The sequence below is a fragment of the Sporomusa sp. KB1 genome (assembly GCF_007830295.1).
Lineage (GTDB): Bacteria > Bacillota > Negativicutes > Sporomusales > Sporomusaceae > Sporomusa.
The window spans coordinates 3,266,881-3,324,237 of record NZ_VLKC01000002.1; the positions used below are offsets into that span (position 1 = coordinate 3,266,881).

60 protein-coding genes, 8 tRNA genes, 3 riboswitches and 1 other annotated feature (2 of these 72 cut by a window edge) are annotated in these 57,357 nt (G+C 43.7%); of the genes, 62 read left to right on the forward strand and 6 right to left on the reverse strand.

What is annotated here, in order from left to right; translation table 11 throughout:
• Positions 1 to 165 (forward strand) — a sequence feature (23S ribosomal RNA rRNA prediction is too short); it begins 293 nt to the left of the window's first position.
• A 173-nt stretch (positions 166 to 338) separates the two neighbouring features.
• The 4 genes from SALPA_RS18780 to SALPA_RS18795 all read left to right on the forward strand — a co-directional run bounded on the left by SALPA_RS18780 (position 339) and on the right by SALPA_RS18795 (position 1,203).
• Positions 339 to 414 (forward strand) — tRNA-Phe (locus tag SALPA_RS18780).
• Positions 415 to 481: 67 nt separating this feature from the next.
• Positions 482 to 556, forward strand: a tRNA-Gly gene (locus SALPA_RS18785).
• A gap of 7 nt (positions 557 to 563) precedes the next feature.
• Positions 564 to 638 (forward strand) — tRNA-Cys (locus tag SALPA_RS18790).
• Between the two features lie 259 nt (positions 639 to 897).
• Positions 898 to 1,203 carry a hypothetical protein gene (locus tag SALPA_RS18795; RefSeq protein WP_145097440.1) on the forward strand — a complete coding sequence of 102 codons (306 nt, stop codon included), beginning with the start codon at positions 898 to 900 and terminating at the stop codon, positions 1,201 to 1,203.
• Positions 1,204 to 1,297: 94 nt separating this feature from the next.
• On the opposite strand, the gene SALPA_RS18800 is transcribed toward SALPA_RS18795, so the two are convergent.
• Positions 1,298 to 1,876, reverse strand: coding sequence for a carbonic anhydrase (locus tag SALPA_RS18800; protein WP_145097443.1), 579 nt, complete (start codon positions 1,874 to 1,876; stop codon positions 1,298 to 1,300).
• Positions 1,877 to 1,940: 64 nt separating this feature from the next.
• A complete protein-coding gene (gene thiC / locus SALPA_RS18805) occupies positions 1,941 to 3,242 on the reverse strand; it encodes a phosphomethylpyrimidine synthase ThiC (RefSeq protein WP_145102107.1) in 1,302 nt (433 codons plus the stop codon).
• A 66-nt stretch (positions 3,243 to 3,308) separates the two neighbouring features.
• A riboswitch (TPP riboswitch) is annotated at positions 3,309 to 3,405 on the reverse strand.
• A 207-nt stretch (positions 3,406 to 3,612) separates the two neighbouring features.
• Here thiC and SALPA_RS18810 point away from each other — a divergent pair.
• The 34 genes from SALPA_RS18810 to SALPA_RS18970 all read left to right on the forward strand — a co-directional run bounded on the left by SALPA_RS18810 (position 3,613) and on the right by SALPA_RS18970 (position 37,492).
• Complete coding sequence (locus tag SALPA_RS18810; RefSeq protein ID WP_145097446.1) at positions 3,613 to 5,499, forward strand: ATP-binding protein; 1,887 nt, start codon at positions 3,613 to 3,615, stop codon at positions 5,497 to 5,499.
• Positions 5,500 to 5,532: 33 nt separating this feature from the next.
• Entirely contained in the window at positions 5,533 to 6,243 is a 711-nt protein-coding gene (locus SALPA_RS18815; protein WP_145097449.1) for a response regulator, read from the forward strand.
• Between the two features lie 201 nt (positions 6,244 to 6,444).
• Positions 6,445 to 8,559 carry a CDC48 family AAA ATPase gene (locus SALPA_RS18820; protein ID WP_145097452.1) on the forward strand — a complete coding sequence of 705 codons (2,115 nt, stop codon included), beginning with the start codon at positions 6,445 to 6,447 and terminating at the stop codon, positions 8,557 to 8,559.
• 98 nt (positions 8,560 to 8,657) lie between these two features.
• Complete coding sequence (locus SALPA_RS18825; protein WP_145097454.1) at positions 8,658 to 9,293, forward strand: oxalate oxidoreductase subunit delta; 636 nt, start codon at positions 8,658 to 8,660, stop codon at positions 9,291 to 9,293.
• A 28-nt stretch (positions 9,294 to 9,321) separates the two neighbouring features.
• Positions 9,322 to 9,612 carry a 4Fe-4S binding protein gene (locus tag SALPA_RS18830; protein ID WP_094603185.1) on the forward strand — a complete coding sequence of 97 codons (291 nt, stop codon included), beginning with the start codon at positions 9,322 to 9,324 and terminating at the stop codon, positions 9,610 to 9,612.
• Between the two features lie 12 nt (positions 9,613 to 9,624).
• Entirely contained in the window at positions 9,625 to 10,869 is a 1,245-nt protein-coding gene (locus tag SALPA_RS18835) for an oxalate oxidoreductase subunit alpha (protein WP_145097456.1), read from the forward strand.
• Between the two features lie 16 nt (positions 10,870 to 10,885).
• Positions 10,886 to 11,848: an oxalate oxidoreductase subunit beta gene (locus SALPA_RS18840; RefSeq protein ID WP_145097459.1), complete on the forward strand. Its 963-nt coding sequence runs from the start codon at positions 10,886 to 10,888 to the stop codon at positions 11,846 to 11,848.
• A gap of 133 nt (positions 11,849 to 11,981) precedes the next feature.
• Entirely contained in the window at positions 11,982 to 13,562 is a 1,581-nt protein-coding gene (locus SALPA_RS18845; RefSeq protein WP_145097462.1) for an L-lactate permease, read from the forward strand.
• A 38-nt stretch (positions 13,563 to 13,600) separates the two neighbouring features.
• Positions 13,601 to 13,825 carry a hypothetical protein gene (locus SALPA_RS18850; RefSeq protein WP_145097465.1) on the forward strand — a complete coding sequence of 75 codons (225 nt, stop codon included), beginning with the start codon at positions 13,601 to 13,603 and terminating at the stop codon, positions 13,823 to 13,825.
• A 98-nt stretch (positions 13,826 to 13,923) separates the two neighbouring features.
• Entirely contained in the window at positions 13,924 to 14,502 is a 579-nt protein-coding gene (locus SALPA_RS18855; protein WP_145097468.1) for an HPP family protein, read from the forward strand.
• A gap of 4 nt (positions 14,503 to 14,506) precedes the next feature.
• A complete protein-coding gene (locus SALPA_RS18860) occupies positions 14,507 to 15,841 on the forward strand; it encodes a chloride channel protein (protein WP_145097471.1) in 1,335 nt (444 codons plus the stop codon).
• A 91-nt stretch (positions 15,842 to 15,932) separates the two neighbouring features.
• A riboswitch (SAM riboswitch) is annotated at positions 15,933 to 16,036 on the forward strand.
• Positions 16,037 to 16,132: 96 nt separating this feature from the next.
• Positions 16,133 to 16,294, forward strand: coding sequence for a hypothetical protein (locus SALPA_RS29140; RefSeq protein WP_186451137.1), 162 nt, complete (start codon positions 16,133 to 16,135; stop codon positions 16,292 to 16,294).
• 150 nt (positions 16,295 to 16,444) lie between these two features.
• The gene (locus tag SALPA_RS18865; RefSeq protein ID WP_145097474.1) at positions 16,445 to 17,356 is read left to right on the forward strand and encodes a cation diffusion facilitator family transporter; all 912 of its coding nucleotides are present in this window, start codon (positions 16,445 to 16,447) and stop codon (positions 17,354 to 17,356) included.
• Between the two features lie 335 nt (positions 17,357 to 17,691).
• On the forward strand, positions 17,692 to 17,895 hold the full coding sequence (locus SALPA_RS18870) for a ferredoxin family protein (protein WP_145097477.1): 204 nt from the start codon (positions 17,692 to 17,694) through the stop codon (positions 17,893 to 17,895).
• A gap of 95 nt (positions 17,896 to 17,990) precedes the next feature.
• Positions 17,991 to 19,058 (forward strand): 3-methyl-2-oxobutanoate dehydrogenase subunit VorB, encoded by a 1,068-nt coding sequence (locus SALPA_RS18875; RefSeq protein ID WP_145097480.1) that lies wholly within the window; start codon positions 17,991 to 17,993, stop codon positions 19,056 to 19,058.
• A gap of 1 nt (position 19,059) precedes the next feature.
• On the forward strand, positions 19,060 to 19,812 hold the full coding sequence (locus tag SALPA_RS18880; protein ID WP_145097483.1) for a thiamine pyrophosphate-dependent enzyme: 753 nt from the start codon (positions 19,060 to 19,062) through the stop codon (positions 19,810 to 19,812).
• Positions 19,809 to 20,354, forward strand: a complete 546-nt coding sequence (locus tag SALPA_RS18885; protein ID WP_145097486.1) for a 2-oxoacid:acceptor oxidoreductase family protein — start codon at positions 19,809 to 19,811, stop codon at positions 20,352 to 20,354. The genes SALPA_RS18880 and SALPA_RS18885 overlap by 4 nt, the downstream gene beginning before the upstream one ends.
• A gap of 88 nt (positions 20,355 to 20,442) precedes the next feature.
• Complete coding sequence (locus SALPA_RS18890; RefSeq protein ID WP_145097488.1) at positions 20,443 to 21,012, forward strand: DJ-1/PfpI family protein; 570 nt, start codon at positions 20,443 to 20,445, stop codon at positions 21,010 to 21,012.
• A 227-nt stretch (positions 21,013 to 21,239) separates the two neighbouring features.
• A complete protein-coding gene (locus SALPA_RS18895; RefSeq protein WP_145097491.1) occupies positions 21,240 to 22,715 on the forward strand; it encodes a class I adenylate-forming enzyme family protein in 1,476 nt (491 codons plus the stop codon).
• A gap of 139 nt (positions 22,716 to 22,854) precedes the next feature.
• Positions 22,855 to 23,682, forward strand: coding sequence for a GNAT family N-acetyltransferase (locus tag SALPA_RS18900; RefSeq protein ID WP_145097494.1), 828 nt, complete (start codon positions 22,855 to 22,857; stop codon positions 23,680 to 23,682).
• Positions 23,683 to 23,697: 15 nt separating this feature from the next.
• A complete protein-coding gene (locus SALPA_RS18905) occupies positions 23,698 to 24,249 on the forward strand; it encodes a UbiX family flavin prenyltransferase (RefSeq protein ID WP_145097497.1) in 552 nt (183 codons plus the stop codon).
• A gap of 16 nt (positions 24,250 to 24,265) precedes the next feature.
• A complete protein-coding gene (locus SALPA_RS18910) occupies positions 24,266 to 25,597 on the forward strand; it encodes a 5'-deoxyadenosine deaminase (protein WP_145097500.1) in 1,332 nt (443 codons plus the stop codon).
• A gap of 91 nt (positions 25,598 to 25,688) precedes the next feature.
• Positions 25,689 to 26,156 carry a C40 family peptidase gene (locus tag SALPA_RS18915; protein ID WP_145097503.1) on the forward strand — a complete coding sequence of 156 codons (468 nt, stop codon included), beginning with the start codon at positions 25,689 to 25,691 and terminating at the stop codon, positions 26,154 to 26,156.
• 17 nt (positions 26,157 to 26,173) lie between these two features.
• Positions 26,174 to 26,647 (forward strand): YhcH/YjgK/YiaL family protein, encoded by a 474-nt coding sequence (locus SALPA_RS18920; RefSeq protein ID WP_145097506.1) that lies wholly within the window; start codon positions 26,174 to 26,176, stop codon positions 26,645 to 26,647.
• Between the two features lie 84 nt (positions 26,648 to 26,731).
• A riboswitch (purine riboswitch) is annotated at positions 26,732 to 26,833 on the forward strand.
• Between the two features lie 304 nt (positions 26,834 to 27,137).
• Positions 27,138 to 28,508: an NCS2 family permease gene (locus SALPA_RS18925; protein ID WP_145097509.1), complete on the forward strand. Its 1,371-nt coding sequence runs from the start codon at positions 27,138 to 27,140 to the stop codon at positions 28,506 to 28,508.
• Positions 28,509 to 28,613: 105 nt separating this feature from the next.
• Entirely contained in the window at positions 28,614 to 29,111 is a 498-nt protein-coding gene (purE, locus tag SALPA_RS18930) for a 5-(carboxyamino)imidazole ribonucleotide mutase (protein ID WP_145097512.1), read from the forward strand.
• A 98-nt stretch (positions 29,112 to 29,209) separates the two neighbouring features.
• Complete coding sequence (gene purC, locus SALPA_RS18935; RefSeq protein WP_145097515.1) at positions 29,210 to 29,920, forward strand: phosphoribosylaminoimidazolesuccinocarboxamide synthase; 711 nt, start codon at positions 29,210 to 29,212, stop codon at positions 29,918 to 29,920.
• Positions 29,921 to 31,351, forward strand: a complete 1,431-nt coding sequence (gene purF / locus SALPA_RS18940; RefSeq protein WP_145097519.1) for an amidophosphoribosyltransferase — start codon at positions 29,921 to 29,923, stop codon at positions 31,349 to 31,351.
• Between the two features lie 20 nt (positions 31,352 to 31,371).
• Entirely contained in the window at positions 31,372 to 32,424 is a 1,053-nt protein-coding gene (gene purM, locus SALPA_RS18945) for a phosphoribosylformylglycinamidine cyclo-ligase (RefSeq protein ID WP_145097522.1), read from the forward strand.
• Positions 32,425 to 32,436: 12 nt separating this feature from the next.
• Positions 32,437 to 33,045, forward strand: coding sequence for a phosphoribosylglycinamide formyltransferase (gene purN, locus SALPA_RS18950; RefSeq protein ID WP_145097525.1), 609 nt, complete (start codon positions 32,437 to 32,439; stop codon positions 33,043 to 33,045).
• Positions 33,046 to 33,075: 30 nt separating this feature from the next.
• The gene (gene purH, locus SALPA_RS18955) at positions 33,076 to 34,617 is read left to right on the forward strand and encodes a bifunctional phosphoribosylaminoimidazolecarboxamide formyltransferase/IMP cyclohydrolase (protein ID WP_145097528.1); all 1,542 of its coding nucleotides are present in this window, start codon (positions 33,076 to 33,078) and stop codon (positions 34,615 to 34,617) included.
• Positions 34,618 to 34,833: 216 nt separating this feature from the next.
• Positions 34,834 to 35,886 (forward strand): ABC transporter substrate-binding protein, encoded by a 1,053-nt coding sequence (locus tag SALPA_RS18960; protein ID WP_145097531.1) that lies wholly within the window; start codon positions 34,834 to 34,836, stop codon positions 35,884 to 35,886.
• A 29-nt stretch (positions 35,887 to 35,915) separates the two neighbouring features.
• Entirely contained in the window at positions 35,916 to 36,701 is a 786-nt protein-coding gene (locus SALPA_RS18965) for an ABC transporter ATP-binding protein (RefSeq protein WP_145097534.1), read from the forward strand.
• Between the two features lie 5 nt (positions 36,702 to 36,706).
• Entirely contained in the window at positions 36,707 to 37,492 is a 786-nt protein-coding gene (locus tag SALPA_RS18970) for an ABC transporter permease (protein WP_145102109.1), read from the forward strand.
• Positions 37,493 to 37,550: 58 nt separating this feature from the next.
• Here the strand turns inward: SALPA_RS18970 and SALPA_RS18975 are convergent, their stop codons facing one another.
• On the reverse strand, positions 37,551 to 38,273 hold the full coding sequence (locus SALPA_RS18975; protein WP_186451138.1) for an SIMPL domain-containing protein: 723 nt from the start codon (positions 38,271 to 38,273) through the stop codon (positions 37,551 to 37,553).
• Between the two features lie 187 nt (positions 38,274 to 38,460).
• Here SALPA_RS18975 and SALPA_RS18980 point away from each other — a divergent pair, with 187 nt between their 5' ends.
• Positions 38,461 to 38,979, forward strand: a complete 519-nt coding sequence (locus SALPA_RS18980; RefSeq protein ID WP_145097540.1) for a YmaF family protein — start codon at positions 38,461 to 38,463, stop codon at positions 38,977 to 38,979.
• Between the two features lie 228 nt (positions 38,980 to 39,207).
• Complete coding sequence (gene speE / locus SALPA_RS18985; protein ID WP_145097543.1) at positions 39,208 to 40,044, forward strand: polyamine aminopropyltransferase; 837 nt, start codon at positions 39,208 to 39,210, stop codon at positions 40,042 to 40,044.
• 98 nt (positions 40,045 to 40,142) lie between these two features.
• Here the strand turns inward: speE and SALPA_RS18990 are convergent, their stop codons facing one another.
• The gene (locus SALPA_RS18990; protein WP_145097546.1) at positions 40,143 to 41,255 is read right to left on the reverse strand and encodes an aminopeptidase; all 1,113 of its coding nucleotides are present in this window, start codon (positions 41,253 to 41,255) and stop codon (positions 40,143 to 40,145) included.
• Between the two features lie 171 nt (positions 41,256 to 41,426).
• Here SALPA_RS18990 and SALPA_RS18995 point away from each other — a divergent pair.
• The 11 genes from SALPA_RS18995 (at position 41,427) to SALPA_RS19045 (ending at position 47,959) form a co-directional block, all read left to right on the forward strand.
• Positions 41,427 to 41,502 (forward strand) — tRNA-Asn (locus tag SALPA_RS18995).
• A 2-nt stretch (positions 41,503 to 41,504) separates the two neighbouring features.
• Positions 41,505 to 41,579: transfer RNA gene (locus tag SALPA_RS19000), tRNA-Glu, on the forward strand.
• An 85-nt stretch (positions 41,580 to 41,664) separates the two neighbouring features.
• Positions 41,665 to 41,740, forward strand: a tRNA-Val gene (locus SALPA_RS19005).
• Between the two features lie 169 nt (positions 41,741 to 41,909).
• A complete protein-coding gene (locus SALPA_RS19010; RefSeq protein ID WP_222428052.1) occupies positions 41,910 to 43,496 on the forward strand; it encodes a PAS domain-containing sensor histidine kinase in 1,587 nt (528 codons plus the stop codon).
• Positions 43,497 to 43,648: 152 nt separating this feature from the next.
• Positions 43,649 to 44,164: a transcription repressor NadR gene (locus SALPA_RS19015; RefSeq protein WP_145097552.1), complete on the forward strand. Its 516-nt coding sequence runs from the start codon at positions 43,649 to 43,651 to the stop codon at positions 44,162 to 44,164.
• Between the two features lie 272 nt (positions 44,165 to 44,436).
• Entirely contained in the window at positions 44,437 to 45,771 is a 1,335-nt protein-coding gene (locus SALPA_RS19020) for an MFS transporter (protein ID WP_145097555.1), read from the forward strand.
• A gap of 180 nt (positions 45,772 to 45,951) precedes the next feature.
• Complete coding sequence (locus SALPA_RS19025) at positions 45,952 to 46,341, forward strand: zinc ribbon domain-containing protein (protein WP_255451265.1); 390 nt, start codon at positions 45,952 to 45,954, stop codon at positions 46,339 to 46,341.
• Positions 46,342 to 46,448: 107 nt separating this feature from the next.
• Positions 46,449 to 46,523 (forward strand) — tRNA-Arg (locus SALPA_RS19030).
• Positions 46,524 to 46,956: 433 nt separating this feature from the next.
• Positions 46,957 to 47,172, forward strand: a complete 216-nt coding sequence (locus SALPA_RS19035) for a hypothetical protein (RefSeq protein ID WP_145097557.1) — start codon at positions 46,957 to 46,959, stop codon at positions 47,170 to 47,172.
• On the forward strand, positions 47,169 to 47,762 hold the full coding sequence (locus SALPA_RS19040) for a hypothetical protein (RefSeq protein WP_145097560.1): 594 nt from the start codon (positions 47,169 to 47,171) through the stop codon (positions 47,760 to 47,762). Before SALPA_RS19035 ends, SALPA_RS19040 begins: the two co-directional genes overlap by 4 nt.
• A gap of 122 nt (positions 47,763 to 47,884) precedes the next feature.
• A tRNA-Arg gene (locus SALPA_RS19045) sits at positions 47,885 to 47,959 on the forward strand.
• Positions 47,960 to 48,020: 61 nt separating this feature from the next.
• Here SALPA_RS19045 and SALPA_RS19050 read toward each other — a convergent pair.
• Positions 48,021 to 49,214 (reverse strand): IS256 family transposase, encoded by a 1,194-nt coding sequence (locus SALPA_RS19050; protein WP_145088854.1) that lies wholly within the window; start codon positions 49,212 to 49,214, stop codon positions 48,021 to 48,023.
• Between the two features lie 266 nt (positions 49,215 to 49,480).
• Between SALPA_RS19050 and SALPA_RS29145 the strand changes: the two genes are divergently transcribed.
• Complete coding sequence (locus tag SALPA_RS29145; RefSeq protein ID WP_186451139.1) at positions 49,481 to 49,627, forward strand: hypothetical protein; 147 nt, start codon at positions 49,481 to 49,483, stop codon at positions 49,625 to 49,627.
• 8 nt (positions 49,628 to 49,635) lie between these two features.
• Positions 49,636 to 49,836: a MarR family transcriptional regulator gene (locus SALPA_RS19055; protein ID WP_145097563.1), complete on the forward strand. Its 201-nt coding sequence runs from the start codon at positions 49,636 to 49,638 to the stop codon at positions 49,834 to 49,836.
• A 45-nt stretch (positions 49,837 to 49,881) separates the two neighbouring features.
• On the opposite strand, the gene SALPA_RS33295 is transcribed toward SALPA_RS19055, so the two are convergent.
• The gene (locus tag SALPA_RS33295) at positions 49,882 to 50,085 is read right to left on the reverse strand and encodes a 4Fe-4S binding protein (RefSeq protein ID WP_145097566.1); all 204 of its coding nucleotides are present in this window, start codon (positions 50,083 to 50,085) and stop codon (positions 49,882 to 49,884) included.
• A 248-nt stretch (positions 50,086 to 50,333) separates the two neighbouring features.
• Between SALPA_RS33295 and nadD the strand changes: the two genes are divergently transcribed.
• The 9 genes from nadD to SALPA_RS19105 form a co-directional block, all read left to right on the forward strand.
• The gene (nadD, locus tag SALPA_RS19065; protein WP_222428053.1) at positions 50,334 to 50,954 is read left to right on the forward strand and encodes a nicotinate (nicotinamide) nucleotide adenylyltransferase; all 621 of its coding nucleotides are present in this window, start codon (positions 50,334 to 50,336) and stop codon (positions 50,952 to 50,954) included.
• A gap of 28 nt (positions 50,955 to 50,982) precedes the next feature.
• Complete coding sequence (locus tag SALPA_RS19070) at positions 50,983 to 51,891, forward strand: NUDIX hydrolase (RefSeq protein WP_145097572.1); 909 nt, start codon at positions 50,983 to 50,985, stop codon at positions 51,889 to 51,891.
• 18 nt (positions 51,892 to 51,909) lie between these two features.
• On the forward strand, positions 51,910 to 52,818 hold the full coding sequence (locus SALPA_RS19075) for an NAD(+)/NADH kinase (RefSeq protein WP_222428054.1): 909 nt from the start codon (positions 51,910 to 51,912) through the stop codon (positions 52,816 to 52,818).
• Positions 52,819 to 52,854: 36 nt separating this feature from the next.
• Entirely contained in the window at positions 52,855 to 53,433 is a 579-nt protein-coding gene (locus SALPA_RS19080; protein WP_145097577.1) for a hypothetical protein, read from the forward strand.
• Between the two features lie 117 nt (positions 53,434 to 53,550).
• Positions 53,551 to 53,850, forward strand: coding sequence for a hypothetical protein (locus SALPA_RS19085; protein ID WP_145097580.1), 300 nt, complete (start codon positions 53,551 to 53,553; stop codon positions 53,848 to 53,850).
• 23 nt (positions 53,851 to 53,873) lie between these two features.
• A complete protein-coding gene (locus SALPA_RS19090) occupies positions 53,874 to 55,070 on the forward strand; it encodes an ABC transporter substrate-binding protein (RefSeq protein WP_145097583.1) in 1,197 nt (398 codons plus the stop codon).
• A gap of 334 nt (positions 55,071 to 55,404) precedes the next feature.
• Complete coding sequence (locus SALPA_RS19095) at positions 55,405 to 56,589, forward strand: acyl-CoA dehydrogenase family protein (RefSeq protein ID WP_145097586.1); 1,185 nt, start codon at positions 55,405 to 55,407, stop codon at positions 56,587 to 56,589.
• Positions 56,590 to 56,737: 148 nt separating this feature from the next.
• Positions 56,738 to 57,259 (forward strand): hypothetical protein, encoded by a 522-nt coding sequence (locus SALPA_RS19100; protein WP_222428055.1) that lies wholly within the window; start codon positions 56,738 to 56,740, stop codon positions 57,257 to 57,259.
• A gap of 91 nt (positions 57,260 to 57,350) precedes the next feature.
• On the forward strand, positions 57,351 to 57,357 hold the beginning of the coding sequence (locus SALPA_RS19105; RefSeq protein WP_186451141.1) for an MFS transporter. The gene runs 1,286 nt beyond the window's last position; 7 of the gene's 1,293 nt are visible here — the first part of the coding sequence; the start codon lies at positions 57,351 to 57,353; its stop codon lies beyond the right edge, outside the window.

Consider the following 57,357-nt stretch of genomic DNA (forward strand, 5'->3'; position numbering starts at 1 on the left):
AAAGGATAAACGCTGAAAGCATCTAAGCGTGAAACCAGCCTTAAGATGAGGTCTGTCATTCGAAAGAAGTAAGGCCCCTTGAAGATTACAAGGTAGATAGGCCAGATGTGGAAGTGGAGTAATCCATGCAGCTGACTGGTACTAATAGGCCGAGGACTTGACTTATATTCGAGGTTCGGTGATCGAAGTTCGAGTGTTCGAATGAGCAAGGAATGGAGATAACGAACTAATAGATTAATTCTAATGCGCAGTCTTTCTTCTGTGAAGTTTTGAAGGAGCATACCTTCAAAAAATGACATATCGAAAGTCGTAAATCGACTATCGAAAATTGAATACACGCCTCGGTAGCTCAGTCGGTAGAGCAGAGGACTGAAAATCCTCGTGTCGACAGTTCGATTCTGTCCTGAGGCACCAATCTCGATGTTTGACGTTAGACATTCGATTTTTAGATAGCGAGAATCGAGTGTCTAACGGCGAATATGCGGAAGTAGCTCAGCGGTAGAGCATCGCCTTGCCAAGGCGAGGGTCGCGAGTTCGAATCTCGTTTTCCGCTCCATAAATATGGCGACGTAGCCAAGTGGTAAGGCAAAGGTCCGCAAGACTTTTATCCCCTAGTTCGAATCTGGGTGTCGCCTCCAATTATTTTAGCTATTATTATTATATACAGCATATTTTTAGGGACTACCTGTCGGTAGTCCCTTTTTGCGCTAGAATAAACAAGGTGAAAGTGGATTTCCAGTGCAGGGATAAGTGCAACACAAATAATTGGGTGCATGTAGTCAGAAAGTTGAATTGTTAATTTAGTAAAATTTTAGTTTACTTTATTTACTAAAATAGCGCGATGCCTGATTGCTATTGTATAATAATGGTAATGAAGATAAAAGGGGGATACAGGCAATGACAAAGTTAGAAAAGGGAATGATAGTTGTAGAATCGGTTAAAGCTCCAACAGGTTCCTTGGCAAGTATAATTTATGAGGGTCAGGGCCAAGGAAGCGAATATGGGAGAACCCTATTTCATATAGTTATGGATGATATGTCATACGGAGTTTTTGCCGTACGTGGCAATATTACCACTCTTGAAGATGCCCAGGCTAAACTGAATGCTCCAAAGAGGGCCGCTGCGGAAGAATCCTTAGCAGAGTATGCTGTTTGTTACCATTGGATTCATATTGATGACAACGAGCATTTTGCCCTGGAGTAAAATGAGAAAGACTTCGCTATTTTGCGGAGTCTTTTCTCTGGGGTTTAGTATTCACTTTGTTCTATGGTTTCTGAAGTAAAAAATTTGTAAAGGTTTAGGTATAATCTAAGGTTACACTGCCGTCACATATATTATGAATAGCGCCGATAATTTGCAGGCCTTTGTGCATAATTGCTTTTTTTAGAATGGGGCTAGTTAATTGCAGCTTTTCAACTGTAAATTCAATATTAGCCTTAATTGCATTTTGGAGCAATTCGCCGGTACGGTTTTTGGCGGTTTCGACGGCAGGGGCGATAGATTGAAGGATAGACGCAATGTGCACAGGACCTTGCTTGTTCTCTAACGCTGCTTTGACGGCTCCACAGTCTTGATGACCCAATACTAAAATTAACCGTACATCGAGGTGTTCTACGGCGTATTCGATGCTGCCAAGCACAACAGCATCAACTACTTGGCCTGCTGTCCGCACGACGAATAACTGGCCTAGCCCTTGGTCAAACACAATTTCGGGGGGAATACGGGAATCAGAGCAACCAAGAATTATGGCAAAGGGTTGCTGCCCTTTGATGAGTTCAGCGCGTTTATTAAATCCGATGTCTGTTTTTGCGTATTTCTCAGTCACAAATCGTCTATTTCCTGCAATAAGCTTTTCCCGTGCTTGATAGGCATCCATAAATCATCGCCTCCTAATACAAAGGTATAGCAAGCTCAATAAAGAATAGGATACAAAAATGGTACTATATAATGCTCAGGTCTTCACCATTAAGAATCTTTTTCATGTTCTTCATCGGGCACATTTTGCCACACATCGTACAGGTATCTTCACATTCTGGTTTTGATTCTTCCCGATAGGCTCTTGCTTTTTCAGGATCGATAGCTAGTTCAATCATTCGTGGGAAATCCACATCAGCACGAGCGGCACTCATCTGATTATCCCATTCTCTTGCCCCCGGAATTCCTTTGGCAATATCGGCTGCATGGGCGGCAATTCGGGAAGCAATAATTCCCTCTTTCATATCGTCCAAATTGGGAAGACGAAGGTGTTCGGCCGGTGTTACATAACAGAGGAAATCAGCACCATTGGCTGCGGCAATAGCACCGCCAATTGCACTGGTAATATGATCATAACCAGGCGCGACATCGGTAACGAGTGGGCCAAGCACATAAAACGGTGCGCCATGGCACAGCCTTTTTTCTAACAACATGTTGGCAGCTATTTCATTAATAGCTACATGACCAGGACCTTCGATCATAACCTGCACATTTCTTGCCCAGGCGCGTTTAGTCAACTCGCCCATGGTAATGAGTTCTTCGATTTGTGCTGGGTCGGTAGCGTCATTAATGGAACCGGGGCGGCAGGCGTCTCCCAAGCTGATGGTCACATCATACTTTTCGCAAATATCGAGCAGCCGGTCATAGTATTCATAAAAAGGATTTTCTTGTTTATTCAATTCCATCCAGGCAAAGAGCAGTGAACCACCGCGGGAAACGATATTGGTGAGCCGCTTATTCTTTTTCACTCGTTCGGCTGTTTGCAGGTTCATGCCACAGTGAATGGTCATAAAATCCACACCATCTTCAGCATGTCTTTCTACGACTGAAAAAAACTCATCAACAGTGATATCTTTTAAATCCTTATCAAGCATGCCAACAGCGTCATACATTGGCACAGTGCCAATCATCACAGGAGACAGTTCAATCAACTTGCGCCGAAATTCCCGGGTCTTACCATAGCAACTTAAATCCATGATGGCATCTGCTTTTAGCTCAATCGCCTTTTGCGTTTTTTCTAATTCAAGCTCCATATCATAGCAATCCTTGGAAACACCCAAATTGACATTGATTTTGGTTCGAAGTTTTTCGCCAACGCCTTTAGGGCTAAGGTTGGTATGCTGTCGGTTAGCCGGGATAACAACCTTGCCGCCTGCCATTAGCTCGCGTAGCAGCCCGGGTTCCAGACTTTCCTCCCGCGCGACGATACGCATTTGTTCAGTGATGATGCCTTGTTTGGCAGCATCCATTTGTGTGGTATACATGATTAGTTTCCCCTTCCTCATAATTATATTTTAGCCATAGGCAGAGGTGAGGGCAGGCAAGCTTCAATGTAATTGGCATGAATGCTTTCCTACGGTGGTATTAACCACATCAGGTTCGAGGGTTGGAGTTCATCCTCTCAGCCGTTGGGCACCCCTAGCTATAACTAATAAGCGGTTGAACATGTTTTTCAATTCTGAATTTGGTATGAGTTAATGTGCTGCCGACATGGACATAAATAATTTTGACAAATCTGAAAATTGAATGGCAAATAATGTATTTCAGTTATATAATAAGTATTGAGATGCTGTTTAGTCAACCAAACGATAACATAAAAAAATAAAGTAATAAAAAAAAATGAAGCAAGGTGGTTAGATGAATTACCTGGCCTCAATAATTGAAGCTATCCAACAGGAAACAAATACAGGTACGATTTGTGAATTGGAGATCGAAGGGGCACCAGTTTGCTATATCGAAATGCCAAGAGGCGATCTGGCAAAAGAAATTATTCAACTTACTGAAGCCGTCATAGAGTCAGTAAAAGATGGAAACATTATGCCATTAAAAGTTTATATCAGCTGGGTATGCAAGCTTCGGCTCGAACAGGGTGTTAAGTTGGCAGACATCATGTTGCTTTTTGATCTATACGAAAAATCGCTCAAGGATGCTATGTCTCAATTTCTAAAAGATGATTTGGTCAGCCTCAACCGCTACCGGCGGGAGATTGATGCGCTATTAGATAGGGCAAGGGTATATGTATCAGAGTACTTTTTCACATTGTACGAAGAAACAGTCTACAAACAGTTCGAGCAGTTAAGAACCATTAACGAAATAGCTGTCTATCTTACTTCTTCTCTTGACCTATATGAAGTATTGAATTTTATAGTGATAAGCGCCTTGCGTTTATTTCATGCAGATTGTGGCAGTATTTTGCTGCTGGATGAGACTAGTAATTTGCGCGAGTCGATTACAACTGGCTGGCAGGATATTCACTCAGCTGCCGCTATTTCGGAGATGTTAGTTTGTACAACAAGCCTGATGGACATAGAATATAAAGACTTAATATCTGAGCAGATGAGGGCGGTTTTTAAAAAAGAAAGTTTATCTAAGGTAAAGCTTATAAAGCTTTATTTGCACGAACTTGATATTGGAGTATTGATTATAGGCTTTCGTTCTATGCAGCAGATGTCACCCATTGATCAAAAGCTGCTCGAGACTTTTGCTAACCATGCGGCCATCGCAGTTCACAACGCTCAATTATATGGTGATGCCGATTTAAAACTTAAACAGCGAATACATCAGGTAACTGTTGTTCTGGAGCAAAAACGTGCCATTATGCATTGTATGCGTGAAGGTGTAATTGCTATTAATACGGACGGCTATATTGATTTGGTGAATAGTGAAGGACAACGCCTCTTGGGCCGCCAGGATAATATTATTGGTAAACATATTTGGGAGGTTATACCCAACTCACGTTTACCCATTGTGTTAAAAACCACTCAGGCTGAATACGATCAGGAGCAGGAAGTGGGGGATAAATTTATTATTACCAATCGGGTACCCCTGATAGTCAATGGCGCTGTCATTGGGGCTATTGCTACCTTTCGGGATAAACAGGACGTTAAGATCCTGGCAGCAGAATTGGTGGGATTGAAAAGCCTCCTGGAATCCATGCGGGCGCAATCCCATGAATTTACCAATAAATTGCACGCTATATCCGGGTTGATTCAGATGAAACAGTATGATAAAGTCGTTGAACTGATAACATTGATGTATAAAACACAGCAGGATCTGGTTAGCTCTATTGTTAGGCGGGTTAAAGATCAGGCGACAGCAGGATTAATTATTGGAAAAATAAGTCAATCCAGTGAGCAGGGAATTTCTCTTCGGCTTCATCCCCGAAGTAAACTCCTTGCGCTTCCTGTCAGCTTTAGTAGTTTGTCTATGGTTACAGTGCTGGGCAATCTAATAACTAATGCCATGGATGCCGTTGCCAGCTTGCCTGCTGAACGGCGAATTATTACTGTATATATCTTTGAAGGCAGGAAATACCTGAATATCAAAGTCAGTGATTTAGGTAAAGGTATACCTGAACCCTACCGGAGGAAGATTTATCACCGCGGTTTTTCTACTAAACAAGGTAGCAGGGGAGTTGGACTAGCTTTAGTCATGCAAGAGGTAAAAATCTGCGGCGGCACAATTTCTGTTCACTCGTGTGAAAACGAGGGTAGTACCTTTTGTATAAAGATACCAATACGGTAAACCTGGATACTTAGAAAAGAGGAGGGAACCGGAATGGGAGTTGATATTGTTATTGTTGAGGACGATCCGATGGTCATGGAACTTCACCGGCAATATATCAGTCAAGTGAAGGGTTTCCACTTAGTAGGACAAGCGGCTAATGCGGCAGATGGGTATGATATGATAGTTAGTGTTAAACCACGGTTGGTCATTCTAGATATCTATATGCCGGGAAAAAGCGGGATTGATCTGTTACGGCGAGTAAGAGCAGAGGGAATTAACATTGATGTTATCTTAGTTACGGCAGCCCATTATTCAGAGACAATTCAACAGGGAATGCAGTGCGGAGTAGTGGATTATATTATAAAACCATTTACACTTCAACGTTTCAAAAAAGCACTAAAGAGTTATCAGCAGTATATTGATCGACTAAACAAAACACAGCAGCTATGTCAGAAAGATATTGACTGTTTAAAAGGAGCTACTCCGGGGGAAAGCATACCTAATAGCCTAAATGAATTAAAAGAAAATATCCCCAAGGGATTAGACAAAGCGACCCTGAAAGCTATTCTGATGATCATAAATAAACAGCCTGATTATTTTACTACAAGTGAAATAGCAAAATTGGTTGGAATATCAAGGGTTACTGTTAGGCGCTACTTAAACTATTTAACTGATAACGGCTGGCTGAAAGGCATCCTCTCGTACGGACCAGTGGGAAGGCCATTGCATAAATACACTAAGGATGATCTATTCTGTTTATAGTTTTTACCAAAGGATAGTAAGCAACTCAGTTGCGAGGAGTTTACTATCCTTTTTTTAATCCATTTTTAGGATAATTCCATGAATTATATTAACAAAATAATCCTTATTTACCATATAGTAGTCAAGCTGGGGCGTGTACCTTATAATTACAACTGTAAGAGGTTCCCAGGAAGACCACCTTCTAAAGGAGGATAATCTATCATGGAAAAAGCCATATCCTTTAGAGTTGCCGATGCTATGCCGGAAGATGTTGGTCAGGGATATATCCGGATTGATAACGCCGACATGGAAAAAATGGAAGTTATTATAGGTGATATTCTCGAGATTCAAGGGAGAAAAACGACAGTTGCCAAAGTAGTTCCCTGTTTTAGTCAATATAAAAATCAAAATATTGCCCAAATGGAATCTATAATTAGAGAAAATGCCGGAGTCGGAATAGACGAACGGGTAACGGTAAGAAAAATTGCGCGTCAACCAGCACAAACGTTAGTTTTGAGTCCATTGGATGTAACAATAGATTTTAGTGATGCCCAAGATAGTAAGCATTTAGAACGAGTCTTAAATGGACTGCCAATGATTACCGGTGATAGGCTTAAGGTTAATCTGGCCGGAGCGAGAAGTCAGTACTTTACTGTTATCGGTACAGCACCGCAGGGGGCTGTAATCGTTAACGCAGCTACTAAAATAAAAGTGACTAAAACGGATGCTTCGGAAGATCGCAGTTTTCGAGCTTCCTACGAAGATGTAGGTGGTCTTGACAAAGAGCTCCAACGTATTCGTGAAATGGTTGAATTGCCGCTTAAGTACCCTGAAATTTTTCGACAGCTAGGGGTTGAAGCACCTAAAGGAGTCCTGCTCTATGGCCCGCCGGGTACAGGTAAAACCCTGATGGCTAGAGCTGTATCCAGTGAAACCAATGCGGCATTTCTGCACGTGAATGGTCCCGAAATCATCAATAAGTTCTATGGAGAAAGTGAAGCCCGGATTAGAGAGATATTTGAGACAGCGCAAAGACGGGCACCGGCCATTATCTTTATTGATGAGATTGATGCCATCGCTCCTAAACGAACTGAAGTAATCGGAGATGTTGAAAAACGTGTTGTTGCCCAGCTATTAGCTTTGATGGATGGTCTGAAGAATCGAGGGCAAGTAGTTGTTATCGGTGCTACTAACGTACCCGATATGGTCGATCCGGCGCTTCGCCGGCCAGGAAGATTTGACCGGGAGCTTTCCATTAATCCGCCTGACAGATTCGGAAGATTAAAAATATTAAAAATACATACTCGTTTAATGACAATTGATTCTTCGGTAAACATAGAAAAACTTGCCCAAATGACGCATGGTTTTGTTGGCGCAGATATTGCCATTCTCTGTAAGGAAGCCGGGATGAACGCTGTGCGGCGGTTATTGCCACAGATTGATTTCGCGGAAGAAATCGGGGAAGAAGATCTGGCAAAGCTGACAATCAACATGAACGATTTTTATGCCGCATTCCGGGAAGTAGAGCCAACTGCGACCAGGGAGTTTTTCTCGGAGCGGCCCAATACCAAGTGGGAACAAGTCGGGGGAATGGCTGATATAAAGAGAAACTTGCAGGCTATGATTGAAATGCCGCTGCGGCACCTCGAATTGTTTAAAGAGATGCAGCACAATATGCCGAAAGGATTTTTGCTGACAGGACCACCAGGAACAGGTAAAACGCTAATGGTAAAAGCACTGGCTGGTTCGAGTGAAGCTCATTTCATATCGGTAGATGCCGCTGCGCTTAATTCCCGCTGGTTCGGCGAAGCCGAAAAGGGTCTGCGACGCATTTTTAAGCGAGCCAAGCAAATCGCTCCCTGCATTCTGTTCTTTGATGAAATTGATGCATTAGCGCCTGTACGGGCGGTAACAGACAGAAATGGAACAGATCGCTTAGTAAGTCAACTGCTTTTGGAACTAGATAGTTTAATGGATAGTGCCAATGTAATTGTTGTTGCTGCCACCAACCGGCCTGATATGGTAGATCCGGCACTTATGCGGCCAGGACGGTTTGATTATATTGTGGAACTACCATTACCTAATAAAGCAGAACGATTAGAAATATTTAAGATTCATACCGCAAAAATGCCTTTAGCAGACGGTATTGATCTGGATGAACTGATAATTTCTACAGAGGGCGCGGTGGGTTCTGATATTGAGGCCATCTGCAAGCACGCAGCTTTATCAGCGATGAAACGCTATGTTAGTGATTCGCAGAGTATAGCTACTCACATCTATAAGGTGTTAAATGAGGATTTTGGCTATGGTCTGCGTCAAATATCTCTAAAAAAGTAAAGGAAACTTTGCCAATGGGGGTGATGGCTAAAGAACGGGTAAGCGATTCTAATGGTCACCTGTTGATCAATCTTTAGTATTTAAAAGGGGGAGAGAAAATGACACTAGCAGTTGCTGTTGATGCTAAGATGAAGGAAGTAACTGTATGGACTAGGGGTGTAACCCTAGCCAAAGAAGCTCGCGACACTGCTACACTGCTCGCCAAGGCAGGTAGCCTCGAAGGAAAGTACAATCAATCCTTCGATAACTATGTTGATCTGCCTGACCGGATCAATGTTCCTGTTAAGAGCTATGCCCGGCTTAGTCCGGAACCTATCGAAACCTTTTATGAGTATGAGAATTACCGCCCTGATATTGTTGTGCTGGCCGAAGAAACACTGGTGAAGGGCAACGACATTCTTAAAGGCTGTAAAGATGGCTGCGTTGTTGTCATCAATACCAAACGTGACGTCAACAAGCTAATTAAGTACCTTTCGCCTAAAGAAAATGTGAGTAAAGTAAAAGCTGTTGCCGCTATTGATGCTGATGCCTTGGGTGCTGGCGTGTTCCATACCTTTGATGGAACCGAAGGTTGTATTGACGATACCAAGATTGGTGCCGGCGTTGGCGCAGCTATGGCTGCTGCTGTTGCCAAAGCAAGTGGAATCGTTAAATTAGAGTCCTTAATCAAACTTGCTGACAACAAAAAGGCTGTTCAGCAAGGTTGGGATGCAGTTCAAGTTGTTAATCTGTAGTAGTTGGTAATTTTAGGGAGGTGTAAATATGGCAAAAGTTTATAAGCAAGTGCCATTTGCTGCTATTGTTCCGTCCCCTCAGACCGAAAACGAGGGTATGATTACCGGGAACTGGCGGTTTCTCCGTCCGGTAGTTGATAAAGAACAATGCACCGAGTGCAAAACTTGTTATATTTATTGTCCAGATGCCTGTGTTAATTACTCCAAGGACGACGGAATCAGCTTCAATTTGAAGTATTGCAAAGGTTGTGGTATTTGCAGCAACGTTTGTCCGGTTGGGGCCGTAAGTCGCGTGCCTGAACTCGATTTTGATGAATAAGGAGTGAATGAGATGTCAATCAAGAAAAAAGGTACAGGGTTAACTGCGGTTGCAGATGCTTGGCAGCTTGCCGATATTGATGTTTCAGCATCATATCCTATTCGCCCGTATACAGCGGTTATGGCTGAATTAGCGAAGCGGATTGCTAATGGTGCTATGAATTGCGAAATGGTTCATGGTGAGGGCGAACATGCGCAGTTTAGTATTGCTCACGGCGCATCCATGGCTGGTGCCCGTGCCACTACCGGTTCTTCCGGTGTAGGCGTTACCTATGCTTTTGAAACCTATTCCCCAATTGCGGGCAGTCGTTGCCCAATCCAGGCCCTTGTTGGCGATCGTACGCTTGACCCTCCCGGTGACTTTGGTTCTGAGCACACGGATTGCTTAACTCTCCGTGATAATGGCTGGATTTATGGCTGGGCACAAGATGCCCAGGAATCGTTAGATAATAGCCTAATGTATTTTCGGATTGGTGAAGATCCTGAAATCATGTTGCCGCAAATCGTCGCTATGGACGGTTATTTTGTCACCCATATTGCGCAGGATTATATAATGCCTGATCAAGCACAAGTTGACAAATACCTGCCTAAATTCAACCCGAAGTTCCGTCTTGATGTGAATAACCCTGTTATCATGGGGCCACAGATCGAGCCGGAAATGGGACCACCTCTGGAGTGGGACCGTCATGTTGTTATGACAAAAGTTAAAGAAAAAATTGTTCAGGCAACAGAAGAATTTGCTCAAGTATTTGGCCGGACCTATGCTCCGTTCGTTGAAGGGTATATGACAGACGATGCTGACATGGTATTTGTGCTGCAAGGTGCGCATGCGGTTACTTGCCGTAGTGCCATCAAATATCTCCGTGAAGCGGGTTACAAGGTCGGTATGTGCAGAATACGCTGGTTCCGTCCATTCCCGGATGAGGACATTGCTCAAATCTTGACCAAGTTTAAAGTTGCTGGTGTTATTGATACTGGAACATCTTATGGTGCTCCGTGCGCTGGCGGCGTTCTCTCGAACGAAGTTAAAGCTGCGATGTCTGAAATTAAGAACAAGCCGATTATTCAAAGCTTTACTTCCGGTTTAGGCGGCGAGACTATTACCCATGACGAGTTCTTCGCTATGGCTGAAATGATGAAAGAAACATTAAATGCTGGCAAACTTATTCAAAGCGGTACTTGGGTTAACTTCAATGATTATCATGAAGGTGCTTCCCAAATTAATACTGCTAAAACCGAAGCTGCCCCCAGTAAATAATAAGGAGGAGTAAACGATGGCAGTTGCTGAATTAGTTAAGTCAATTGCACAGACTACAGATCTTGTGGACACGTATGTCCCAGGTCATCGTACCTGTGCAGGTTGCGGCCCGGCTCTTGCGTATCGCCTAGTAGCTAAAGCTGCTGGTAAAAATACAATCTTTGTTGGGCCAACTGGCTGTATGTATGTTGCTAACACTAGTTATGCCTGCGGTCCGTGGGCTGTACCCTGGACTCATGCACAAATTACCAACGCCGGTGCTGTAGCTTCCGGTATTGCTGAAGCTTTTCGTATGATGATTAAGAAGGGGAAAATCCAGGACGAATTCCCCAACATTATTGTTATGGCCGGTGACGGCGGCTGTTCCGACATTGGTCTGCAAGCAATGTCAGCTATGTTCTATCGCGGGCATAAAGTTCTCTGCGTAATGTATGACAATGAATCTTATGCCAACACTGGTATTCAGGTTTCCCCGTCCACTCCGTACGGTGCTACCACAATGTTTACCCCAGCTGGTCCGGAGATTCCTGAAGCTAAGAAACATCACTTGAAAGACCCGATGGCTATATTCTGTTCAGGCGGCCATCCGTATATCAAGTATGGTGCTACTGCTTCCATTGGTTATCCCATTGACCTTATGAACAAGGTTCGGAAAGGCCTTGCCCAAGATGGCCCGGCGTTCATTCATCTGCAATGTACGTGTCCGAAGGGCTGGTCATTCCCGTCTGACCGTACCATTGAGATCTCTAAACTAGCCGTAGAAACCGGTATGTGGAATCTATATGAGGTTGAAGATGGTGATTGGGCTAATAAGAAATTCACTAATGTGCCGAAGAATCGTAAGCCTGTTGACGAGTACCTCCAAACGCAGGGACGTTTCAGCCACCTGCAGTCTGAGCATGTAGTTAAAATTCAAAGCTTCGTTAACAAGCGTGCGAAAACACTTGGCATGGAGGTTCCGCTTCCACCTGCTAAGTAAAGTTGTCTAAAAACTAAATAGGCGTTATGCCGTAAGTCCCTGGTCCCTGTGTGAACAAAAGGAACCAGGGACTTACTAATGTAGCACTCTTTGTTCACCATGAACAAAGAGGCTTGGAAGGAGGCTTGGTTGTATGGATAAGGGTGTTGCCTTAACTCTTACAAACTGGATACTCGCTTTCCTACCTATCTTAGTCTTGCTATCCACTATTTTACTGTTTAAATGGGGTGCGCCGAAATCAGGAGCAGTTTCATGGTTTACGGCAGTAGTTATTGGTATGTTTGTCTTTGGTGGCGACTCTAGAATATTGGCTTTAGCCAATAGTAAAGGTATGGCAATGGCATTGTATGTGTTGCTCATCATCTGGGGTGCGGTTTTCCTCTATAATTTTGTTGAAAAGAATGGTGCTATTAAAGTAATTGGCGATACCATGATCAATGTGACTGAAGAAAAATTATTACAATGTTTACTTATGTCATGGTGTTTTGCCAGTTTTATGCAAGGTATTGCCGGATTTGGCGTGCCTGTTGCTGTTGTTGCGCCGATTATGCTGGTTATGGGCTTCAAGCCAGCTGTTGCGGCTGCTACCTGTCTAGTAGGGCACTCTTGGTCAATTAGCTTTGGGTCTATGGGTTCGTCCTATTATACGATTCAACTGGCTACTAAGATTCCCGGCGATATTATCGGTCCCTGGATGGCGATTTTGTTTGCTATTCCTATTTATGCTACCGGACTTTCTGTATGCCATATTTACGGCGGTTTCTCCGCTGTTAAAAGAGGTTTGCCGGCAGTTATGATAACTGGTACCGTAATGGCGTTCATGTGCTGGTTTATGAATAAACTGGGTGCAGCGCAATTGGCTACTTTAATTCCGGCACTTTGTGGTTGCGGAACTATGGCTATATTAGCCAAAACTATTTATCGTCACGAGGCAGATGGGACTAAAAAAGAGGACGAAAAGCCATATATGGGATTTCATATGGCGTTTTCCCCCTACTATATCTTAATCGCATTATGCATTCTGACCCAGGTCAAAGCTGTCTCAAAACTTTTTGCCTCCTATTCATGGGGCCTTAACTATCCGGCAATTACGACTGCTGCCGGTTTCGCAATAAAAGCTGAAAAAATGTACTCTAAAATTAATATTTTTTCGCATCCGGCTCCTTTGTTGCTATTTGCAGCATTATGCGCTTTTGTTATATTCAAAATGGCTCGTAAGTGGAAGCCGGGTGCCTTTAGTGGAGCATTTGAAGCCACGGTTAAACAATGTGTTCCCACCAGTATTGGGATAACTACCATGGTTATGATGGCGTTGATTATGAACGATACTGGTATGACCAACTTACTGGCAAAAGGAATTGCTAACTCTACTGGTGCTTTGTTCCCTATATTCTCCCCATATATTGGTGTGTTAGGATCATTTCTTACCGGTAGTAACACCAACTCCAACGTCATGTTTGGCGCGTTGCAGCTTGAGACAGCTAAGGTGTTAGGAATTAGTACGGTTATCCTATGTGCCGTGCAGTCTGTCGGCGGTTCAGTTGGCTGCGCCATCGCTCCGTCAAAAGTGTTGATTGGCTCAGCAACTGTTGGTCTTGAGGGTCGCGAAGGCGAGGTAATGAATCGGACAATACCTTATTGTTTAATCATTTCGCTGCTTGTGGGCATTAATGCTTGGATTTTTGCTTGCATGCTATTTAAGGATCTTTCTTAAGTCAATAAAAATGCGAAATATGCAAAGGGGGTATTGTAATGAGTACAAATCCTGTGCCTAATGCGAATACTAATGTTGTTACCACAGAAGTGTCTTGGCGAAAGAAATATCGTAACCCACTGATGAATGCCGCCTTCTGGGGGTTTTGGATAGGATTCTTTCTGGCACACCAAGGCGGCGTTACTAACAACGGAACAATGATTAGCTTGTCATATGTGATATTCACGCTTGCTTGTTTGGTTCCTTTGGTTACAAAAAAATAAGTGGTTAGGGAAATGCCGTTTTTAGCGGCATTTCCCCATTTTCAATAAAAAATTCCACTCATACATGTCAGCGGCAAAGACTATTGAGAGGTGGTATCATGATTGGCGGTAAACCGAAAGAAGTGTCTATAGAAAAACCATCGATAAAGGCTATCGTTTTATCTTGTCAAACTTACCTAAAAAAATGTAAAACAACACACCGATGTGATGTAGCTAGTCCACCACTGTCGGAGTGTTTTTGGGCGCTTGTCGGATCAGTTGCGGGTATGGGGGTGATAACTTACTTAAGCCTGATCAGAGATGTTCCGGTTCTTGTCGCTTCGTTAGGAGCATCGGCTTGTCTGATTTATGGGGTTCCAGCAGCTCCGTTTGCCCAGCCCCGAAATGCTGTTGCAGGACACCTACTTGCTGCTGTAATTGGAGTTTTTATCTATCAGCTAGCTGGTGCTCATTGGTATACGGCAGCGCTTAGTGTAGGATTAGCGGTAGCTACTATGGTAGGAACCAGGACTGTTCATCCGCCGGCCGGGGCAACAGCTCTAATTGCTGTAATTACCAAACAAGACTGGCTATTTATCGTGTTGCCGGTAGGCGTGGGTATCTGTATTTTGGTACTTGTAGGCATACTGGTGAATAATCTTGCCGGCAAGCGCCAATACCCTAAGTACTGGTGGTAGCAATATGAATCCTGCTGGCAAGTGGTTTGGGTGGAAGGATAGTTTGTTTGAACAAAGAGTCTTGCTTATTTATATTCTTCGATGGAGTTTTCTGGGTATAACAACAGGAGTAATTGTCGGAACCGGTGTGGCAGTATTTTTAAAAATGTTGGCCTGGGCGATTGCGGTGTGGACCCAAGTGTGGTACTACTATTTTTTCTTACCGGTGATCTTAGGCTTGAATTGTTGGTTAATGAGTGTGGCAGCGATTCAAACAGCAGGCGGCAGTGATAAAGTAATTGAAGCCATTCATCAGCGAGATGGCTGTTTGCAGCTAGCGGAAATGCCAGTAAAAATCGCGGCAACAATTATAACGATTGCTGCTGGCGGGTCAGCCGGAAAGGAAGGTCCTGCAGCTCAAATTGGTGCTACGCTCGCGTCAGCATGGGCAAAGTTTCTACGAGTCAGCAGGGCTGACAGCCGCAAAGTAGTTACCTGCGGTTTAAGTGCTGGATTTGCCTGTGTATTTGGAACACCTGTTGCTGGCGCCATTTTTGGGATCGAGGTACTGTTTATTGGGAAAATTCTTTATGATACACTCTATCCTGCCTTTGTGGCGGGGCTGGCAGGCTACTATATTTGTCGTATAATAGGAATACCTTACTTCTATTTGCAAATTCACGTCGAGCCTACAGGGTATCTTATTTTTCAATCCATTATACTGGGAGTAGTGTGTGGTTTGGCAGCTATTTTTTTTATCAAAACAATCAACTTTTGCAAACATGGTTTTACCTGTTTACATATAGCTCAACAGGCAAAAGCCTTTGTTGGCGGTATTATGCTTATTCTGATTGGATATTTTGCCAGTCCGTTATATTTGGGCTTAGGATTAGAACTGTTCGAAACCGGGATTAGTGGACAGTCTGTTGCAGTGGTTGCTTTTTTCTGGAAAACGCTGGCTACAGGGATAACGCTTGGCTGTGGTGGAACCGGGGGAATCATTATGCCAATTATTATTGTTGGAACTATGACCGGCAATTTATTTGGGCAGCTTTTCGGGAATCTGGATATAGCAGTGTATGCTGTGCTTGGTATGGTTGCGCTCTTAGCGGCAGCAGTAAATATTCCGGTAGCAGCCGTAGTTATGGCTGCTGAATTATTTGGCAGTGATATTATTCCTTATGCAGCGGTCAGCTGCTCAATTAGCTATTTAATTTCCGGTCATCGTAGTGTTTACCCCAGCCAGATTATATTTGCTGGCAAAATTCCATATTTATGTAAAGACGAGGGGAAGTCTGTCAGTTGTGCTGAAGGACAGGTAAGTTTCACGTCAGTGGAAGAAGATCAAATAAGGCAGTGACTCAGACGAATAAAAATTACGAATAATTTCACCAGGCCATGTATTGACATATTCTAGTTGTCTATGTTAAAATATGTTAAATTTCATATGACTCTTATCCAGAGTGGTCGAGGGACTGGCCCGATGACACCCGGCAACCGGCAGCTATGCTGCAGTGGTGCTAATTCCAGCAGGAGAAATCCTGACAGATAAGAGGAAGGCGCATGTACGTTAGCCCCTTTCCTCGGAAAGGGGCTTTGCTTTTTGAATTTCTATCAAGCGGCAGAAAACGCACGAAGGAGGAAGGAAGCTATGGCAGATAGCTGCAATGACAAATCCGGTGATTTGATAACCAGCGGGAAGCGGCCAGATAGCAATGAGGTGATTATTATTATCCGTGATGGAAAGGTAGTGAGTTTTATTCAGAAAAGTCGAAAAAACTTTGTGGAAGGCATGTATGGTGACGGGATATAATTACTATTGCCACTAAGTACAAATTGGGATATGCTATTAATTAGATGCTATCTAGACAAGTCTTGGGAATATTAACTAAAGAAGAAAGTGAACAGCTATTAATGACTTTGAAGAAGATAAATACTGAATTTTTTTAGCAGGGGGCTTTTAATGAGTTTACATCATCAGGACCCACATCATTATGAACATATAACCCCCAATAATAAGCGCGGGTTAAGCGTTGCCTTGAGTGCAACAGCCGTAATCATGTTTCTGGAGTTCTTTGGTGGGTTGATTACCAATAGTTTGGCGCTTCTATCTGATTCAGGACATATGCTGAGTGATGTTAGTTCACTGGCACTGAGTCTGGTAGCTATTACTTTTGCGGCTAGGCCGCCTTCATCCAATAAGACCTTTGGCTACCAAAGGTTTGAAATCCTGGCGGCTTTGTTTAATGCTTTGACTTTGCTTGCTATTGCTGCTTTCATTATCGTCGAAGCTTACCAAAGATTTCAACAGCCGCAAGCTGTCGATAGTGTTTCTATGATAGTGATTGCTTTTATTGGCATGGCTGCCAATGTAATTAGTGCAGTGGCACTTTTAAAGCAGGGGGATGTGAAGGATAATATCAATATCCGCAGTGCTTACCTGCATGTCATTGGTGATACCTTGAGTTCAGTAGGAGCCATTGCTGCCGGCATACTTATACATTTATATTCCTGGTATTGGGTTGATCCGCTGGTTAGTGTAGTAGTTGCTGTAATCATCAGTAAAGGTGCCTGGAAGGTTACCATGCAGGCGTTGCATATCCTGATGGAAGGAGTACCGCCGGATATTGACACAAGTCAGGTACATACCTGCCTGGCATCAATTACTGGTGTAAACAATGTCCACGAACTACGGGTGTGGAGTCTGACAAGTGGGTATAATGTGCTCAGCTGCCATTTAGTAACTGAGCATACGGACAACAGACACAGTATTTTGACACAAGCTACAAATGAAATACGGGAAAAATTTAAAATTCAGCAAGTGGCTATTCAGATTGAAACACCTGATTACCAGTGTATGCAGAAAACGATATAAGAAGAAAAAGGTACTGATGTCATCAATTTTAGATGTGAAACCAGAAGTTATTAGAAAGATGTAATTTTCAAAAAAGGTATGGAACTGCTGAGACTGCAAAGTCCTGCTGGTTCTTTATACCTTTTTTGTCTTTTTTTCCTACTGCTTAAGCAGAGAGGTTACGAAATGGTAAACAGATATAAAAACAGCCAAACTAAAAAGAAAAACAAAAGGGCTTCGATATTTTGTGGATAATGGCATATGATAAGAAAGAAAAATGTGAATCTGTAACTCGTATCATGAAGGAAGACGAAAGTAATCCTCTTCTCTGCAAATATATTTGAGGAGTGACGATTATGCCAAAACCGATATTTTTCCAAGAACGGTGTAAAGGCTGCGCCTTATGTACAGTGGCATGTCCTAAAAAGCTGCTGGTAATGTCTAAAACTTTTAATGGCAAGGGTTATAATTTCTCCACCTGTCCTGACGCCTCGGAATGTGTTGGCTGCTGTCTGTGTGCCCGGTCCTGTCCGGATATAGTAATTGAGATTCATAAGTAGACTTAACGTGGGATTAACTCGCTCTTATCTTCCCTTTGTAGAAGCTGAAAGTCTTAGAGCGAGTTAGTCATCAGATAGTAATAGGAGTGGTGAATATGTCAGAAAAAGTACTCATGAAAGGCAATGAGGCTATTGCTGAGGCTGCAGTTATTGCCGGTTGCCGCCATTATTTTGGCTATCCGATTACACCACAAACTGAGATACCGGAATATATGTCCAAACGTATGCCACAGGTTGGCGGCGTGTTTTTGCAGGCAGAGAGTGAGATTGCGGCTATTAATATGGTATATGGTGCAGCAGGCGCAGGGGCCAGGGTTATGACTTCTTCCTCCAGTCCGGGAATTAGCTTAAAGCAAGAGGGTATTTCTTATATTGCCGGAGCTGAGCTACCCTGTCTTATTGTAAATATTATGCGTGGCGGTCCGGGACTTGGTGGTATTCAACCAGCACAAAGTGACTATTTTCAGGCTACAAAGGGTGGTGGCCATGGCGATTATCATACTATTGTGCTGGCTCCGAATTCAGTTCAGGAAATGGCAGACTTCACTATGTTGGGATTTTCATTAGCTGACCAATATCGCAATCCGGTTATGCTGCTAGGCGATGGGGTTATCGGTCAAATGATGGAACCGGTTGAAATCAAAGAGAACAATACTAAGCCTGTGGAAAAGCCGTGGGCTGCTGTTGGAATGCATGGGCGTACTAAGCCGAATATAATTAGTTCGTTATACCTAAAAGCCAAGGAGCTGGAAGAGCATAATAATCGTTTGCAAAAAAAATATGCTCTGATTCGGGAAAATGAAATGCGTTGGGAAGAAATTTACACCAAGGATGCAAAGCTTATTCTTGTTGCTTACGGAATTACAGCGCGTATTGCACAGTCGGCGGTCGATAAAGCCAGAGAGAATGGTAAAAAGGTAGGTTTGTTACGTCCCATCTCGCTGTGGCCATTCCCGGAGCCGCCATTTTCCCGGTTGGCAAAAACGGCCAAGGCCTTTTTAACGCTTGAGCTAAGCGCTGGACAAATGATTGAAGATGTGCGTCTGGCTATTCATGATGCTAAGCCTGTATACTTCTATGGCCGTACTGGTGGCATGATAATGACCCCAACGGAGATTTATCAGGAGGTCACCAGGATTCTAGATGGTAAGGAGGGCAAATAACATGGCGGAAGGGCTATTTTCCAGACCGAAAGCATTATTTGACATACCTACTCACTATTGCCCTGGCTGTCATCATGGTATTATTCATCGGTTGGTAGCTGAGGTAATTGATGAACTTGATATTCAGGAAAAAACAATTGGGGTTGCGCCGGTAGGATGTTCAGTGCTTGCTTATGAGTATTTCCATGTTGACATGCTGGAAGCTTCCCATGGACGTGCACCGGCTGTAGCTACCGGTGTCAAACGGGTGCATCCTGACGCTGTTGTATTTACCTATCAAGGTGATGGGGATTTGGCGGCTATCGGCTGTGCAGAAATTGTCCATGCGGCTGCGCGGGGCGAAAAAATAACGACTATCTATGTTAATAATGCCATTTATGGTATGACTGGCGGTCAAATGGCTCCCACTAGTCTGATTGGTCAAGTTACCAGTACATCTCCTTATGGACGTAACTTGGAGACTGCGGGAATGCCTATTCGGGTATCGGAGATGCTGGCTACTCTGGATGGCCCTGCCTTTATTGCCCGGGTGGCAGTCAATACACCTGCTGCTATGAATAAAGCAAAGGCCGCTATCAAAAAGGCATTTGAGCTTCAACTCAGCGGACAAGGGTTTTGTTTAGTAGAAGTACTGTCAATTTGCCCAACAAACTGGGGAAAAACGCCGCTTGAAGCCGTTACATGGCTGGAAGAAAACATGGTGCCGCACTACCCGCTTGGTGTTTACAAAGATGCGGCGGAGGTGGCAAAATGAGACACGAGATTATCATGTCCGGTTTTGGTGGTCAGGGTGTTATGCTTATGGGTCAGATAGTAACCTATGCAGGTATGCTGGAAGAAAAACATGTATCCTGGATTCCTTCCTATGGTCCCGAGATGCGTGGCGGGACAGCCAACTGCTCAGTTATTATTACTGAAGGGTTACCGGGTTCTCCAATGGTAGAAGAACCGACAGCCGCTGTTATTCTTAATTTACCATCACTTGACAAGTTTGAAGCTGCCGTTCGGGCAAACGGAGTTTTGATTGTCAATAGCTCATTAATTGACAGAGCCGTTAACAGGCAGGATATCAAGGTTTATCGTGTGCCGGTAAATGATATAGCGATTGAGATGGGCAATTTGAAAATGGCCAATATGGTGGCACTGGGCGCGCTTATTGCCGCGACCGATGCCGTTGAAATGGAAGTGCTGTTTACTGCGTTAGCCAAAAAGTTTGCGTCTAAGCCTCAGATCATTGAGGTCAACCAACCAGCTATTAAACGCGGTTATGACTATGTAAAAAACAACATAGCTTAAGTGAAGCAAAAAAGAAGTGTAAGGGTGCAGGAAAAGTATTACTAATATAGAATGTGTAACCTACTATATGTTAAGGAGGTTACATATAATGCCGAAGAAAATTCTTTTACTGACTGGTGACTGTGCGGAAGACTATGAGGTTAAGGTTCCCCAACAAGCGCTGATGATGCTTGGCTATCAAGTTGATGTAGCCGTGCCTAATAAGAGTGCCGGCGATATGGTTCAGCTGGTTGTACATGACTTTATCGGTCTGGATACCTATGTTGAATTGACTGGTCACCGGATTCCGGTTGATGTTGCAGCCAAAGACGCTAAGGCTGAAGATTATGTCGGGTTGGTAGTTCCTGGCGGTCGTGCTCCTGAATATATTAGGATGTATGATGAGGCTCTCAAACTAGTACAGGATTTCTTTGCTGCTGGCAAACCAGTAGCCGCCATTTGTCACGGTACCCAGTTACTGGCTCCGGCGAAAGTATTGGCTGGTAAAACAGTAACTTCCTATCCGGCATGTGCCGCTGAGTGCCAATTGGCTGGTGCTGAATGGAAAAACGAGCCGGTTGTTATCAGTGGTAATTTGGTCACAGCCCAAGCCTGGCCCAATCATCCTGCATGGTTAAAAGCTTTTGTTGATCTACTGGGCGCGAAGATCAGTATCTAAATAAGCTGTATGCTATAAACGGGATTGCTATGCTATCAGCTGCCAAGACGTAAGAAAAATTTTTTCTTACGTCTTGGCGGCAAAAGTATAGCAATCTCTTTTACTGCTTACTGTTGTTAAAGAATTGACTAGTAGGCCATACTATAGATAGACAGATTTGTCTAGTTGAGCTATAATTATACAGTTATAGCTGTTTTTCAGCACTACGAACGGAAGGGGTGCAGTTATTGTTTGTTCATGATCTTATTCTTAATGGAACAGTAGACAGCCCGGCTTTTGCGGGTAAAGATAAGGTGTCTTATGGTGAACTGCAAGAGCAAGTAAGGAAATACCGCAATTATTTTTATTCATCAGGCATTCGGACAGGTGAAAATGTAGGGTTGTTTTCCCACAATTCGGTTGAGTTTGTATATTGCTATATGGCTATTGCCAGTCTGGGAGCTATCGTTGTCCCCATTAATTTTCAATTAACTGTCAGAGAAACTACTTTTATTATTAAAGACGCTAAGATGAGTCATCTCATTACCAGGGAGCGCTTAGCCATTGATTCTGAGCTTAGCCAACAGGGCTATAAGCAGGAAGTTACCCAGCTTGTTATTGCTGACATCAAATTAGTAGTAGAACAGGAGGAATTTTCGACGGCTCCGGCGTTAGCAGCCGGTTTTGACGAAAATCAGCCTTGTGTTATTATATATACTTCAGGTACAACTGGTATTCCCAAAGGGGCTGTGTTAACCCACAAAAATCTTGTTAGTGATGCAGTGGCTTTCCGGGAAGTGCTGCCGGTGGCTGCTACAGATAATGTATTATGTGTGCTTCCAATGTATCACTGCTTTTCCTGGACGTGCGCTGTGCTTGTCTCGCTGCTTTGCGGGGCGTCAATTACAATATTGGAAGCCTTTGCACCCAAAGAGACCATTGCGGCGATTAAAGACGATAAAGTAACAGTTGTCTTCGGAGTGCCTCCGATGTATAACCTTTTTGTTCGTGTTGGGCAGTACCAAGACTTTTCCGGTGTTAGGTACTTTATCTCCGGTGGAGCGTCTTTGCCTGAAAAAGTAGCGCAGCAGTTTTCAGAAAAATTTGGGCAAAAAATTATTGAAGGCTATGGTCTTTCAGAAGCTTCGCCGGTAGTTGCACTTAATCCAGTGTCGAAGCCAAAATACTGTTCGATTGGCAAAGCTCTCCCTGGCTTAGAGGTAAGGGTGGCTGATCCCAATGGGCAGACTTTGCCGCCAGGGATGGTTGGTGAGCTTGTCGTGCGGGGGCCAATTGTCATGAAGGGTTATTTTAACCTACCGGCTGAAACGGCTAACACGCTTAAAGATGGCTGGCTTTATACGGGCGATTTAGCTTATCAAGATTCGGAAGGCTATTTCTTTGTTGTCGATCGCTTGAAGGATTTGATTATTTCCAATGGGGAAAATATTTATCCGCGAGAGATTGAGGAGTTGCTTTATGCATACCCAGGTATCATTGAGGCCAGTGTTATTGGTGTTGCTGACGAGCTGCGCGGCCAGGTAGCGCGTGCTTATATCGTGCTGGCTGAAGGTCAGCATTTTGATAAGAAGGCAGTTAGAGAGTATCTTCATGCCAATATTGCCGCTTATAAAATTCCGCGTGATTTCCATGTGGTGGATGCTTTGCCCAAAAACCAGACAGGCAAAATATTAAAACGTGTGCTGCGCGAACACGTGGGGTAATGCTGGAAAGCCAAGTCCTTAGAAAGAGGGCTTGGCTTTTCTTTACGAAAATAATGACAAACTTGAAAAGATTACTATTTGCCTTTATAGTAGTATTTGTAAGTAAGTTTAGTTGTAGTTTTGGTGGAAGGCGATAATTATGATTCGGTTATTAACAGGTGACGACAATCCTGAGGTCAAAGCCTATTTGGAACGCAACTATATGGAAACCGCTTTACTCAGTGGCAATCTTGCCAGATGTGGGATTGATAATGACAGAATGAGCCGCCGCGCTGGTGATTATTATGGATACTTTTCTGCTGGCAGATTAGAAGGCATACTCGCCTTCTTTAACTTGGGAAATGTAGTGCCGCATTTTGAGGCTGCTAAGGCTATTGGCAGTTTTATCGAAATCATGCGCCAACGTAGATTTGAAGTATTGGTTGGTATGAAAAGGCTAGTGGAGCCTTTATGTTTGGCGCTGGCTCCCTATAAAAAAGTGCGTGACTGTGAGAATAGTTATTATTTGGTAAACCATGAAATAAGGCCATATTCCCTCGATTGTGTACATCAAATAGCTGCTGTGGAAGCAGTAGACAGGGAGATGGCCCTTACCTTTATTGTTGAGGCCTACAGGCAGGGCTTTAAACGCCGCTTTAACCAGGAATTGGCAGTCAAACTTATTGAAGATCGGGGTCCGGAAGAAACTTTGCTTTTTTTGCTTATAAACAAAATGCCTGTGGCTCAGGCGATCATTCAGGTAGCTACTGGCCGGATTAATCAGATTGGTGGTGTCTATACCAGTGAGCATAGCCGGGGTAAGGGGTATTGTAAGGCTCTGGTTGCTGAATTGTGCGGGCAGATTCATGCTGCAGGCAAAATTCCCACGTTAATGGTACGAAAAGACAATAGTCCGGCGGTGAGAGCCTATCAAGCCCTGGGGTTTGCTTATTATGATGAATATCTAATCGTAAAATTTGCAGTGTGATTTGGAGGAATGCTTATGCGCATAGCTGTGGGTGTTACCGGTGCAAGCGGCGCCATATACGGCTATACTGTAATTAAAGCTTTGTATGATTTGGGTATCGAAGTCCACGCCGTTTATACCGATATGGGCCGCAAGGTACTAGAATATGAATGCGGCCACAATATAGAAGTCATCCAAAAATATGCTACTGTGTATGATAACGCAGATCTGTTTGCGCCGCTGGCCAGTGGCTCCTTTAAGATGAACGGCATGGTGGTTGTGCCTTGCTCTATGCATACATTAGGAGCTTTGGCTGGTGCCAGCGGGCGGGACTTGCTGACAAGGGCCGCTGACGTGACTCTCAAAGAAGGAAGAAAGCTTGTGGTAGTGCCCCGGGAGACGCCGGTGACACCTATTCATTTGGAGAATATGCTCAGGCTGGCGCGCTCTGGGGTGGTAGTTATGCCAGCGGCTCCGGGATTTTATCATAAGCCAGTCACAGTGGACGATATAGTGGCTTTCATGGCCGGCAAGATATTAGATATCTTTGCTATAGAACATACATTATTCAAACGCTGGGGAAATTAGCAAAGGGGTGGAGACGATGTCACTGCTGATAAAAAATGGCACAATTGTAACCATGAATGCCGGCAGAGAAATTATTCAGGGCGATGTGTATGTGGAAGGCTGTAGAATAAAAGCAATCGGTGCGGGGCTCACCTCGGCTGCTGATAAAGTAATTGATGCTGCCGGGCAAGTGGTGATTCCTGGTCTTGTTCAACCACATATTCACTTGTGTCAGACACTGTTTCGCGGCCAGGCGGACGATCTGGAATTATTAGACTGGCTAAAACAAAAGATTTGGCCGTTAGAAGCAGCCCATGATGCACAATCCATCTATTATTCAGCTTTACTTGGCATTGGTGAATTATTCAAAGGCGGTACGACCGCTATTGTGGATATGGCGACAGTCAATCATACCGAAAGTAATTTTCAAGCCATCTATGACAGCGGCATTCGGGCCATCTCCGGCAAATGCATGATGGATTTTGGGACAGACGTTCCGGCTGCGCTGCAAGATACCACGATAAATGCCCTGGAGGAAAGTATCGAGCTTCTGCAAAAATGGCAGGGCGCGGGCGAGGGGCGGATTAGTTATGCGTTTACCCCGCGATTTGCCGTCTCCTGTACGGCAGAACTATTAACTAAGACGGTAGAATTAGCCAATAAGTATAAAGTTGCCATTCACACTCATGCTTCAGAGAATCGGAGTGAGGTTGAATATGTGCAAAAGCTTTCCGGGATGCGCAATATTCTTTATCTTGATAAACTGGGTTTAACAGGTCCCAGCCTTATTTTAGCTCACTGTATTCATCTAACAAATGAGGAAATGTCAGTACTGGCGAATAGTCAGACAAACATTGTTCATTGTCCTTCCTCCAATCTCAAGCTCGGCTCAGGCATTGCTAAAATCCCCGAACTTATCGATAAGGGTGCCGCCGTGGCTATCGCCGCCGATGGGGCTCCATGTAATAATAATCTTGATGGTTTTATGGAAATGCGGCTTGCGGCGTTAATCCAAAAGCCCTTCTATGGTCCGACCGCCATGCCGGCGAACAAGGTATTTGAGTTGGCCACCCTGGGCGGGGCTAAGGCGATGGGACTCAGTGATCAAATTGGCAGTATTGAACCGGGGAAAAAGGCTGACATAGCCATTGTCAGCCTGAATGACTTGCGGACAACCCCAACAGCAGGGGTTACTATTTACACCCAACTGGTTTATCAGGTACAAAGCAGTCAGGTGCTGACAACCATTGTAAATGGACAAGTAGTCATGGAAAATCGGCAGCTTACCACTATTGATGAGACAGAGGTGCGGCAACAGGCTAACCAGGCCGTAAAACGGGTCGCTGCACGTGCCCAAATAGCTTTATAAGGGAATTTTAACCAAGAAAATAAAGGAATTATTCGAATTTTGCCGAAGAATAATGGCAAGCTAAAAATAATTGAATCAGGGGTGAAATTTTATGCGGCTGTCCCTAAAGCCTTTGGCCGTATGCCTAGTGGTTCTTATGCTTGTTGTGGTGAATACTTCGGTATTTGCTGCTTCGGCCAAGCCAACAGCGGTAAAGACGGATAATATTATTAAAACAGCGGAAAAGTATCTTAAAACGCCATACCGGTTTGGCGGTGAATCTCCCAAAGGGTTTGATTGCTCAGGCTTTGTTAAATTCGTATATGATAAGAATGGCAAAAAACTGCCGCGTTCAGCCGATGTTCAGTATATGCAGGGAAAAAAGGTTGAGCGCAGCAAGCTTAAACCAGGTGATTTGGTATTTTTTACAACCTATGCCGCGGGAGCTTCGCATGTAGGCATTTATTATGGCAGTGGTAAATTCATTCATGCTTCCTCCAGCCGGGGTGTAATGATTAGCCGGCTGGACGAAACGTACTGGAAGCCGCGTTACTTCGGTGCCAAGCGAATTCTTAATTAAATATCGGAGGAGTACTTATGATTTTTGGACATATTTCAACAGTAGCAGCAGATGTACCACACCTTCATAAAATTCTTGTTAAAGGGCTTGAGTATCTTGTAAAAAATGATTTGGCGGCATTGCCTACAGGTAAGTATGAAATTGAAGGTAAAGATATCTATGTAGCTATTAATGAATATGAAACCCAGCCGCGGGAAGCTCGCAGAGCAGAAGCTCATGCTGATTATCTCGACATTCAATATATTATTTCAGGCCAGGAAATGGTTGCTTATAGCTTATTGGCTGCAAATAACGAAGTTTTAGCTGATGAACTGGCGGCTAACGATGTGATATTTTATAAAACAGTGCAACAAGAGACTGATTTGGCAATGACAGAGGGTATGTATGCCATATTCTTTCCCTGGGATGTACACCGCCCCAACTGTATACTGAATAAGGCTGCTTCTGTCAAAAAAGCTGTTGTAAAAATTAAAATGTCGCTGTTAAAATAACTGGCACTATTCCGAACAATATTTCTAATTAAGTAATTAAAGTTCGATTTTTTCATTGACAGCTTTTACCCACTACTGGTACAATACAAATAAATACATAATGCTCGTATATATTTGAGGATATGGCTCAAAAGTTTCTACCAGGCGACCGTAAATCGCCCGACTACGGGTGAAAGTGTGCCTAGGGTTCCGCATAACACAACGTGGTGTGGCTGTGACCAAGTGGCACAGGTGTTACTGGATAGCACTACACCGATGGGATAAAAACCCTGGCGGGGAAGTTTCGCTCTATGATGTTCATGCGAAATTTCCCTGTTAGGGTTTTTTGGTGTTGTTGGAATACGCTATGGTGCTAGCGGTGACACTGTAAGAAGGTTATCTAATCCAGATGGAAAGTATAACTTTCCCTGGATAGACAACTAAGGCTTCTGCCGGCGTCCTGAAGGACTTGGCACAAGCCAAGTCTTATCTTTTAAGGGGGGAAGAGAGAATGTTTGAAAAACTGTTTGAGCTTAGTTCCCGCAAAACAAATGTGAGAACTGAGGTGGTCGCAGGGATTACGACCTTTATGACCATGGCGTACATTTTGTTTGTTAATCCTAGTATTCTGGGTTCAGCGGGAATGGACAAGAACGCCGTATTACTGGCTACTGCCATTGGTGCTGGCGTGGTGTCAATCATGATGGGACTGTTTGTTAACTATCCGATTGCTTTGGCTCCTGGCATGGGGCTTAATGCTTTTTATGCGTTTACCGTTGTTATCGGTATGGGGATTACCTGGCAGGTGGCCTTGGGTGCGGTATTTATTTCTGGTCTTATTTTTATTTTGCTTACAGTGACTCAAGTTCGTCAATTATTGGTTGAGGGTATGCCTACAGTGCTAAAACATGCAATTACGGTAGGTATTGGCTTATTTATTACCATTATTGGTCTGAAGCTTTCCGGTATCATGAGTATCCGGTTATCTCTGATTCCACCTACGTTGGAGAAAATTGTCGCCGCAAAAGGCAATGGTACACCGCTTAGTTTTGAAACTATTATTGAAATGGGACAATTTACTCATCCCGAAATATTGCTTTCCGTATTTGGCCTGGTAGTTATTGGTGTACTCATGGCACGCCAAATAAAGGGCTCGATCTTAATTGGTATTTTTACGACTACTATTGTAGGTATTATGATGGGGATTGTTACTATCCCTGCTGGCTTTAGCCCAATCGCTATGCCTGATTTTAGCCATAATGCTTTTTGGGCGCTGGATATTCAGGGCGCTCTAAACATGGGCCTAATGGCGATTATCTTTACATTTACTTTTGTTGAACTGTTTGATACTATGGGCACACTTGTTGGTACTGCGTCCAAAGCAGGCCTTATGGACAAAAAAGGCAAATTCCCCGGTATCGGCAAAGCCATGCTGGTAGACGCCACCGGTGTAAGTCTTGGTGCTTTGCTTGGCACTAGTACTATCACTTCTTATGTGGAAAGTGCTGCTGGTGTTGGTGCAGGCGGACGTACAGGCTTGACAGCAATCGTATGCGGCATACTCTTTTTGTTATCGTTGTTTTTTGCGCCGCTTGCAGGCCTTATTCCCACTGCCGCAACTGCGCCGGCGCTTATTATTGTTGGCGCATTGATGCTCGAGTCAGTCCGCCAGATTGATTTTAACGATTTCACAGAAAGCCTGCCAGCCTTTTTAACCATTGTCCTGATGCCATTTACCTATAGCATCGCCAATGGTATTTCTGCTGGTCTTGTGATGTATCCGTTGTTAAAACTCGTTACCGGCAGAGGTCGCGAAGTGCATTGGATTGTCTACATATTAGCGGCTCTCGTTGTCTTCCGGTTTGTATTCCTGGCTGAATAGCGGGGAAGCTAAACCCAGATATTTTTTAAAATATCTGGGTTTTATAACAAAACATTCATTGGTAAATTAATCCATGGGTGCATTATAGAGTGAAAGGATGAGGATATGAAAGTAGCAATTATTATGGGCAGTGATTCGGATTGGCCGGTACTTGAGCCGGCTGCCAGCCAACTAGCCGAATTTGGTATTGAAACAGAAGTATTGGTAGCATCAGCTCATCGCACGCCAGATAAGGTGCACCGATTTGTAGCCGGTGCCAGCGAACGCGGGGTGCAGGTTATCATCGCTGCTGCCGGCGCCGCCGCTCACCTTCCGGGAGTGATCGCCAGCTTTACTACGCTGCCGGTTATTGGGATACCGGTAAATGCTACGCCACTTGCCGGTATGGATGCACTGCTTAGCATTGTTCAAATGCCGGCAGGTATTCCGGTAGCTACTATGGCTATTAACGGGGCAAAAAATGCAGCCTTATTTGCCGCGCAGATATTGGCGGTGCATAATACTGAACTTGCCGCTAAGTTAATAGCACACCGGCAGACTATGGCCGAAGAAGTTGAGCGAAAAGATGCGCGGCTGGCGCAAAAGCTGGCTGCACCTAAGTAGTCGCTTTTAAAAATCCCCAAAATGAAAGTACTTGCCATGGCAAGGAAAAAGCGTGGCAAACTTGCTTACTAATTTAAATTTACGAGGAGGCTAACCCCATGACTAAACAACCTATGTATGAAGGAAAAGCTAAACAAGTATTTGCAACTGAGAATCCTGATGAACTATTAGTATATTTTAAAGACGATGCCACTGCCTTTAATGGTGAAAAGAAAGGCACGATTGGGAACAAGGGCGTCTTCAACAATAAAATTTCGACCTTTTTCTTCAATCTGTTAAGCGAAAAGGGTATTCCGCATCATTTTATCAAAATGCTTAGTGACCGGGAAATGCTGGTTAAGAAACTTGCTATCCTGCCGGTAGAAGTTGTCGTCCGCAACATTGCTGCCGGCAGCCTGGCAAAACGCATTGGCTGGGAGGAAGGCCGCAAAATGCCCAGTACGATTGTTGAGCTCTACTACAAAGATGATGCACTGGGCGACCCGTTGATTAATCATTATCATATCAAGGCACTTGGGCTAGCTACCCCGGAGCAAGTTGAAATCATAGAAAAATATGCGCTGCAAATAAATGAAGTGTTATCTGCTTTTCTGAAAGAGAAAAAAATAGAATTAATTGACTTCAAGCTTGAATTTGGCGTGCACAAAGGGGAAGTAATCTTAGGAGACGAAATTTCACCTGATACTTGCCGCTTCTGGGATAGCGAGACTAACCAAAAGCTTGACAAAGACCGTTTCCGCCGCGATTTAGGTAATGTTGAGGAAGCCTATCAAGAGGTATTATACCGACTGACAGGAAGGAGAAACTAAGTGCTTTACGATATACAAAGCGACAAATGGCGGGAAGAGTGCGGGATATTTGGCATTTTTGCCCGTCAGGAGAATGTGGCATTAAATACGTATTGGGGCTTGTATGCATTGCAGCACCGGGGCCAGGAAAGCGCCGGTATTGCTGTTACCGACGGTAGTGCTATGGATGTGCAGCGGGGTATGGGGCTGGTCAATGAGGTGTTTCGCCATGCTCTGCCTGATATGCCGGCTCATATTGCTATCGGTCATGTCCGGTATTCAACAACCGGGTCAAGTCTCTTGCGTAATACACAACCATTATTGGTCAGCTATTCCGGAGGGCAGATTAGTCTGGCTCATAACGGCAATCTGACCAATGCTCATGAAATGAGAATAGAACTGGAGAAAAAAGGACATGTGTTTCAAACCTCTATCGACAGTGAAGTTATTGTTAACTTAATTGCCCGTTCTACCAAGCAGACGGTGGAGGAAAGGGTGATCGACAGTTTGACTGATGTCCAGGGGGCCTACAGTCTGGTTATCATGACAGAAAACAAGCTTATCGGTGTCCGTGATCCACATGGCTTCCGGCCGCTTTGTCTGGGACGGCTGGGTGACGGCTGGGTACTGGCATCTGAGTCCTGCGCACTAGATACTGTTGGTGCTGAATTTGTACGTGATATTGAACCAGGTGAAATAATAAGTATTGACGATCAGGGGGTTGAAACCAGGCGGTTTGCTGAGACTGACCGGCGTGCTGCTTGTGTGTTTGAATATATCTACTTTGCCCGTCCTGACAGTGTCATTGACGGTCAGAGTGTGTACCAAGCCAGGCTTAGTATGGGACGTACACTGGCAAGAGAGAGCGGCTTTAAGGCTGATCTTGTTATTTCAGTGCCAGACTCCGGGACTACGGCGGCGCTTGGCTATAGCCAGGAATCAGGGATACCTTTTGCCGAAGGACTCATGAAAAACCGGTATATTGGCCGTACCTTTATCCAGCCGGAACAGAAAAAACGGGATATGGGTGTACGGATAAAACTCAACGCTGTTACATCAGTTGTGAAGGGTAAATCTGTTGTTATGGTGGATGACTCTATTGTACGGGGCACGACCAGCGGCAAAATTGTCCGCATGCTGAAAGAAGCCGGTGCTACGGCTGTCCATATGTGTATAAGCTCGCCGCCGATTGGTTATCCCTGTTACTATGGAATTGATACATCAGCCCGGAAAGAGCTTATCGCCGCGTCCAAACAGGTAGAGGAGATCAGAGAGTATATCGGTGCTGATTCGCTGCATTATCTGTCCCTGGAAGGCTTGTATGCCTCTATTGGTAATATTCCGCAACAAACGTTATGTAATGCGTGCTTTAACTGCGATTATCCGGCAGAAATTCCTTGTGAAAGGGATTGCGCCAACAATAAATTCTTGTTTGAAGCCAAAAATAAATAAATACAGCAGGAGGTCGAAGAATGGCCGATAAGGAAAAGACGAATCCTAAGCTTACCTATCGTGATGCCGGTGTGGACATTGATGCTGGCAATAAAGCAGTTGAATTGATGAAACACCATGTTCGGGCCACATATCGCCCGGAAGTACTTGGTGATATCGGCGGTTTTGGCGGTCTGTTTGCATTAAACTCTGGTAAATATCGCCAGCCGGTACTGGTAAGCGGGACAGACGGCGTAGGGACCAAACTGAAAGTTGCCTTTATGGCCGACAAGCATGACACGATTGGACAAGATGGTGTAGCGATGTGTGTCAATGATATCTTGGTGCAAGGCGCGGAGCCACTATTTTTCCTGGATTATTTGGCTGTTGGCAAACTGGAACCCGAAAAGGTCGCCGCGATTGTCAGCGGCGTGGCTATGGCTTGCCGCGAATCCGGTTGTGCGCTTATTGGCGGCGAGACGGCTGAAATGGCTGGTTTTTATCCTGACGGCGAGTATGACATGGCTGGGTTTGCTGTAGGCGTTGTAGACCGGGATAAAATTATAACCGGGGAAAAAATTAAGCCAGGCGATGTGTTAATAGGGTTGCCGTCAAGTGGTGTTCACTCTAACGGCTATTCGCTGGTGCGTAAGATCTGCTTTGATGTAAAGCAGTTTAGTGTTGATACTTATATCCCGGAATTAGGCCGCACCCTGGGAGATGAACTGTTAGAGCCTACCCGCCTGTATCCTAAAACCTGTTTGCCGCTAATTGATAAATTTGATCTTCATGGTATGGTTCACATCACTGGTGGCGGATTCTATGATAATATCCCCCGGGTATTACCAGCAGACTGTGGCGTGACAGTGGATACAGCTGCCTGGCCTAAGCCACCTATTTTTGGGCTCTTAAAGGAATGGGGCGGGGTAGCTGACGCTGAGATGTACCGGACCTTTAACATGGGTATTGGTATGATTCTCCTCGTTGCCGCCGAAGATGCAGCAACCATTCAGGCCGACATTGCATCCAGGGGCGAGAAGTCCTATATAATTGGCAAAGTAACAGCCCAAAAGCATCTGGTTGAACTTAAGTAGGGGGACTGCTTCATGAACAAAACGGTAATCGGTGTACTGGCGTCAGGACGGGGCAGTAATCTACAGGCTATTGTAGATGCCATTGAGGCCGGCCGCCTTAATGCCAAGATTGGTGCAGTTATTAGTGATAACCCGGAAGCCAATGTCTTAAAGCGCATGGCTGCCGCTGATATTCCGGCACTTTGTATTGACAGGCGGCAGTTTGTGAGTCGCCACGAATTTGAGGCTGCGGTTGCCGAAGAATTGAATATCCGTCATGTAGAGTTGGTTGTTCTGGCTGGCTTTATGCGCATTTTGACCGCCTATTTCATTGACCGTTTTGCCGGAAAAATCATGAATATTCACCCGGCACTGCTGCCGGCTTTTCCGGGTGAGAATGCCCAGCAGCAGGCTGTGGACTACGGTGCGAAGGTTTCGGGGTGTACGGTTCATTTTGTGGATGAGGGTATGGATACCGGCCCCATTATACTGCAGGAGGCTGTGCCTGTTTTAGAAGATGACACAGCAGAGACACTGTCAGATCGTATTTTACACGCTGAGCATATTCTTTATCCCCGGGCCCTGGCCTTATATTGTGAAGGACGTCTGAAGGTAGAGGGGCGGCGTGTAAGGATAACGTGAGACTGAATAAGTGATAAGCGAGGGAGAGAGATGAAAATTAAACGGGCGCTGTTAAGCGTGTCAGATAAAACCGGTATTGTTGAGTTTGCTAAAGCATTACACAGTTTTGGCGTGGAGCTGGTTTCGACTGGCGGCACCATGAAAGTCATCAAAGAGGCTGGTATACCTGTAACCTATGTCAGTGAAATTACTGGTTTTCCGGAAATAATGGATGGCAGGGTAAAAACGCTTAACCCTTATATTCATGGCGGCATACTTGCTATCAGGGACAATCCTGCTCATCAGGCGGCAATGACTGAGCACAACATCACCGGCATTGATTTGGTGGCAGTTAATCTATATCCGTTTCGGCAAACAGTTGCTAAACCAGATGTGACGTTAAAGGATGCAGTGGAGAACATTGATATTGGTGGTCCGGCTATGATCCGGGCGGCGGCCAAAAATTTCCAGTATGTTACTGTTGTTGTTAATCCGGAGCGTTATGGGGAAATTATCGCCCAACTGACAGCTGACGGTGAAGTTGAATTTAAAAACCGCATGGCGCTGGCGCAGGAAGCCTACAGTCATACTGCTGCTTATGATGCTTATATTTCGCGGTATCTCAGCGGACAGCTGGATCAGGGGCTTTTCCCGGAGACGATGCACATGGTTTATGAAAAGGCTCAGGATCTGCGCTATGGAGAAAACCCGCACCAGGCTGCAGCCTTTTATCGTGAACAATATTATAACGGGCCTGGCGTTGCCAATGCCAAGCAGCTCAGCGGCAAGGAATTGTCGTTTAATAATATTGTTGATGTAGAAGCTGCGTATGCGTTGGTTGCCGAGTTTGCAGAGCCGGCCGCTGCCATTATTAAGCATACCAATCCCTGCGGTACAGGCATTGGTGCTTCGTTGGCCGCAGCCTATAATAAAGCGTACCAGGCCGACCCGCTTTCTGCTTTTGGCGGTATTATTGCCCTCAATCGGGAAGTAGATAAAGAAACAGCGCAGCTTATCAGTGAACTTTTTGCTGAAGCTGTTATTGCACCGGCATTTAGTCCGGAGGCACTTGACATTTTAACGCAAAAGAAAAATGTTCGCCTGCTGGCGGCGGCTCTCCCAGAGCCGGACAGCACACGGTTGGATGTAAAGTCGGTGGCTGGAGGTGTGCTCTTGCAGCAAGCTGATATGACCACCGCACCGCAAGCTGCTATGAAAGTAATTACCAAGCGTCAGCCGACAGCTTCAGAGTGGGAACAACTATTATTTGCCTGGAAGGTTGTTAAACATGTCAAATCCAATGCCATTGTAATTGCCAATGATAACAAGACACTTGGTGTTGGCGCAGGGCAAATGAATCGCGTAGGTGCAGCCGGTATTGCGCTAGCGCAAGCCGGGGAACAGACTAAAGGGGCAGTATTGGCCTCAGATGCCTTCTTCCCGTTTGCTGACACTGTTAAGGCAGCTATCGAAGCCGGTATTACAGCTATTATTCAACCAGGCGGCTCAGTTCATGATGAAGATTCGATTAAAGCGGCAGATGAACAGGGTATTGCTATGGTATTCACAGGTATGAGGCATTTTAAACATTAAGCAACGTTATTGAAAAAGAAATAACACTCGCTACGGCAAAAATACCGGCAGGTTCTGCCGGTATTTTTTATACACTTCTTAAGGTAAGCAACAGGGCTAAGGAAGGAATTTTACCTTTTAGTGAAGAAAAGTACAAAAGTATTCCAATTAAAGTCCGGGCTATTATTGGTTAATAACTTGGACCTAATTATTTAACGAAGGACAAGGGGGACTACAATGAACCGGAAGTATTTGTGGGTGATTACTAGTATTCTAATGCTATCCTTATTGCTGGCCGCATGTGGCAAAACGCCGGAAGCTGCTAAACAAAATGCGCCGACGGAAACGAAAAAGCTCAGTATTGGACTGCTCAAACTGACCAGTTCAGCACCGGTGTTTATTGGCATAGAAAAAGGTTTTTTTAAAGAGGAAGGTCTTGATCTTGATGTCCAATGGTTTGAAGCCGCTCATCCGATTGCCGTAGCAACTGCCTCCGGTAAGGTAGACATTGGAGCTACCGGTATTACCGCCAGCCTCTACAATATGGTAGCTGGCGGGCAGAAACTGTCCATTGTGGCTGATAAAGGGCGGGAGCAAAAGGGGTATTCCTCATCAGCACTACTCGTAACAAGTGATTTGTGGGGACAAGGTATACAAAAAATTGAGCAAATGAAGGGGAAACGTATTGGCATAACCCAGACAGGGTCAACCTATCATTATATGATTGGCCGTTTGTTGGAGGCCAAAGGTTTGTCGTTAACTGAAGTAGAGATTGTACCGCTTGGTAAAATGGGCGCACTTATGGCGGCACTACAAAGCAACCAGGTGGATGCTGTTATTTTAAATGAGCCTAATATCAGTACGGTAGTAGCTGCTGGTTATGGCAAGCTTGTTAGTCAGGTTGGCGATGTGATTGATTATCAGACATCAGGTATCTTTTTTTCACCTGAGTTAATGAAAGATAAGGCCAATGCTGTCCGTTTTCTCAAAGGATATATTAAGGCCAGCAGATACTACTATGATGCTGTGTTGACTCAAAAGGACGGCAAGATTGTACCTGGAACCAACTATGATGAGACTGTCGGTATTATTGCAAAATATACCGGCGTTTCAGTCAATGATGTCAAAACAGGGTTGCCATATATGGATCGAGATGGGAAATTGCTGACTAATGATATTCAGACCCAGATTGATTGGTATGCCAGTCATAAGATGCTGGAAAAACCGATTAACGCCAGTCTGGTAACAGATACTGCTTTATTCGAGGAAGCATTGAAAGAAGTAAAATAAGGGTATTAGAGTAAGCGGGGGAGACTGGCATGAAGGTTGTTATTGAGCAGGTTGGGAAATGCTATCCGGGGCCGGACGGAGAGAAAGTAACGGCGTTATCAGACATTAACCTTACCATTCATAGCGAGGAATTTGTTGTATTGGTTGGACCCAGCGGCTGTGGCAAGTCGACGCTCCTTAATATGGTGGGGGGGCTGTTAAGCCCGACTTCAGGCACTATCTATGTAGAAGGACTGGAAACTGACCGTGATCCGGTAGTGGGTATGGTTTTTCAGGAAATAGGGCTGTTTCCCTGGCGCAGCGTTGTTCAGAATATTGCTTTTGGTCTGGAAGAAACAAGGCTCACCCAAAGACAAATTGCGGATCGGGTTCAAAGTTATATTGAACTGGCAGGACTGCAGGGTTTTGAAAATTCTCTGCCACGCCAATTATCAGGCGGCATGCGCCAGCGGGTGGGGATAGCCCGGGCGCTGGCCATTCAGCCTGACTTACTGTTAATGGATGAACCTTTCTCGGCGCTTGATGCGCAGACTCGAACGCTGATGCAGGAAGAACTGTTGAAGCTTTGGACAGCTACCCGCCTGAGTACGTTGTATGTTACTCATAATATTGAAGAAGCTGTTTTTCTGGCCGACCGGGTGGTCGTACTATCCCGGCGGCCAGGAAGAATTATTGACATCATTCGCATTGATTTACCCCGCGAGGGGCGGGATACTGGCGAATGTGCAGCCCAGTTTAAAAATTATGCCAGCCAGATATGGCAGCTTATACGTAAAGATGCCGAAGATGCCTTAAGGGAGGGAGAAGCTGAGTGAATGCCATGTACCGCCGGGAGGTTGTTAATCGCTTGGCATTTATTGATACTAAGCTGCCAGGCTGGGTAAGTACGCTGTCCCTGATCGGCCTTATCGTGTTATGGGAAGCAGTGTGTCGTGTAAGTTCGGTTCCAGAGTTGTATTTACCGTCCCCGAGTGCGATAGTGGTTACCAGCTGGGATATGCTTGCCAGCGGGGAGCTCCTAACTAATGCTACAGCCAGTCTGTACCGGATTGGCTGGGGATTTGTTATTGGCAGTGCTGCCGGTATATTGCTAGGACTTGCCACCGGTTTCTTTCGTTTGGCGGAGGCAGTTGGTAATCCGCTTGTCCATGCGCTATACCCTATTCCGAAGATTGCACTGCTACCGCTGATTATTTTATGGCTGGGAATTGGAGAACTTTCTAAGGTTACTATCATAAGTTTAGGTGTTTTTTTTCCAGTCATTATTAATACCTATTCTGGCGTAAAAAATGTAGATCCCCTATTAATTAAAGCTGCTGTTGCTTTTAGAGCCAGCAGGCTTAGCATTATCCGCAAAGTTATTTTGCCTGGAGCCCTGCCGGTTATTTTTGCCGGGCTCAAACTGGCGGCAGGAACATCGCTGTTACTATTAGTAGCCGCCGAAATGATTGCAGCCAAAGAAGGGATTGGAGCCATGATTTTGCACTATGGCGATCTCATGCTGACTACCAAGCTTATGGTCGGGGTGCTAGCGTTGTCCCTGTTGGGAATCGCTTTTAATTACTCACTGAATTGGCTGGAAAAAAGGTTGATTTCCTGGCGATAGATAAAAAAGGGGCTGTGGAAAAACTTAGTGATAAGTTAACCACAGCCCTTTTTGCATTTTATTCTAATTCAACGATGATTTGCACATTGGCTGATAATTGAATCAGTCCGGCAGAGATGGGTGTTGCCGCCAGAGTATCGGCTATGCCTTTGCTATATAGGCGGGTTGCTGCCTCAGGCGAATGAAAATTCACGCCATTTTCATTGATAGTTTTAACCCGGACTACCCGTTTGTTGATAGCGGCAGCGATGGCGTCGGCTTTGCTTATGGCATCGCGGACAGCTTGGGCGAGAGCGGCATTTCTAACCCCGTCTTCATCCTTTTTGCCAAACCGAATGCTATTGACTTGGTTAGCACCGGCATTGAGGGCACTATCGATAATATCACCGGCTTTATCTGGCAGAGTGGTTACCAGGATGCTGTTAGTAATCTGATAACCCTTAATACTCGGGGTGCGACGGCCATTGTCATCATTAGTATAAATTGGCGTTACCGCATAATGCGCTGTCTTTATGTATTCATCTTTAATTCCCAGACTTTCTAGCTGTTGACGGATGCTTGTAGAGACTGCCGCGTTTTTGGCTTGTGCGGCAGCAACGGTTTCTGCTTCGGTTACTGTACCTAGATTAATATAAGCAATATCGGGGGTGATTTCCTCTTGGTAATTACCGCTTACCTGTACTTCGGTAGCATTAGGGTTTGTCTCAGAGGCCAGAGCGGCAGGTAGTGCAGCTACCATCAGCAGCAGTGCTAAACTTAAAAATTTGACGAATTTGAACATAGTCATCAACTCCTTTACTCATATAAACGGTTAAGATAGCCAGAAGTAACGAAGAAAATAGTTAAATATCAAAAATAATATAAAATGAGACTTAGCAGCCGCTTGGTCAGCAGATAAGATAGGTGGCAAAGAGGGCTATTGTGGCATAAGATATGATGTGAAAACATTTTGGAGGTGCGAGGAGACTATGCCTATTAGCGAAGAAGATCGCAAACCCAAGCATCATCATCACCATCATGATGAATATGAGATGATGCCACATGTTCATACCTATCTAACAGAAGTTGATGTGGCGGATGGACATCAGCATATTATTTTGGGAGTGAGCGGTCCGGCAAAAGAAAAAGGAAGATGCCATATGCACCGGATACATGGCCGAACTTCATTTATATGTGAAGAAGGGGAAGGCGGTCACTGGCATACAGAGGATGTTATGACAGGACCAGAGATTGAAATGCCGGACGGCAATCATGTTCATTACTTTGCAGGCATGACTAGCGAAGATGAGGGGCATTGTCATAGCTTTAGTGGTGCTACTGGTCTTGTACCATGTTGTGACATGGACTTTGAGGATGAATGTGAAGAAGAATACGAAGATGAGTGTGTTGAAGACATCGAGGATCCGTGTGAAGACATATGCGAGATGCCGGTAAAAACCCTACCTAAGTACAAGTATAAATATGGAAAGCGTCCAGACGAAGAATAGTATACTTACCCAACAAAAAGCCGTCAGATAGTATTCTGATGGTTTTTTGTTGTTCCGCTTTCAACAAAGGCTTGGCGCAAGCCGTGGTTTCTTTTAAAAAAGAGCTCTTATTGTTTTTTGTGAAGGAAGCTTTTACTATGGTAATTTTTGTGGTATAATTTTCTTTTATATAAATGATATAAGTTAGACAAGCTGTAGAAGCTAAGATAAGTAGGGGGGATTATACAAATGGAGCTATGGTATACAGAGTACCAAACTAAGAATCTAGGTCTCGCTGCCCGAATCAAGGAAACATTATACTCCGGGAAGTCGGAATTTCAAGAGGTTGCAGTAGTTGAGGCATACGAGTTTGGGCGGATGTTGGTACTTGATGGTGTTTTTCAGACCTCGATATTTGACGAGTTCATTTATCATGAAATGATTGCGCATGTTCCCTTATTTGTTCATCCTGATCCCAAAACGGTTTTGGTAATTGGCGGTGGAGATGGCGGTACAATACGCGAGGTAGTCAAGCACCAGTCGGTTGAAGTGGCTGAGATGGTGGAGATTGACGGCCTGGTGGTAGAGGTTAGTAAAAAATATTTACCGGAAATCAGTTCAGCCTTAAACGAGAACAATCCTAAGCTACAGCTTAAAATTGGTGATGGCATCAAACATATGCAGGAAGTAGAGAATAAATATGATGTCATTATTGTAGATTGTTCTGATCCGATTGGTCCTGGAAAAGGCTTGTTTACTCACGAATTTTATACGAATGTGCACAAAGCATTAAAACCTGACGGTCTGTTTGTACAGCAGACAGAATCGCCTTTTTATCATCAGCAGCTTATCCAGCAGCTTACTACAGACATTACGTCAATGTTTCCGATAACCCGTTTATATTTGGCAAATATTCCTTTGTATCCGGGCGGGCTGCATTGTTTTACCATTGGTTCTAAAAAGTATGATCCGATTAGTAGTGATATTGGCCGCATTCCAGAAAACCTTGATACCCGTTATTATAATCGGGAACTGCAAAAGAGCTGTTTTGCTCTGCCGAATTTTGTAAAGAAATTAGTGAGATAAGAAAGCGAGATTGCCGCACTGGCGCCCGTGATGACCAAGAAGAACTGCTGTGCTCATAGTCATTGCAAGCGCAAAGGAGGCAATCTCGCTTTTATCAGTTATAGTAGACTTTCTGGATTTAAGCCTGCTAGTTCAGGAAGCACAAATTGCCCATCCTTGCGGATAAGTTTATCGTCAAACCAGATTTCACCACCACCGTATTCGGCTGTTTGAATACAGACAAGGTCCCAGTGGATGACAGATTTGTTGCCATTAAAGGCAGCATCATAGGCGTTGCCGGGAGTAAAGTGGAAGCTTCCTTTGATTTTCTCATCAAACAAGATATCCTTCATTGGTTTTTCAATATAAGGATTTACTCCTAGTGCAAACTCACCGATATAGCGGGCACCCTCATCAATGTCAAAAACCTTATTGATTTTTTCTGAATCATTGGCAGTTGCCTTGACGATCTTACCATTTTTAAATTCAAGGCGAATATTTTCATAGGTAAATCCTTGATATACTGAGGGCGTGTTGTAACTGAGGATACCATTTACCGATTCCCTCACAGGAGCAGTATACACTTCACCGTCAGGTATATTCCTCAGTCCGGAGCATTTTACCGCCGGTATTCCTTTAATAGAAAAAGTAAGTTCAGTATCAGGTCCGGTAATTTTTACTTTATCGGTTTTCTCCATAAGCGCAAGCAACGGGTCCATGGCTTTAGCCATTTTGGCATAATCAAGGTTACACACCTTGAAGTAAAAGTCCTCAAAGGCTTCGGTGCTGGAATTCGATAATTGCGCCATCGAAGCGTTTGGCCAGCGTAAGATACACCACTTGGTATGGGGGACACGCACGTCAAGATGCACTGGTTTTACCCAGTTTTGTTGGTAGCTTTGTAATTGGGTATCAGAGACATCAGCCATTTCCGCAATATTAAAACTGGCTCTGATGGCAATATAGGCATTCATTTCCTTCATTCTAGCCTGCTCCCAAGAGGCGGCAAGTGCGAGCTGCTCACCGGAAGCCTTCCTAAGCAGTGAGCGCTGTAATTGGCTGTTTTTAATTTCAAGAAAAGGGATACCGCCTGCGGCGTAAGCCTCATCTACAAGCGCCTTGGCTAGCGGTAAAGCATCATCAAACATTTCGATTAATATTTTTTCGCCTGGTGCAAGACTGGTAGAATAGCCAATCAGGTTCTGGGCGAGAGTTTTTATTCGTGGATCCAAAGTAGTACCTCCTTAAAGTTTGGTTATTGCTATATACTATCAGTATTTGATGTTTTAACAAGAATATCCTTTGAAAAATTGGTTTTGATTGGTTTTGATCAAATAAAATAATGTGTATTGTGCTTGCAATTTTAGTAGACATATTATATAATTCATTATGTTGTTGAAAATTCCTCGATAGCTCAGTTGGTAGAGCAATCGGCTGTTAACCGATTTGTCGTAGGTTCGAGTCCTACTCGAGGAGCCAAAGGCCCGTTGGTCAAGCGGTTAAGACACCGCCCTTTCACGGCGGTATCAGGGGTTCGAATCCCCTACGGGTCACCAATCACGACATTCGATACTAGACGTTCGACGCTCGATAAACCATTGTCGAAAGTCGAAGATCGAAAATCGAATATCGAATACGTACGGGCGATTAGCTCAGCTGGGAGAGCGCCTGCCTTACAAGCAGGATGTCGGCGGTTCGATCCCGTCATCGCCCACCACAAAGAAAGCTTCAGATAAAACTGTAAGCTTTCTTTTTTCATTATAGCTTTTGGAAAAAGCCCATAATCTTACCATAAGTAAGCAGGAAAAAACGGGAATTAAACGAATTAAGTCAAAAAAAGGTGGTGAAACTTGGTGCTGCTTTCCAAAAGTATAAATAGGATAGCTATGATAGTTATTGGAGCATTACTATTAGTAACGATTATCGTACTAATTGTGAATTACTTTAACTATCAGCACCAGGTGGTGGTGGCAGATGAGCGAGCGCGACTTATGGTAACTGCTGATTATCTTGATATGCGTTTTGATACCCGCCTGGTCGGGCTTAGCTTATTAGCGGCTCACTCTGATATGCGTAGTCTTCAACCCGAACGAGTACAGCCAAATTTAATGGCAGCTGCCAAGGCCTTACATGTCGTTAATGTGGCTTTGTATGATTATAATGGCAATCTAATTAGTGAGTGTTGGCCAGTTTCTAGTCAAAGTAAGCCTCAATTTAGTCAGACAGATTTCAAAAGAGAGTTTCGGTCAGTGTTATTAGGAAGCTTGCATGTCTCTGACAGGATGATTGATAAAAATGTGGAAGATGCTTATGTCAGTCTGCAAGTTCCTGTACTTGATGAGGAGCAAGTGATTGCAGTATTAGTTGCTTATATACCGATTAGTGATATATCGTTAGCGGTATTGCGCCAGGACATGCCGGAACGACAGTATATTTTTGTTTTAGATGGTAATAGGCAGTTTATTCATCATCCCTATCTGAAGGAAGTTTTCCCGGAAAGTCCTTTGCTGAAGCAACAACTGAATAGTTTATTTTTAAATAGAACAGGCATTATTGATATTAATTCTCCGCTTGATGGCAGCAATAAACTGCTTATTTATACTGATTTAATTAATGCGCATTGGCGGGTAGCAACAGCTATCCCGAAGGATGTTTTGTATATCAGAGTTTTGAGAAAAGCGATTGATGATGCAACAAGTTTTCTTTGGCTAGCGGTTTGCTTTGGGCTCCTGTATGGTGTTTGGCGTCAGGCGAGATGCCATGAGCGTGAGCGCGAGCAGCTTAGATTGGAACGTATGATATGTGTTAACCAATTGGCTGCAGGGATTGCCCATGAAATTCGAAATCCCCTCACATCAATTAAAGGCTTTATTCAGCTTATGGCCCGGCATGGCGATAGGCCAGTGTCACTTGAGCATCTTGAAATAATCATTTCTGAGATTGGGCGGATTGATAACCTAATTAGTGAGTTCCAGATGTTATCAAGGCCGCTTAAAGAACCTTTGGTTGAAAAAATAAATGTATATAAATTAGTAAATGACGTACTTTTACTTATGGAAGGGCAGTTTCATAATAAAAATATTGCTTTCCCCCCACAACTGCCGCTCATAGGTGGCTGTGTTCTTGGCGATGCAGATCAACTTAAGCAAGTATTTATTAATCTTGTGAAAAATGCTTTAGAAGCGACGCCGGTTGGGGGTAATGTTATACTAGCAGCAAATTGCCAGCAGGATATGATAGCTGTAACAGTAGAAAATGACGGTGATGGTATTGAGCCGGAGATTATCGAAAAACTGGGTACCCCTTTTTTTACAACCAAAGCAAACGGTACTGGGTTGGGCTTATCGGTGTGCTATAGTATTGTGCAAAATCATGGTGGAAAAATCATAATTTCCAGTCTGACAGGCAGGAAAACGGTTTTTACGGTGCTATTGCCGGTCGCTGCTGATGAAGGAGTATCGATGAACAAGTAGTTTTGGTATATAATATATCTTGTCCTGAGGGAAAGTATAATTTTCCCTGGATTGAACGGCTAAGGTTTTCGCCAGCGTCCAGGCGGACTTGGCACACGCCAAGTCTTTTCTTAAATAAGGTTGACGAGAGACCGGGAGGAGTGTTTGCGGTTATGGAAGCAAAAGAACGGCGTGATCAGATTGCTAGTTTGTTGCAGCAAAGCAGGCAACCAATAACAGGGACGGCATTAGCAAAAAAATTAGGGGTAAGTAGGCAGGTCATTGTTGGTGATATTGCTATTTTACGGGCAGCTGGTGTTGATATCTACGCAACTCCTCAGGGCTATGTTATTTTACAAGTGGCTACTCCGACTACTGTAAGTGCGAAGTTTGCCTGCTGTCATGATAGTAAACGAATGGAGACCGAACTTGCCGTAATTATTGATAATGGCGGTTGTGTACTTGATGTTAGTGTTGAGCATCCTGTATATGGCGAGATTAAAGCCAACTTAATGTTAGCTTCCCGGCGGGACTTAACCGATTTTTTACATAAATCAGCCAAAAGCGGTGCGGTTCCGCTTTCATTGGTTACTGGCGGGGTGCATTTACATACAGTTGAAGCGCCGACAGCTGAGATTTTACAGAAGATTGCTGCTGAACTTAAGGCGCTAGGGATACTGCTTGAGTGAACTTGTTTCAGCATAGCTGAAACATCGGCGGGTTCAGGTGATGAGTCTACCCCACCTGAACAAACGCCGCCTGCAGAGGCGGGAGTCTTAACTCGCCGCAAAAGATAAAAAATGCTACTGGTATTAAAACCGGTAGCATTTTTTTTGTCCAACCCCGCCGAGGCCAATACGAATAGCAATAAGCTAAAAAAGTAGTTGCCATCTTACGACAAGGCCAGTATAATTACATAGTAATGACAAGACATCTGTAAAGACATTGGAGGTCGAGAAAATTGGACACTATCAGACGGTTAGAACAAATTCCAGTCAGCCGCTTTCATTACAAATTGCTGGTATTGACGGGGCTAGGTTGGTTGTTTGATGCTATGGATACCGGAATTATTGCTTTTATATTGCCGGTATTGGCTAAGGAGTGGAGTTTGTCTGGGACCCAAATGGGTTTTATCGGTAGTATTGGTCTTTTGGGGATGGCTATTGGTGCAGTACTGGGAGGTATGGCAGCTGATAAATATGGTCGTAAGGCAGTATTTACTATCACATTGCTGATGTATAGTATAGCCACAGGACTGTGTGGCGTGGCTTGGAATTATGAATCATTACTTGTGTTTAGATTCTTGGTAGGCTTTGGTTTAGGCGGTGAGCTGCCGGTAGCGGCGACGCTTATGACAGAGTACTCGCCACCTGCAAGGCGTGGCCGCTTTATTGTCTTGTTAGAAAGTTTCTGGGGAGTTGGCTGGTTAGCGGCGGCACTGATTTCGTATTTTGTTATTCCCCGCTTTGGTTGGCAAATGGCATTTTTCATTGGCGCATTACCGGCACTTTATGTATTTTTTATTAGAATGGGAGTACCTGAATCTATCCGCTATCTTATTAATAAAGGGCGTCATGCTGAAGCCCTGGAAATTGTTTCAAAAATAGAGCGCTTAGCAGGGATTGAAGCGCCTGTTCGGCCGGCGGCAACAAGCAATGCAGATTTGACAAACTTTACTGAAGATAAGATAGCTTTTAAGGAATTGTGGACTTGTAAGCTTGCCAAAAGGACTATTATACTATGGATAATCTGGTTTGGGATTGTATATTCCTATTATGGTATTTTTACTTGGCTGCCATCGCTTATGGTTCAGCAGGGACATACTGTTCTCAAGACATTTGAATATGTATTAATTATGACAGTGGCTCAATTGCCTGGGTATTTTAGTGCCGCCTATTTGGTTGACCGTATTGGCCGGAAGGCAACGCTGGCAGGCTATTTGGCAATGTGTGCAGTTAGTGCGTATTTCTTTGGGCAAGGTGGCAGTGCTGAAATTGTGCTTCTCTGGGGTAGTCTGATGTCCTTCTTTAACCTTGGTGCCTGGGGAGTTGTGTACACCTATACGCCCGAACTTTATCCTACGCGGATACGGGCTTTTGGTTCCGGATGGGCGGCGGCGGTCGGACGCTTTGGCGGAATATTGGCACCGACTATTGTCGGTTACATGATCGCGGGGTCACAAGGTTTTACCCATGTATTTACTATGTTTACCGGTGTCATGCTGGTAGTTGCCATTGCTGTATGGCTATTTGGCGAAGAAACCAAAGGCAAAGCTTTAGATGAAATAAGTAAATAGCAAGAGATAGAATTATATTCAACCCACTACCCTGGCAAATTATTTATCCAGATGGAACGTATGCTCTTATCTTATGCCTATTGCCAAAGAGACGGCGCAAGCCATGTTTTCTTTACTTGCTTGGTTAGGTCATGGTATAATTTGATGCGTAGCAATTTGCTAAGGGGGAAAAGATCGGTTATGATGACTATTAGTCTGTTAATAGGGGCTGTTGCCGCCTATTGGGTATATAATGATGCTCGAGGGCGTGGTCACGATTTGGGATCAGCGTTACTATGGGCAGTTGGAACAGCTGCTGCTTTGATTATCTTTTTGCCGCTTTATCTCCTTATTGGTCGTAAGTCAGCCATGAAACCGCGCCGTAATGAGGATATTATTGATGTAGAGGCAACACTGGTAGATGAAGAGACGATTAAATGCCCTATGTGTGCCGGTCGAGTCAAAGAGGAGTTCAAGATCTGCCCCTACTGTGGATTTACGCTAAAGCCTGTCTGTCCTGCCTGTGGTAAAGAGCTTAATCGTGAATGGCGAGTGTGTCCTTACTGTCAGACTCCTACTGAAACCAAATAGTCTAAAGCAGGCTGTAAAAACTTGCAAGAAAAAACATGATAATTTTATTGGACACAGATACACCTAATATGCTATAATCATTTTTGTGGTTAATGCCACAATAAAATGCGCCCGTAGCTCAGGGGATAGAGCGCCAGCCTCCGGAGCTGGAAGCGCAGGTTCGATTCCTGCCGGGCGCACCATAAAGAGCCTATGAATCGCGAGCATTCAAGGGTTTTAGACTAGGTAAATCTTATGATTTATCTAGTTTTTTATTTTTGTGGAGCATAAGCTTCTTTTCTACACATAATCCAATGGCATATCAATTGTATAAATCAACAGTAAATACACATGAATATTTCATCAACAAGATATTCAATACGCATCTTTTGATATTGTATGAAGATTCTCCGCAAGGTTTTCCCAATAGGCTTGATCCATTGAATAGTACATTGATTAGTAATGTATATTACCAGCTGGGCTGCCTTTAGTTTCATATGTGCTTCTGATCCGGGGCTTATGAAAAGTCATATACAGGATAGAGGTATATAAAATTATAATATTTGGGAATTATTATAAATGATTTTGCATATAATAAATAACCTTTGATATAAAGTGAAGGTGTGTGGTATAATTATGAAAAAAGAACAAGATAAACGTGATACTAAAAAGGGAGGTGCAGCAAATATGGCAGCTTCATTATCTAATTTTCCTATAATCAAAGGAGAAACTGCACAAAAATTAAGAAATGAATATATTAACCCAACACCGACACAGAGAAAAAATCATGAAGATGCATATATGAGGGCTTTAAAATTACGAAGGGCTAATGCACCGAAGCCGATAAAATGACAGTATCCCCGAATCCTTGTTTTCTTTATGACATTACCGATGTTGATCAAGCTCTTATTCAAGAATTCGATTGTATTAGTTCTAAATCAACTATGACAGAATATCTTGTAGATAATATAGCGAAGCAATATCACAAAAAGGGCGAAGCAATAACTAAAGTACTAATTGATTCGCAAGCAAACTGTATTGTTGGTTACTTTTCTTTAAAATGTTCTTGTTTGCAATGGGAATATAAAGATAGGTATACTGGAAAAGAGAGTAAGGAGTCTTTACCGGCTATTGAAATTTCTCGTTTTGCAATTGACCAGAAATATCAGGGCAAACATTGTCTTATCAGCGGATATGAAGATACAAAGTATTCGGAGTATCTATTTGATAATGTAATGGATAGTATTGTGTCAATTCACTATTACACTGGTATATCTGCAATAATTTTGTTTTCTGTAGACGAAGGTAAACCGCTATCATTTTATAGAAGATTGGGCTTTAGTGAAATTGAAGGGGATTATACTGTATATGAAACAACTAATAATGTCGGTTGTATCCCAATGTATAAATTTATTAGTAAACCGGAAAATTTAGATGTATAGTTTAACCTCATGCTCCTGCTCTCTCAGCCGAGAATAGGGGTATTTTTATTTTGTTTGATGCGTTCCCTAAAGTATATTAGAGATAATATTGCTAAAATAGACTACACTTAGTCTTAAGCAATGCGCCCGTAGCTCAGGGGATAGAGCGCCAGCCTCCGGAGCTGGAAGCGCAGGTTCGATTCCTGCCGGGCGCACCATAAGAAAATCGGTAGTGTCAAGAAAGTTTCGCAAAAAGGTTTGCAGTCCTAGGTAGTAAAATCAGTCATCACTAAAATCCGACTCAGGGTCGGTATTTTCTAGATGTTTCATATTCATATACTTTTTACTGCCCCACTGGGTTCCAGCAACGTGGCGAAGGCGGGCGCAGACCAGCATCAGAGCGGACTGCCCATCCGGGAAAGCACCCACGACCCTGGTTCGCCGCCTGATCTCCCGGTTGAGTCTCTCAATCACATTGTTAGTCCGGATTCTTGTCCAGTGCTCGCCGGGAAAGTCGGCATAAGCAAGCGTTTCCTCGATGCTTTCCTCGATTTTGGCCGCCGCTTCTTTGAGTTTCATGTCGCGCAAGCTTTTTGCTACCTGTGCCGCCTTTTCCCGGGCAGCGGACTTGCTTTCCTGCGCATGAATCGCTTTGAGCATTTTCGCAACCGTTTTGACCTTGGAGCGGGGAACAACTGAAAAGACATTGCGGTAAAAGTGAACAGTGCAGCGCTGGTATTTGGCCTGGGGGAAGACCTCATTTGCCGCTGCCAGCATCCCTTGGCATTTATCACCAATGATCAGTTGGACGCCTGTTAAACCGCGGCTTTTCAGCCATTTGAAGAATTCCAGCCAACTGACTTTGTCTTCTTTCATGCCTTCGGCCGCTCCCAGCACTTCACGGTAGCCGTCTTCGTTGACGGCAATCGCCACCAATACGCTCACATTCTCATATTCACCGCCCCAGTTGCGGCGTAAGTAAATGCCGTCGACGTAAACATAGGGATACTTACCACTTTGCAGCGGCCGACTGCGCCACTCTTCAATGTGGACATAGGCCTTCTTATTCAACTCACTGATGGTGGACGGCGATACCTTGCTGCCCCACAGAGCCTCGGTGATGTCTTCCACTCGCCGGACGGATACGCCAGCTAGATACATTTCGATGAGCGCTTCTTCTACGGAACTTTCCCGCCGGCGATAGCGTTCGATAATGGCGGTTTCAAAAGGAATGCCCTTGAGCTTGGGAACTTTCAGCGTGACATCGCCGGAGGTAGTAGTCAACCGCCTGTCGTAGTGACCGGAGCGGTAACCTTGACGGGTTTCAGTACGCTCATATCGGGCCGCCTGGGTTAGGTCTTTGGCTTCCTGATCCAGCAAGTTATTGAGCGTTTCCTCCACGCTGCTACGCACCAGTTCCTTCAGTTCTACCTTGATGATTTCTTCATTCAACTGTATAATTTCTTTGGACATGTTTGCTCTTCCCCTTTCGGTAAATGGTGTGTGGTGACTTCATTTTACCGGGGAACTGCAAACTTGTCCTCTTTTTTAGCCGTATTTCAATTTGCGAAACTTATTGTACCTTATCAGAAAATCAAGACTTCCAGCGATTTTGCTAGAAGGCTTTTTTCGTATATAAAAGAATGTGTCAAAAAATCTAACACGTTCTAATACAAATAAAAAAATATATGTGTTAGAAAGTGGTAGAATAAAAATATAAAGAATAAGGGGGATTGAAAATGCCTATTTTAGAAGGCCCTATGGTTGAACTTAAGCAAACGGTAGTGGATGATGTTAAAAAAGAAGTAGTGGCCTTTGCTAATAGCGAGGGAGGCATTATATATATATATAGGCATAATCGATCAGGGCGAGGTTATTGGTGTTGAAAGTGTAGATGAAACGTCTTTACAGGTTTATCTTAAAGCTTATTGAGCAACAAGGCTCTATTGTAAGAAAAGACATAGAAGCAGCATTATCCATTTCGCAGACTATGGCCGGTCGCTTAATAAAACAGTTGGTAGATAAGGGATTGATAGCTGAAGTCGGCAGCGGTAAGAAAACAAAGTATATAAGAATAAAAACGGTTAAGTCGTAAAAATGACATAGCATAAAGAATAGAGTTATTGTTTAGCATGCTCGTTTAAGTTGATCGGATGGCATACTCAGGACAAATGTGTTTGCATGTACCGCAGGAGGTACATATGTTAGTGTCAATATAAGCTTTGTTATCGTTTTCGTAATTTATTGCTTCAGAAGGGCATACCAGAATACACTTACTGCAGGTTTTACAAAGATACTTTAATACTTTCGGCTTTTGATAGTTGGAAGATGTTTGTTTTTCCATAATATCACATCCTAAATTGGAATAATTAGAGCAACAGAAGTATTCTTCTCTGACTTCGGATATTTCTCCTGCAATAACCTATTGGTTAACTGATGGATTTCACCGGATTCAAGCTGCAGTTGAAGCGGATATCCAGCTAGCGAACACTGATGAGTAGATGACAAATAATACTTGCATTTCTTACTTAGTAGTAATACACTAACAATATAAGCACTTAATAGTAAAATACTAATAAGTCGGGTGATATAATGAGAATTGGCATCTATGGTTCGTCCTTCAATCCTCCAACGAATGGGCATCTCTGGTCAGCAAACACAATTGCGCAACGAGAAGAATTAGATAAGGTTATTTTACTTCCTTCTTCATCCAAACGTACCGATAAGAATATAGAGGTAGCAGATCTTCACCGGCTGGAAATGCTAAGATTAGCTGTGGCTGACAACAGTACATTTGAGATTGATGACCACGAAATGAAGGCTGTCTCCGGCAAGCAATATAGCTACTTTACTATGGAATATTTTCGGGAAAAATATCCGGACGATGAATTGTTTTTTCTAATGGGAGCAGACCTTTTAGCAGAGTTGCCTAATTGGAGTTATGGAGAAAGATTTATTCAATCTACTAAATTTATCGTAATTGAACGTCAAAACATTCCTATGGGTGAGATAATCGCCAAAACCCCAATGCTCCGTAAATTTCATCGGAATTTTAGCCTGATTTATAAAGGCATAGTAAACGAAATTAGTTCCAGTTACATAAGAGAAGAATTCGAAAGTGGTGCAGATCCCCGATATTTGCTCCCTGAAGCTGTGTACTGGTATATCAAAAGCAATAACGTTTACTTAAAAAGCGAAACAGTATGCTGTTAGACGACCAATATAAAACAGGGGTGAAATTATGAACGAACAAAAAGAATTTCTTAAAGACTATGATGACAGTAAATTTAAAAAACCGTCTACTACTGTAGATATGGTAATCTTAACTGCTGTTGATGTTGCAACCAATGCTCGGTCAGTTCCGGATAAAGTATTACGAGTCCTGCTTATTAAACGTAAGGGGGACCCCCTTGTTGTTGATGTAACTGATCCATATAAAGGTAAATGGGCTTTGCCGGGGGGGTTCGTTAATTACTTCGAAGACCTTGATACTGCGGCAATCCGGGAGCTGGAAGAAGAAACTAATGTTGCTAATGTTTACATGGAACAGCTTTATACTTGGGGCAAGGTTTACCGTGATTTGCGCCGTAGAGTTATCAGCACCTCATATATGGCATTGGTAGATAGTTCTAAACTAAACGTAAAAGCCGGAGATGATGCTGAAGCTGCCTGTTGGTTTGATGTAAAAGCCACAATGTTTGAAGAAATAAAAACGCAAACCCAAACAGGTTATATTCGCAAAACAACATATGAACTATCCTTGGTAAATGGCGAGCAGGAAATAAAAGATACTGTAATTGTTACTAAGGAGCTGGAAGGAAAAACTTCTAAAGTTGATTTTGAATGCCTGGATAATCCATCAGGGCTTGCTTTCGACCATGCAACAGTTATCTTTTATACTCTTGAGCGCTTAAAGAACAAGGTAGAATATACCGATATTGCCTTTTCTCTTATGCCGGAATTGTTTACTTTAACAGAACTAAAGAAACTGTATGAAGTTATCACCGGGAAGGCCATTTATAGTAGAAATTTTCGCGATAAAATGGAGAAACAGAAAAAAATGGTAATAGAGACAGATGAATGGGATTCTGGTAAGCCTTATAAGCCAGCCCGAATGTTTCGTTTCAATCCCGATTGGGGGGAAGCTTAGTGAATTAATTTAACTAATTTGCGCAGAACCAAACACGAAGAAAGTAAGGTGTGTTCATTGAAGGTAGGAATTGTGCTCAATCACTCCCAAAGACTCACAACCGCTGCTGTTGAGACTATCATCAGGCATATTGAGAGACTGGGAAGTAGTGCCGAGCTACTGAAGCTTGATAATCTCCTTTCAGAATTAGACGTAGTTCTTTCTTTCGGGGGAGATGGAACAGTACTAGGTACAGCCAGATATGTCGGAGAAATTCCTATCTTCGGGATTAACACTGGCCATTTAGGCTTTTTAACCGGAATAGAGTATAACCTTCCCAAAGTCATTGAGGCAATTGCTCTAATTCTAAATAACCAATTTACTATCGATAAACGCAACCGGTTAGAGGCACAAGTATATCGAAAAGAGAAAAATGTTGCGTATTGCACCGCTTTAAACGACATAGTAGTCAAAGGAGCTATAGCCAAGCTAGTAAGACTCAAAACCTATATCGGCGGGGATTATGTAGGAAACTTTCCCGCAGACGGAATTATCATAAGCACGGCTACCGGAAGTACCGGGTATTCCATATCAGCCGGGGGAGCAATTATTCCTCCCGACCTTGAAATCAACGTAATCACTCCTATCTGTTCTCATTTACTTAATGTCAGGTCGATGATCGCCAGTGACAACAAAGAAATCAAAATTGTAGTCGAATCATATCAAAAGGAACTTCTTCTTTCGGCAGATGGTCAAGTGGATATTGAGTTAGAAACTAATGATTGTATCGTTATTAATAAAGCGCCCATGGTGACTAATTTGATTAGGCTTAATAATGAAACTTTCTATCAATTGCTTTCACGAAAGATGAAATGGGACAAAGATGAAAAAGAGCGGAGTAACTTAACATTAGCATATTCAACAACAAATGATTACCAGAAGAATTAATCTGATGAAATAATTAAAGAAGGGGTATGAATTCAAGTGGAAACTCCTAGTTTTTATTCTCCTAACCGTGCCGGAGAATTATACTTACCCAGATATGACATAATTCAAAATGAAGTACGGCAACTTCGAAAAAAATGTAATCTTGCCTTTAGCAGTGAAAAGGCAGTTCTCTTTTTGGTTGACCCACAGGTGGGGTTTTGCATCCCGGGTGCAAGTCTGTACGTCAATGGAGCTGAGAAAGATATAGAACGAATTTGTGATTTTATCTACCGTAATCTGGAGCGGATTGATGAAATCCGAGTATCTCTTGATACCCACACCGTATTTCAAATCCATACTCCGGGATTTTGGGTAAATGATCAAAATGAAAATCCGAATCCGTTTTCGATTATTAAATTAGAAGATGTAAAAGAGAAAAAGTGGCGCCCCTATACTGAATGGATTCCGGTTGAACTCGTCGAAAGCTATCTTGAACAGCTTGAGACCGGTGAAAAGTACATTCTAATCACCTGGGAGTATCACACTCAGAAAGGTTCTGTCGATAATGCGGTGGTTCCCATGCTGAATGAAGCGTTATTTTTCTACTCTTTGATGACCGGCAAGGAAATAAAATGAATCACTAAAGGGGAAAGCCTCTGGACAGAAAATTACAGCGTATTATCGCCCGAAGTTTCGAAGCTATATTTTAAAGATGGTTCACTAAAAATTGTTGGAAACTTCAACGAGAAATTGATGACAGAGTTGATGGAGTTTGATCGGGTATATGTTGCGGGGGAAGCAGCGAGCCATTGCGTAAAAGCGACTTTGGAAGATATGCTGAAAGTCATTGAAAAAGATAAACAGCGTATGCCAAATAACTCATATGGTTTTGAAGAAAATAAAATTTATATCCTTGAAGATTGTATGTCGCCTGTCCAACCAACAGCAGGCAGCCCTGATTTTCCGGCAATTGCCAAAGAAGCCCTGGAAAATTTCAAATTAACGGGTATGAGGGTTGTAACATCTACAGACCGGTTTTGGAGTATGGTTTAGTCGTGTTGGAGGAAGAGTAGTCTATGAATAAAAATTTACTGGAGTGCACAATACAGGGGATTGTCGAAAAATATCCGGAAACAATGGATATTTTTACAGGCTTCAATATAGTTACTGAAGAAGAAATAGCGCAAGGGTTAGGGGCTGTTTTACGGCTAAAAACACTACTAAGCATCAAAAAAATTAATCCAGAATCATTTATCAGTTTACTAACTGACAAAATTGAAGATACGGAGCAGTATCGCCAATTGTCAGAGGTTGTAATAGATAACCAAGGGGTATTCAATTTTGTTGCGCAACTGCCATGTGCTCTCAATCTGCCGCTTAACTGGGCCTTGCAGGCTATTTTAAAGAAACTGCGGGTAGAAAAGGATATTAGGCTTAATTATTACATGTGGTCATGCAGTAATGATGTGTTGTATTTTGCTGACTATCTGCAGCAGGTTGAAGATATTGCTGACGCACCGGACTTGATAGTAACTACAGATTACAATTTGTTCAATAGCAAGTTTATCGAACAGGTTATGAATAAGGGGTTGTATACCACTTCATTACAGCAACCGGTACATAGTACTTTTAACACGATTGGTATTGTTGATAGGCAGGGGTGGTATAATGTTGTTGCCATCAACCCAGTTGTGGTGGTAATTGACTGTCGGCAGATGGGCCGTCTGCCTATTCCGAAAACGTGGGGTGACTTACTGCAGCCGGAATATGAACAAAAGGTGGTTTTGAACGGTTGCAGCGGTGATTTTGATGATATCATTCTGCTAACCATTTATCAGCAATATGGCGATGCCGGCATTGCGGCTTTAAGGAGGTCGGTCCGGACTGGCATGCACCCATCCCAGATGATCAAAAGCATGGCCAGCAGCAATCATGACCGACCGCCCATCTATGTAATGCCATACTTTTTTGCCAATACGATTTCGCCACCGGTAGAGGCAAAAGTCATCTGGATGGAGGATGGAACACCAATAACACCGCTGTCTTATTTGGTAAAAGCCTCAAAGGCCGAAGAATTACAAGCGTTAATTGACTATTTTAACGGGCCGGAATTTGGCCGCATTTGTGCTGGTGCCTATTTTCCCGCGCTCCATCCGCAGGTACCTCATAACCTACCAGAAAAAGCAGTTTTAAAGTGGCTTGGCTGGGACTACATCAGGGGGCAGGATACCGGAAAATTACTGGCAAGGTTAAATAGGAACTTTATCATGTGAATAGCTGCATAACAATAGCTGCTGTGTAAAAACAGCCCAAAACCCGCTAAGACGTTGAGTCTAAGCGGGTTTTTTCATTTAGTTTCCACTGTGCGCATGTACGGGTACTACTTATGGCGCAATTTTTAGATTATTAGCCGTGCTGAAACTATTCTGAACAATGTGGTTTTACTTCATAATAGTTTGATAGTTTATAATTATTAAATTGTTGTAAATATTTAACTATAGTATATTGAATCTACGAAGGAAAACAAAAAAGTTCAAGGCGTGAGACCTTGAATTTAGATGCTTTCGGATAGCCGAAAGTGTTCAAAAATAATAAGGGGGAAAAGAAATGGGTAAATTGAGTGAACAAGAATTTCAAGCGTATTTAACACAGATCAGAGAATTGACAGAGGGCACATTCGATAAGATGCAAAAAGAAATTGAGGATACGAATGTGTTCCCCGAGGAGTTCTATCAACTGGGTATCAAAAACAACCTGTATCGTTGCTCACTGCCAATAGAATACGGCGGCTGGGGCCTTTCCGAGCTGGAAATTCTAAAGATTCAGGAAGAATTTAGTCGTGGTCCTGGCGGAATGCGTATGCATCTGCACTATGCCATGGATTTAAACTGGCGTCCCTTGTATGACTTTGGCAGTGAAGAGCTTAAAGCAGAGTTAATGCCTGGCTTCCAGGATAGATCGGTCTTTACCTGCTGGGCTGTTACCGAGGAAACCGGTGGAACGGGTGCCGATATTAAAACCTTAGCCGTAAAAGACGGCGATGATTACATCATTAACGGAGAAAAGTATTTAATCTCACACACTGATTGCTGTAATTATGCTTATGTTACCTTGCTTACCGATCCTAATGCCGATAAGGATCACCGTCTTTCCACCTTCATGGTTCCCTGCAACACCCCGGGCTACGAAGTTACTCCCATGCCTCACATGATGGGTTGCCGTGGATCAGGTCATACCGGCTTAAAGTTTACTAACATGAGAGTCAACAAAAAATACCTGCTCGGCAAAGAAGGCGATGGTCTTCATATCTCGATTCATTCTCTGTCTGTTTCCCGAGTTCACATCGCAGCCAGCAATTTGGGCATGGCACAGCGGATGTTGGAAATTTCCCTCAAACGTGCTCATGATCGTGTCACCTTTGGCAAACCGATCATTGAACGTCAGGCTATCAGAATGAAGATTGCCGATATGGCTGCTCATATCCATGCTCTGCGTACCATGGTTTATGATTTTGCGAAAGACTATGAAAAGGATCCCAATGGCGAATATATTGAAGAAAAAGCGGCGATGTGCAAACTGTTCAGTATCCAGGTTACCAAAGTGTGCGGCGATGAGATGCTGGAGATCTTCGGTGGTGTTGGGTACTTCGAGGATTGCGAATATGGTCCTACTGAGCGCCTGTACCGCGACTCCCGCGCAATGTGGTTAGAGGAAGGTACTCCCACCGTACAGCGCATCACCATTTCCCGCCAGACTATTAAACATGGTGGCCGCTTAGAGTATCTCGATTAATCCTAAGGAATCTATGGACATGCAGAGGGTCATCAGTGTCAAGCCGATGACCCTTCTTTCTACTTTTAAATTAAAACAGATTACCGGGAGGTTCGGTGAAAGCCGGTAGAAGGTATTTTGGGTAAAGGTACTGGGGAGGGGCTGGAAATTGGAATTTGGACCACTAAGAAGCAGGGCAGCCAGAAAACCTTGGCCGGAATGCCCCGATATCGTAATTTACCGCTGCAATCATTGTGGCAAGTTGTACCAGGGGTTGGGATATGAGATACCGGCTAAAGAGCCTATTTGCTGTTATGCATTCATGGAACGGCTGAAGCCGCTGCAGCTGGAGGACGCTTTGCCCGAAATCAATGTGGACTACAGGATTGTTGGCGGTTTCAACCAGAGCGCCGTACAGGTATTCTGGGAGATGAAACTGCCGGAGGACAAACCAGAGTGGGTCTTACTTAAGACCTTCACCGGGAGTTACATCAAGTATGTCACTTCCGGGAAGCGGCCGCCCATGGTATTCCCTTTATCCGACGAGGATGCCTATGTATATTGTGACAGGAGCACTTGTCAGGAGTGTGTCTTTCGTTGCAAGCGAGGTTTTATCATTTATTTATATAGCAAAACAAGGGGTCTGCTGGAGGTCCCCCTGGAGAAGATGGCAGACTACTTTACGTCCTAGAAGTGGTATGTGTCCCAATTCTTTTTTTCTATTTTTGTCTCAACTGCCAAGACAATGAGGTGTATTTTTAGAAAAATAGGAGGAATGTCTGATGAGCC

Coding starts and splice junctions, on each gene's coding strand:
- SALPA_RS18795 (WP_145097440.1), top strand. CDS start 898: ATGACAAAGTTAGAAAAGGGAATGATAGTTGTAGAATCGGTTAAAGCT.
- SALPA_RS18800 (WP_145097443.1), bottom strand. CDS start 1,876: ATGGATGCCTATCAAGCACGGGAAAAGCTTATTGCAGGAAATAGACGA.
- SALPA_RS18810 (WP_145097446.1), top strand. CDS start 3,613: ATGAATTACCTGGCCTCAATAATTGAAGCTATCCAACAGGAAACAAAT.
- SALPA_RS18815 (WP_145097449.1), top strand. CDS start 5,533: ATGGGAGTTGATATTGTTATTGTTGAGGACGATCCGATGGTCATGGAA.
- SALPA_RS18820 (WP_145097452.1), top strand. CDS start 6,445: ATGGAAAAAGCCATATCCTTTAGAGTTGCCGATGCTATGCCGGAAGAT.
- SALPA_RS18825 (WP_145097454.1), top strand. CDS start 8,658: ATGACACTAGCAGTTGCTGTTGATGCTAAGATGAAGGAAGTAACTGTA.
- SALPA_RS18830 (WP_094603185.1), top strand. CDS start 9,322: ATGGCAAAAGTTTATAAGCAAGTGCCATTTGCTGCTATTGTTCCGTCC.
- SALPA_RS18835 (WP_145097456.1), top strand. CDS start 9,625: ATGTCAATCAAGAAAAAAGGTACAGGGTTAACTGCGGTTGCAGATGCT.
- SALPA_RS18840 (WP_145097459.1), top strand. CDS start 10,886: ATGGCAGTTGCTGAATTAGTTAAGTCAATTGCACAGACTACAGATCTT.
- SALPA_RS18845 (WP_145097462.1), top strand. CDS start 11,982: ATGGATAAGGGTGTTGCCTTAACTCTTACAAACTGGATACTCGCTTTC.
- SALPA_RS18850 (WP_145097465.1), top strand. CDS start 13,601: ATGAGTACAAATCCTGTGCCTAATGCGAATACTAATGTTGTTACCACA.
- SALPA_RS18855 (WP_145097468.1), top strand. CDS start 13,924: ATGATTGGCGGTAAACCGAAAGAAGTGTCTATAGAAAAACCATCGATA.
- SALPA_RS18860 (WP_145097471.1), top strand. CDS start 14,507: ATGAATCCTGCTGGCAAGTGGTTTGGGTGGAAGGATAGTTTGTTTGAA.
- SALPA_RS29140 (WP_186451137.1), top strand. CDS start 16,133: ATGGCAGATAGCTGCAATGACAAATCCGGTGATTTGATAACCAGCGGG.
- SALPA_RS18865 (WP_145097474.1), top strand. CDS start 16,445: ATGAGTTTACATCATCAGGACCCACATCATTATGAACATATAACCCCC.
- SALPA_RS18870 (WP_145097477.1), top strand. CDS start 17,692: ATGCCAAAACCGATATTTTTCCAAGAACGGTGTAAAGGCTGCGCCTTA.
- SALPA_RS18875 (WP_145097480.1), top strand. CDS start 17,991: ATGTCAGAAAAAGTACTCATGAAAGGCAATGAGGCTATTGCTGAGGCT.
- SALPA_RS18880 (WP_145097483.1), top strand. CDS start 19,060: ATGGCGGAAGGGCTATTTTCCAGACCGAAAGCATTATTTGACATACCT.
- SALPA_RS18885 (WP_145097486.1), top strand. CDS start 19,809: ATGAGACACGAGATTATCATGTCCGGTTTTGGTGGTCAGGGTGTTATG.
- SALPA_RS18890 (WP_145097488.1), top strand. CDS start 20,443: ATGCCGAAGAAAATTCTTTTACTGACTGGTGACTGTGCGGAAGACTAT.
- SALPA_RS18900 (WP_145097494.1), top strand. CDS start 22,855: ATGATTCGGTTATTAACAGGTGACGACAATCCTGAGGTCAAAGCCTAT.
- SALPA_RS18905 (WP_145097497.1), top strand. CDS start 23,698: ATGCGCATAGCTGTGGGTGTTACCGGTGCAAGCGGCGCCATATACGGC.
- SALPA_RS18910 (WP_145097500.1), top strand. CDS start 24,266: ATGTCACTGCTGATAAAAAATGGCACAATTGTAACCATGAATGCCGGC.
- SALPA_RS18915 (WP_145097503.1), top strand. CDS start 25,689: ATGCGGCTGTCCCTAAAGCCTTTGGCCGTATGCCTAGTGGTTCTTATG.
- SALPA_RS18920 (WP_145097506.1), top strand. CDS start 26,174: ATGATTTTTGGACATATTTCAACAGTAGCAGCAGATGTACCACACCTT.
- SALPA_RS18925 (WP_145097509.1), top strand. CDS start 27,138: ATGTTTGAAAAACTGTTTGAGCTTAGTTCCCGCAAAACAAATGTGAGA.
- purE (WP_145097512.1), top strand. CDS start 28,614: ATGAAAGTAGCAATTATTATGGGCAGTGATTCGGATTGGCCGGTACTT.
- purC (WP_145097515.1), top strand. CDS start 29,210: ATGACTAAACAACCTATGTATGAAGGAAAAGCTAAACAAGTATTTGCA.
- purM (WP_145097522.1), top strand. CDS start 31,372: ATGGCCGATAAGGAAAAGACGAATCCTAAGCTTACCTATCGTGATGCC.
- purN (WP_145097525.1), top strand. CDS start 32,437: ATGAACAAAACGGTAATCGGTGTACTGGCGTCAGGACGGGGCAGTAAT.
- purH (WP_145097528.1), top strand. CDS start 33,076: ATGAAAATTAAACGGGCGCTGTTAAGCGTGTCAGATAAAACCGGTATT.
- SALPA_RS18960 (WP_145097531.1), top strand. CDS start 34,834: ATGAACCGGAAGTATTTGTGGGTGATTACTAGTATTCTAATGCTATCC.
- SALPA_RS18965 (WP_145097534.1), top strand. CDS start 35,916: ATGAAGGTTGTTATTGAGCAGGTTGGGAAATGCTATCCGGGGCCGGAC.
- SALPA_RS18970 (WP_145102109.1), top strand. CDS start 36,707: ATGTACCGCCGGGAGGTTGTTAATCGCTTGGCATTTATTGATACTAAG.
- SALPA_RS18975 (WP_186451138.1), bottom strand. CDS start 38,273: ATGTTCAAATTCGTCAAATTTTTAAGTTTAGCACTGCTGCTGATGGTA.
- SALPA_RS18980 (WP_145097540.1), top strand. CDS start 38,461: ATGCCTATTAGCGAAGAAGATCGCAAACCCAAGCATCATCATCACCAT.
- speE (WP_145097543.1), top strand. CDS start 39,208: ATGGAGCTATGGTATACAGAGTACCAAACTAAGAATCTAGGTCTCGCT.
- SALPA_RS19010 (WP_222428052.1), top strand. CDS start 41,910: ATGATAGTTATTGGAGCATTACTATTAGTAACGATTATCGTACTAATT.
- SALPA_RS19015 (WP_145097552.1), top strand. CDS start 43,649: ATGGAAGCAAAAGAACGGCGTGATCAGATTGCTAGTTTGTTGCAGCAA.
- SALPA_RS19025 (WP_255451265.1), top strand. CDS start 45,952: ATGATGACTATTAGTCTGTTAATAGGGGCTGTTGCCGCCTATTGGGTA.
- SALPA_RS19035 (WP_145097557.1), top strand. CDS start 46,957: ATGAAAAAAGAACAAGATAAACGTGATACTAAAAAGGGAGGTGCAGCA.
- SALPA_RS19040 (WP_145097560.1), top strand. CDS start 47,169: ATGACAGTATCCCCGAATCCTTGTTTTCTTTATGACATTACCGATGTT.
- SALPA_RS19050 (WP_145088854.1), bottom strand. CDS start 49,214: ATGTCCAAAGAAATTATACAGTTGAATGAAGAAATCATCAAGGTAGAA.
- SALPA_RS29145 (WP_186451139.1), top strand. CDS start 49,481: ATGCCTATTTTAGAAGGCCCTATGGTTGAACTTAAGCAAACGGTAGTG.
- SALPA_RS19055 (WP_145097563.1), top strand. CDS start 49,636: ATGAAACGTCTTTACAGGTTTATCTTAAAGCTTATTGAGCAACAAGGC.
- SALPA_RS33295 (WP_145097566.1), bottom strand. CDS start 50,085: ATGGAAAAACAAACATCTTCCAACTATCAAAAGCCGAAAGTATTAAAG.
- nadD (WP_222428053.1), top strand. CDS start 50,334: ATGAGAATTGGCATCTATGGTTCGTCCTTCAATCCTCCAACGAATGGG.
- SALPA_RS19070 (WP_145097572.1), top strand. CDS start 50,983: ATGAACGAACAAAAAGAATTTCTTAAAGACTATGATGACAGTAAATTT.
- SALPA_RS19085 (WP_145097580.1), top strand. CDS start 53,551: ATGACAGAGTTGATGGAGTTTGATCGGGTATATGTTGCGGGGGAAGCA.
- SALPA_RS19090 (WP_145097583.1), top strand. CDS start 53,874: ATGAATAAAAATTTACTGGAGTGCACAATACAGGGGATTGTCGAAAAA.
- SALPA_RS19095 (WP_145097586.1), top strand. CDS start 55,405: ATGGGTAAATTGAGTGAACAAGAATTTCAAGCGTATTTAACACAGATC.